Here is a 57,671-nt window from a genome sequence, read left to right on the forward strand (position 1 = left end):
GTGCGGGACCCGGCGATGAGGCGCCGGCGAGGCTCGAGACCGCGGGGGGAGGAGCGTGCTGCGCGGCTGGAGGGGCGGGCTCCGGTATCGGCCCCGGGGCGTCACGCCCTTGCTCGTGCCCACCGGCGCTCACACTGCCGGGCGTCGGGTTTGGCGGCGCGGATGTGCCGTCTGCCGGGGCTTCCGGGACGGTTCCGGGCCTGCCCACCGGGCGTATCGCGGCCGGCCGACGCCCTTCTGCCGTTCTGTCGGGCGTCCTGGCGTCGCTGTCCGGCGCCGTCGCCGGGTCCTTGCGGGGTGTGAACCAGCCGCCCTCGCCGCCAGAAGTGCCGCTGTCGGCCGACGTGGTGGTCGGAGCGTCCATGGTGTGCCTCGCCTCGAGCATCTTCGGTCGGTCTGCGCACTTCCCCAGTCGGAAGGTGCCTGCTTTCCCCGTGGACGGTCTGCGTTCCCATCCTTGTCGCGGCCAATGCGGCCACATTCAACCCGCATTCCGGCCCCGTACGGACAAGTAGGCGAGAGTGTGACATTGGCCGCAGTGCTTTCATCGAGCTTCTCACCGCCTGGACGCTTCCGTCGTGTAACCGGAAAGGCGGGTCTTCGATCTCTCCGTCCCGCTAGGCTGCGTTGCCCTGCACTCGGCCCATACGGGGCGGGCCGTGCCGTCCCGGATGCGAACCGGAGTCGACCCTACCGGCCACCGCCCTGCACACAAGTCCCCCTTCCCTCGCCACGAATGCGGCCACGACGCGAATCATCGAGTCGGTCAACTTCGGCGCGGTAAAGCACCGTTCCCAGCCTCGATCGGACACGGGGTGTTCTTACGTGTTTCACGTGAAACATCCAGCACCGACCCACGCCGTGTACGGGTGGCGACAACTGGCCAAAAGCTCGTATGTCTCCATGGAAAGAGGTGGACGCCAAGGGTCCGCGTCGGACAGCCTGACCTGCGTGCCGACTCCTTCCCTTGCCTCTCTGCCCATCCGCCGTCTCACGCGCCGCGATCAAGCGGCCTGCGCTGACTTGTCCGAGGACCGGGGGTGGCCACGGGAGGAGCACAAGTGGGGCTTCCTCCTCACGGCCGGAAAGGGCTACGGCATCGACGACCCCGACGGCGGCCTGGTCAGCGCCTGCGTCGTCACCGAGTACGGACCGCAAAACCCTGCCCTCGCCGCGATCGGCATGGTCCTGGTGGCCGGACGGCATGCCCGGCAGGGCGTGGGACGCCGACTGATGCGCCACGTCGTCTCGGCGATAGGCGCTACTCCCGTCACCCTGCATGCCACGCCGTACGGCCGCCCCCTCTACGAGGAACTCGGCTTCAAGGTCACCGGGCGGGCCGAGATGGTCCGGGGGTACTTCAGCCCCGGTGGGCCGGAGCCGACTGTCACCACTCGCGCCGCGACCGCTGAGGACCTCACCGCGATCCTCCGGCTCGACGAGCAGGTGTTCGGGACCGACCGCACCCACATCGTCACCCGACTCCCCGCCTTCGCCGACCAGTTGCGCGTAGCCGAGGAGGGCGGGCGGATCATCGGGTACGCGGGAGCCTGGCCCAACATGGACACCCACGTCGTAGGGCCGCTCATCGCGCGCGACACGTCGGTGGCGCAGGCGCTCATCGCCTCTCTTGCCGCTCACACCGGCCGCCCGCTGCGCACCGACATCGATGTGCGGCATGAAGAGCTCCTCGCGTGGGTGAAGCAGCGCGGCCTGGAGTCCGTTGCCTTCAACTCGGTGATGTCGTACGGGATCACCGAGTTGCCCGGAGACTGGAGCCGGCGGTTCGCGCCGGTGACGGTCGCGGCGGGCTGAAGAGTCTCGATACGACGGTGCGGGCTGCCCGGAAACCGGGGGGCCCGCATGGTCGTGCTGAGACCTGGTCAGGCACGGGCCTCCAGGGGGGCCGTGGCGGAGCCGTGGTCCTGCTCCGGGGCGCCGACGCCGATCGCGCTGATCAGACGGCCCTCGCACCGCACCGGAACGCCACCGGCGATGAACGGCAGCGGCCGCTCGAGCGCGGTCGGCAGCATGTGGAAGAGGCCTCCGGCTGCACCGCATCGACCAGGTCGGCGGTGGGCGCGTTCAGCTGGAGAGCCGGGAAGGCTTTGCGGGTGCTGGTCTCGCCGGAGAGCAGCACGGCCCGGTCGTCCCGCCGGAAGGCGAGCAGATGGCTGCCCGCGTCCAGGACGGTGACGCTGATGGTGACGCCTGCGGCCTCGGCGGCTTGCTGGGACGCGGCGACGAGCGCGTCGGCTCCCGGGTGGTCAGCGGGGCGACAGCGGTGGTGGTGGTCATGAGGGAGTTCTCCCGGACGACGCGCTGATGCTGCTGGGTCATGCGGTCGGTCGGGGTGACCCGGCTGCTCAGTGGTGGACGGCGGCCCGCTGCCCGGCTGGTGCGCCACCCGTGACGACAGTGCCGGGCTCACCGGTACGGCGCTCCAGGGCGGCCGAGAGAAGGGCCAGGACCAGGGCTCCGGCTGCCAGGACGGCACCGACCCAGTTGGGGGCGGTGTAGCCGAGGCCTGCCGTGATCACGAGGCCGCCGAGCCAGGCGGACAACGCGTTGCCGAGATTGAAGGCGCCGATGTTCACGGCTGAGGCCAGGGTCGGGGCTCCGTGAGCCTGGTCGAGAACCCGCTTCTGGAGCGGCGGCACCGTGGCGAAGCCCAGGGCGCCGATCAGCGCGATGGTGATCGCCGACAGCAGCTTGTCGTGGGCGGTGAGGGTGAACAGCGCCAGGACGACGGAAAGGGCGCCCAGGGAGACGTACAGCATGGGCATCAGGGCGCGGTCGGCGAACCTGCCGCCGACGAGGTTGCCGCCGACCATGCCGAGGCCGAAGAGGACCAACAGCCACGTGACCGAGCCGTCGGCGAAGCCTGTGACGTGGGTCATCATCGGCGCGATGTAGGTGATGGCCGCGAAGACACCGCCGAAGCCGAGGACGGTCATGGCCATCGCGAGCAGCACCTGCACGTTCTTGAAAGCGGCCAGTTCGTGCCGCAGGCGCACGCCCTCCGCCTTGGGCATGTCGGGGACGAGCCGAGCGATGCCGACCAGGCCGACGACGCCGAGGGCGGCGACGATGGCGAAGGTCACCCGCCAGCCGACGGATTGCCCGACGAGCGTGCCCAGCGGGACGCCGACCACGTTGGCGACGGTCAGACCGGTGAACATCATCGCGATGGCTCCGGCTTTCTTGTCCGGGGCTACGAGGTCGGCCGCGACGACCGCACCGATGCCGAAGAAGGCGCCGTGGGCCAGCGAGGCGACGATCCGGCCGATCAGCATGACGGGGAAGGCTGGGGCGAGTGCCGAGAGCAGGTTGCCGACGATGAACAGGCCCATGAGCAGCATCAGCATCCGCTTGCGAGAAATCTTGGTGCCGAGCACGGTCATCAGCGGGGCGCCGAACATCACGCCGAGCGCGTAGCCGGTCACCAGGTATCCGGCGGTCGGGATGGAGACTCCGTAGTCGCCCGCGACCTCGGGCAACAAACCCATGATCACGAATTCCGTCGTTCCGATGCCGAAGGCCCCGATCGCGAGGGCCAGAAGCGCGAGAGGCATGGAGGGGTTACCTTCCCAAAGATTGCAGGAGCAGTTTGCCTGCGTGCACAATAGTTGCAGACGCGGCATACAGGCAACCGACGTCAATTGCGGATCTGCTTTATCCTGGCTGTCAGCCGCTCCGGGACGGAGGAGACGCCCATGACAGCGACGGACCCCGCACTCACCGCTCTCGCCCAGAGCTGGTGCGCCCTCTCCTTGCTCCACGGGAGGATCGAGGCCCACATCGAGCGCGCCCTGCAAACCGGGCACGATCTCAGCGCGCGCGAGTACTCCCTGCTTGACGTGCTCAGCCGACAGCACGACGGGGACGGCGGACATCTGCAGATGAAGCAGGTCGCCGACGCGGTCGTCCTCAGCCAGAGCGCCACCACACGTCTGGTGACCCGGCTGGAAGACCGCGGACTCCTGGAGCGCTATCTGTGCCCCACGGATCGCCGGGGCATCTACACAAACGTCACCGACGCGGGCCTCGAGCTGCTGAAGGCGGCACGGCCGACCAATGACGCCGCCCTGCGTGAGGCCCTCGACGAAGCGGCGAAGAACCCCGAACTGGCCCCACTGGTCCGGGTCGTGGAGACGCTGAAAACCCCGCTGCCCGCCTGAGGCACCCGCACAGGACATACCGCGTGCGGCATCTCCGCACCGGCCGGCACTGCGTAGGGTGCGTCCATGGGAGATCTTGAGATACGTGCCGCGATCGCCGACGACGTCCCGGCAATCGTCGCCATGCTCGCGGACGACCCGCTGGGCGCACAGCGTGAGTCACCGGACGACCTCGCCCCGTACCTGGCCGCACTGGAGCGGCTCAGCGCCGACCCGAATCAGCGTCTGGTCGTGGCGGTACGGCAGAGCCGGGTCGTCGGCACTCTCCAGCTCACGATCATTCCCGGGCTCTCCCGACGCGGCGCCACCAGGTCGACCATCGAAGGGGTGCGCATCCACGCTGACGAGCGCGGCAGCGGGCTGGGGAGACAACTCATCGAGTGGGCGGTCAACGCATCCCGGGACGAGGGATGCCAGTTGGTCCAGCTGACCTCCGACAGGACCCGTACCGACGCCCACCGCTTCTACGAACGACTCGGGTTCACGGCCTCCCATAGAGGCTTCAAACTCCAGCTCTGACCGGCATGTCTGGGCGTCGTTTCACGTGAAACGACGCCCAGACACGTCACCGCTCAACCGGTACCGCGCCATCCCCCGGGATCGATCCCGCCCGGCACAGGAGCCCCCTCCTCATACGGCTGACGCGTGAACACGAACGAGCCGAGGTCCAGATGGCTCACGGAGCCGTCCGGCCGCCGTACGGCCTTCAGGGGCTCGCCAGCGTAGTAGCCGTCCAGCCCCGTCCAAGTGCCGTCGCCGTTCGAGCGGAACCGTGAGCGGCGCCCGGCACCAGACAGCGGCCCCAGTGAAACCAGTCCGTCGGCTGTCAGCCGCAGAGCGAAGGCGTGCGTCCCCCAGTACCACTGCCCCGTCAACTCCAGCAGCGACGGGTCGAGATCAACCAACGGCTTCCACGGTGCAGGGATGCGCGGCTCCGCCTCGGCGACGATGCGGACCAGGTCGGCGGCGACCTGGAACAGCAGCGGCCCGGAAGTGGAGTTGGCCATGGCGATCGCCGCCACGTCGTCATCGACGCTGATCATGAGGCATGCGAGGAACCCGGGCAGTGAGCCGGTGTGACCGACGAGGGACCGGCCGTTCCGTCGCCGGATCTCCATGCCCAGACAGTAGGCGTAACCGCTCGCCACATCCGCCGCATCGTGGGGCGCGGCAGGTGTCCTCATCTCCCGCAACGACTCGGCACGCAGCACCCGCTCGTCGCCATGGACCAGGAAGACCGCGAACCGCGCCAAGTCACCGGTCGTCGACCAGAGCTGACCGGCTGGTGCCATGCGTCCCAGATCCTCGACCGGCTCGGGAAGCATCACATCGGCCCAGGGATGCACGGCCCAGCCACCCGCATGGGGCGCCTGAGGCAGCACGCTTGTGCGATGCAGACCCAGAGGTTCGAGCACTTCACGCCGAAGGACGTCCTCCCAGGGGGCCCTGCGGAGCTTCTCGATGAGTGCGCCGAGCAATGCGTACCCCGGGTTCGAGTAGTGGAACCGGCGGCCGGGCGAGACCAGCAGGGGCCGCTCACCCAGAACGTCGGCGAGTTCGGGCCGCAAGGATCCCGGGCTCCGCTCCCACCACGGCCCCGGCGTCTCGGCCGCCAGCCCACCTGTGTGCGCCAGGAGCTCTGCGACGGTCGCCTCCCCCACGCCGGTGCCCGGCAGATGCTTCTCGAGCGGATCCCCGAGATCCAGTGCGCCCTCGTCGCGAAGCCGCAGCACGAGGACGGCCGTGAAGGTCTTGGTGATCGAGCCGATCCTGTACTGCACGTTCTCGTCCGGCGCATGCCCTTCCACCGAAGTCCGTGCACCCGTCCACACCGTGGTCCCATCCCGCACAACGGCCGCGACGAGCGACGGAGCCCGCCCTTCGGCCTGCGCGACGGCGATCCGGTGCAGCAGAGCACGACGGGTACCGGGAAGCAGTTCTCCCTGAGATGTCGTCATGGGCCCAGTCCACCCCGCCGGACATCCCCGCGTCGAGCACATTCGGGCCCGCAGCCTGCGAGGCCGGGTGCAGGTCTCGTGGACTCCTGGCACAGGGCATCGCGCTGATCGCCGGAACGATGAGTCTGCGGCTGAGCCACCGAGCACGAGGACTACATGCGAGCTCAGATCGCACCGATGAGTTTCCCGCGCCGCGCCGGTCCGTACGCGAGGGACCGACTCACGGAAGGCTGGCACCATGCGTAAATTGATCTACGGCATGAACCTGAGCCTGGACGGCTACATCGCCGCGCCCCGCGACGACATCGGCTGGAGTGTGCCGAGCGACGAGCTGTTCCAGTTCTGGTCCGATCAATTGCAGGCGACCGACCTGACGCTGTACGGGCGCAAGCTGTGGCAGACGATGAGCTCCTACTGGCCGACCGGCGACCAGCAGCCCAACGCCACCCCGGCGGAGATCGAGTTCGCACGCCGCTGGCGGGACATGCCGAAGGTGGTGTTCTCCTCGACGATCGACAAGGTCGACTGGAACACCCGCCTGGTCACCGGCGAAGCGGTCGCCGAGATCACCCGGCTCAAGGCCGAGGACGGCGGCCCGATGGACATCGGCGGCGCGACGCTCGCCGGGGCGGCCATGCGGGCCGGGCTGATTGACGAGTACGTGCTGGCCACCGCGCCGGTCCTGGTGGGCGGCGGCACGCCGTTCTTCACCGCGCTGGACAACTGGGTGAACCTGAACATGGTGGAGACGCGAACGCTTCCCGGCGGCGTGATTCTGAGCAGGTACGAGACGAGGCGCTGAGCAGCCTCCCGCTGTCTCCCGGCTTGGATGGGTGGTGTTTCCTCTCACGGTCGTGGCATTTCCTCAGCCAACAAGCTCCGGGGCGAACCCGCCCACCGCGCCGAGGGCTTCGCGGGGCATGCCGTCCGCGACGGCCCCATCAGCCGCGTCCAGCAGGTCAGCGGGGAAAAGCCAGTCAAGGCGGTATCCGGCGAGGAGCCGTACGTTCTCCGACAGCGCCGGCTCCGGTTCGCTCAGCACTTGATACCCCCACCCGCGGTCCTGCACGGCCTGGCGTGTCCAGGCGAATGTGAAGGCCACCTCCGGGGTCTCCAGCCGGCGACTCGGCCTCACATCGACGACCAGCGGCCCCTCCCGCGTCAGCAGCGGGTAGTCGGGGATGTGCTTGCGCACTTTGCCCTGCACCCACGCCTTCAGCAGGAACGGCTGGACCACGACGTGCCGTACCGACGGATCGAAGTCGACGCGGAGACAGAGAACACATGATGTGTAGGTTCCCATTACCTGATTCAGCGTCAGCTCTTGTGACCTGCGGCTTTGCGCACCGTTCCAGCATCGTGTCAGTGCCGGATTCCCATGGTGCGTGTCATTTTCCTCGGCGCACGAACCCACAGGTGCCTGCGTGCGGGCGCCGGCCGCATGTTGGTGAGCGCGGACGATGGTGGAGTCGACCGAGATGTCCCAGTCGATCTCATCTGCCGCGTCGGCAGCGGCCTGGGCCTGCTGGAGCAGCAGCTCCCACGTTCCGTCCGCGGACAAAAAATCCCACGGCCTGTGCAGGCCCTGCTTTGCGATGCTTATCGCCGGGTCCGGGTCTGGGCTCCGAATGATGTTCACGAAGACATCGGGGGCGTCGCTGTTGTCCCCAGACGTGTATGCGTACTCAACGATGGGGGAGAACGGTATGGAGCCGTTAGAACTCCGCCGAGCAGTTGCGGCAGGACGGGCAACCGCTTCGGAGCTGGGCCTTCAGGTCGACGATGCCATCGTCATCCACAACTCGGACCGCGTCGCGCTGCGCCTGGTCCCTTGCGATGTTCTCGCTCGGGTCGCGCCTTCGGGGCATCTGGCTGGTTCCGAGTTCGAAGTGGAGGTTGCTCACCATCTCGCCAACGTCGACGCACCGGTGGCTGAGCTCGATCCTCGGGTCGAGCCCCGAGTCTATGTGCGTGACGCCTTCGCCATCTCGCTCTGGACCTACTACGAACCTGTGGGATCAGAGATCGCGCCGACCGACTATGCAGACGCCCTCATGCGGCACCATGCCACCCTGCGCCAGATCGATCTGGACGCACCGCATTTCACCGATCGAGTCGCCGCGGCGCTGAGAGAGGTGAACGACCGGGAGCAGTCCCCCGAGCTACCTGATTCTGACCGGGAACTCCTCAGCAACACACTCAGTGGGCTGAGCGCCACGATCAGCAGCGACGAAACCGGCGACCAGCTGTTGCACGGCGAGCCGCATCCGGGCAACCTCCTCAACACGAGGAGAGGGCCGCTTTTCGTAGACCTCGCCACGTGCTGCCGTGGGCCGATCGAGTTCGACCTCGCCCATGCCCCCGAAGAAGTGGGAGAGCACTATGCGGGGGCTGGCCACGACCTGATTCAGCAGTGCCGCGCCCTGAACTGGGCGATGTTCTCGGCCTGGCGCTGGCGCCGAGACGACCAAATGCCCGACCGGGGCCACTGGAGAGTGGAGGGACTCAACCGGGTTCGTGCTGCACTCGATCGCTGCGCACTGGGCTGAACTGCAAGAAAAGGGCTGCTGGGTCCCGATCCGCAACACCGTGTGCGGCGAACCGACACGGTGCTGCGGATGAACTCGGCCAGCTTGAGAGGACATCTCCGCCTCTCGCCCCGTGCCCACGTCAACGCCCCGGACACGGACCATTCACATGATCGGCCGGGCAAGTCCTCATTCTGTCCCCGCATGGATCGCTGCGACTACGGCTTCGCCGATCGGGGTCAATTTCATTGGCGACGCCGTGGTTGCACGGATGAGGAGTGGGTGCCCGATCTCGCGACGCAGTCTTCCGACTCTCGTAATCAGGGCCGTGTGATGGGTTCCGAGTGCTTCGGCGGCTTCCTTGAGTGTGCGATAGCGCGACACGGCAGCGAACTCGCGAAGGCGGTCCCATGCGCCTGGCCCCGTGAAGGCAGGACGGAGAATCTCCGGTGCCTTGCTGGCCTGTGCTGCCAGCTGCGCGAGTTCGGGGCGGGTGTGCCCGTTCACCTTGGTCACGGGGATTCCGTGCAGCTTGGCCCATCGGGTCATGGTCGTGGGGCTGAGACCCTTCTCGCGGCCGAGCTCTGCCAGGGTCCGGCCGTGGACCAAGTACTGCTCGCGGAGCCATGCGCCGTCGACGTAGCCCTTGCGCGGTCCCGTTGCGTTGGGCTCGCGGACCTCGATGCCGTACTGCTCAGCGAGACGCCTCGTAACGTTGCGGCTGACGCCAGCGCGGTCCGCGATCTGGCGGAGGCCGAGACGTTCTGCGTGGTAGAGCCGCCGGAACTCGTCCGGCGGCAAGGCCTGCTTCGCGATTCTCATGGCCTCGCCGTCGTTCCGCCGGCGACTGAACTCCAGCCGCCGCTTGTCCAGGTCGATGTCGGAGCCGGCCATGTCGCGCAGCCCATCGAGACAGGGACCGTTGTAGCGGCGGCCGTTGATCTCGACACCATAGGGCTGGACCGTGCGCATCATGGCGTCGAGGAATTCGAAGGCGAGATGCGGGTCACGGGGCACCTCGATGTAGCCCGCCCGCGCGAGACCGTGCTCGAAGATCGCCGCCGGAGACAGTTCCACCTTCGGCAGGTGCGGATCGACGAGACCCTCGTGTGGCGTGCGGTGATAGTCCGCCGCGATCCACTCGCGGATAATCGCCTCAAGCTCGTGGTGGAAGAAGAAGGCGTCCTTCTCGGGGTTCAAACCACGCGAGTGGATGTTGGGTCCCTTGTAGCCGGGCAGTCGCTGCAGCAGGTCTTCCCGCAGGGTCCGGAAGAACCGCTCCACCGGGCCCTTGTCCCGACCTGTGCGCAGCCTCGCCGGCTGCACCGAAATACCCATCCGGTGACAGACGCTGGTCAGATGCGCCGACAAGTAGATCTTGCCGTGGTCGACGATCAGTGTCTCCGGTGCAAGCTTCGGCCCCCAGACTCCGGTGACGGGCCCGTGGACGGCCTCGGCGTCCACGAGCACCCCGCGGGGAATCCCGTGCTCGGGCCAGGCGGCGTCCCTCGGCCAGCTCTCCGGCACCGGCTGGGGACGGTATGCCTGATAGAGCACCGCCGCCGCGTCGATGGCCTTGGTCGACACCGGGGTCACTCGCAAGCCTCATACCGGGCCTTCAAAGGCAAGGTAGGGGCGTACTGAGGGCGCGGCTCATCTGGGCGCGCAAGATGCTCACTGCCGGAGCGGTATCCCGTCACCATCTCCCGGACATGCTCGGCACGTTCCAGAACCTCCTTCTTCTCGTGCTTGGTCAGCCGGTTCAGCACCACGGCCGCGAGGTCTTCGCTATCGGAGGAAGACGGGCCCGTTCTGTCGTGGATCAGTTCGGCGCGATCCGAGGTAAGCAGCTCACGCACCGACATCCGGGCCAGTCGGCTGCGGCCGTCCTTGAGGATGACCTCCATGCCCGTGGCCAGGATGGCGAAATCCACAACCTCGACCGTCTCACCGTCCAGGCGGAAATGCGTCCCGACCCCCAGCTTCGCCCCCGCACCGCTCATGCAGCCCTCCGCAGCACGTGCCCCACACTCAGCGGCCGGTCCAACGCAGTCGTCACCTGCCCAGACCACAGCAGGTGCAGCACCGCCGACTTCACCAGCGGGGAAGGACAGCCAGGCAGCAGCCGAAAGGCGTTGCCCAGCAACATCCCGTCCAGATCCTCGGCCATCAAGGCGCCGACCATGTCGGGGGCGAACAGCCAGTCGCGCCGGTAGCCAGCAAGAAATCGGATGTTCTCCAGCACGGCTGGGTCCGGCTCGCTCCACACCTCGTACCGCCACCCCCGCGAGGTGACCGCCTCCCGCGTCCAGGAGAACGTGAAGGCAACCTCCGGCTTCTCCAGCCGGTGGCGAGGCCTGACGTCCACGACCAGCGGGCCGGCATCAGTAAGCAGCAGGTAGGCCGGGATCTGTTTACGGACCTTGCCGTCGATGCAGCCTTGAGCAGGAACGGCTGGGCGACAATGTGCCGCACCTCCGGGGCGAAGTCGGCGAACAGCAGCCGACCCAACTCCAGCCGGGACTCATAAATCACATGGCCGCCCACAGTCGCCGACCAGTACGTACCTGAGTAGTGCTGCTGCCCCTTGTACCAGCGAAACGTCCGCCACGGGCGGGCCCCATGCAGTAATTCGAGCGGCACCGACTGCCACTCCAGGTCCTCCGCCGTGGATTCGTCACTGCGCCGGACGCTCAGCCGTACTGGCATGGCCACCGCTGTACTCATCGGACCGACCCCGTGTCTTCCGAAGCGGCCCCGCTGGCCGCCGAACGCTGAGGTCCTGCCCTAGTCACGCCCGCTGATGACGACCGGGACAGCCCTGTACACGAAGAGGGGAATCACTCGATCAAGAGGCATGATTCTCACCTCCATGTCCTTTTGGACACGCGGTGGACATCCCCAGTGAGAAAAGGACACGGGATCTGAGAACCTACAGATGGGCGATCAGGTCTGCGCCATGTCCACGAACCGTGAGTAGTGCCCCTGGAAGGCGACCGTGATCGTCGCAGTCGGGCCGTTACGGTGCTTTCCCACGATGATGTCCGCCTCGCCCGCGCGCGGCGACTCCTTCTCATACGCGTCCTCGCGGTGCAGAAGAATCACCATGTCGGCGTCCTGCTCGATGGAGCCGGACTCACGCAGGTCGGACACCATCGGCTTCTTGTCCGTGCGCTGCTCGGGACCACGGTTCAGCTGGGAGAGCGCGATCACCGGGACCTCCAGCTCCTTCGCCAGGAGCTTGAGGTTCCGGGACATGTCCGAGACCTCCTGCTGCCGGCTCTCGGAGCGCTTGGAGCCCCCGGCCTGCATGAGCTGCAGATAGTCGATGATCACCAGCTTGATGTCGTTGCGCTGCTTAAGCCGACGGCACTTCGCGCGAATCTCCATCATCGACAGGTTCGGGGAGTCGTCGATGTAGAGCGGTGCGGACGAGACCTCGGGCATCCGGCGCGCCAGGCGCGTCCAGTCGTCGTCCGTCATGGTGCCGGAGCGCATGTGGTGCAGAGCGACGCGGGCCTCTGCGGACAGCAGACGCATCGCGATCTCGTTGCGCCCCATCTCCAGGGAGAAGATGACGCTCGGCAGATTGTGCTTGATCGACGCGGCCCGGGCGAAGTCAAGGGCAAGCGTCGACTTGCCCATGGCGGGACGAGCCGCGATGACGATCATCTGCCCCGGATGCAGACCGTTGGTGAGGGAGTCGAGGTCCGTGAACCCCGTGGGAACGCCCGTCATCTCGCCGCTGCGCGAGCCGATCGCCTCGATTTCGTCGAGCGCACCCTCCATGATGTCGCCGAGCGGCAGGTAGTCCTCGCTGGTGCGCTGCTCGGTGACCGCGTAGACCTCAGCCTGGGCGCGGTTGACGATCTCGTCGACGTCGTCGTCGGCCGCGTATCCCATCTGTGTGATGCGTGTGCCGGCTTCGACCAGTCGGCGCAGGACGGCCCGCTCATGGACGATTTCCGCGTAGTACGCCGCGTTGGCCGCCGTCGGTACCGTCTGGACGAGGGTGTGCAGATACGAGGCCCCGCCGACCTTGTTGATCTCACCGCGTTTGGTGAGCTCGGCCGCGATCGTGATGGGGTCGGCGGGCTCGCCCTTGGCGTAGACGTCGAGGACGGCCTGGTAGATCGTCTCGTGGGCCGGCTTGTAGAAGTCATGGCCCTTCAGGATCTCGACGACGTCGGCGATGGCGTCCTTGGACAGGAGCATGCCGCCGAGGACGGACTGCTCGGCTTCGATGTCCTGCGGCGGTACCCGTTCGAAGGACGGGGCCGATCCGCTGTCCCACGCCCCGTTGTCCCTACCGCGCTCATGCTGTTCGTCTCTGCCGCGGGCTCCGTCACCACGTCGGCGGGAGGCGGGCAGACGATCACTGGGACCGCTGTCGGCCCACGGGTCGTCCAAGGGCTCGGAAATGCTCACCGAGCCACCTCCTCCCGTCCGCCGAAGCAGACCTAGCCGTGCCCCTTTGTTCTACGGCACGGCACTGACAAATAAGAGGCCCAACTCCGGTTGGCACGCGCCGGTTTTGTGGCGTTTTGAAAACCGGCGGACGGAGCGGGCGCCGGACCACCGTAGGCCTGTCGGCACCGTCAGCCAATCTGGTTATCCACAGGCCATGTGGACGACGGCCCAGATGCTGTGGAGAACTCCGCGAAACCTGTGCACGACCCGGTGGACAGTCCTGTGAACAAGCAGTGACCCGCACTCGGAGAACCATCTTGACCTGCAGATTTGTCATCCACGGGCTGTGCAGAAGAAAAACTTTCCCAACCGGCCCAAGATCGCCTCGAACAGTGCACAGCAGTGCGCACCCGAGGACGGAAAGTAAGGGGTGCAAAAGCTTTGCATCTCTTACCTGTGGACGATTAGATTGGTGCACATGACACAGGCCCCCGCGCGCCGTCGAACCGGCCGGAGACAGCACGACCGAGAGATCGTCGCGCTGGCCGTGCCGGCCTTCGGCGCCCTCGTCGCCGAGCCCCTCTTCCTCATGGCCGACACAGCCATCGTGGGCCACCTGGGCACAGCCCAACTCGCCGGACTCGGCGTCGCTTCCGCCTTGCTCATGACCGCCGTCAGCGTCTTCGTCTTCCTCGCCTACGCCACAACGGCCGCGGTTGCCCGTCGCGTCGGAGCGGGCGACCTCCCGTCCGCCATCCGGCAAGGCATGGACGGTATCTGGCTCGCACTGCTCCTCGGTGCCGCCGTCGTCGCCGTCGCACTGCCGACAGCACCCCATCTCGTGGACCTCTTCGGTGCCTCGGAGGCGGCAGCCCCCTACGCGATCACCTACCTGCGCATCTCCGTACTCGGCATACCGGCGATGCTCGTGGTCCTCGCCGCGACCGGTGTCCTGCGCGGCCTGCAGGACACCAGGACCCCGCTCTACGTCGCCATCGCCGGCTTCGTCGTCAACGGCGCCCTCAACGCCGGGCTGGTCTACGGCGCCGATCTGGGGATCGCCGGCTCCGCTTGGGGCACCGTCATCGCTCAGTGCGGCATGGCCGCGGTCTATCTCGTGGTGGTTCTGCGCGGAGCGCGCAAGCATGGTGCCTCGCTGCGCCCGGATGCCGCCGGGATCAGGGCCTCCGCGCAAGCCGGTGTGCCCCTGCTGGTGCGCACTCTCTCGCTGCGGGCGATCCTGATGATCGCCACGGCGGTCGCTGCCCGTCTCGGGGATGCCGACATCGCCGCCCACCAGATCATCCTTTCCCTGTGGAGCCTGCTGGCCTTCGCCCTCGACGCCATCGCCATCGCGGGGCAGGCCATCATCGGTCGATACCTCGGAGCCGGTGACGCCCAGGGCGCCCGGGACGCATGTCGGCGGATGGTCGAGTGGGGTATCGCCGTCGGAGTCGTTCTCGGAGTTCTGGTGGTGATCAGCCGACCGGCGTTCCTGCCTCTGTTCACCAGCGACCCGGCAGTCAAGGATGTGGCGCTGCCCGCCCTGATCATCGTCGCCCTTTCCCAGCCCATCTCCGGCATCGTCTTCGTCCTTGATGGAGTCCTGATGGGTGCCGGCGACGGCCCCTACCTGGCCTGGGCAATGCTGATCACCCTGGTGGTCTTTACGCCGGTCGCCCTACTGGTCCCGGTACTGGGCGGCGGTCTCACCGCCCTCTGGGCCACGATGACGCTGATGATGACTGTGCGGATGCTGACCCTGTGGCTTCGCACTCGCTCGGGCGCATGGATTGTGACGGGCGCGACCCGCTGACCGTTTCACCTGAACGCTTCCCGTTTCACGTGAAACAGGGTGGGCTCCGCAGAAGGCGGTGTTTCACGTGAAACAGGGACGTCCCTCGGTGTACCTGCGCCCGAAAGAGACGGCCCTCGGCAAGCCTGCGTCCGACAGACACGAATGGGGCCGCACCCCGCAGGGTGCGGCCCCATCGCTTGTTGCTTCAGCATGCGCGGCACTCAGGCCGCGACGACCTCGATGTTCACCTTCGCGGCAACCTCGGGGTGCAGACGCACGGACGTCTCGTGAGCGCCCAGCGTCTTGATCGGCGAGCCGAGCTCGATGCGGCGCTTGTCGACCTCGGGGCCACCAGAAGCCTTGATCGCGGAAGCGATGTCGGCCGGGGTGACGGAACCGAAGAGACGACCGGCGTCGCCGGAGCGAACGGCCAGACGAACCTTGACGCCCTCGAGCTGGGCCTTCACAGTGTTGGCCTGCTCGATGGTCTGGATCTCGTGGATCTTGCGAGCACGACGGATCTGCTCGACGTCCTTCTCGCCACCCTTGGTCCAGCGGATAGCGAACTTCCGCGGGATCAGGTAGTTGCGAGCGTAACCGTCCTTGACGTCGACGACGTCGCCCGCGGCACCGAGGCCGGAGACCTCGTGGGTGAGGATGATCTTCATGAGTCGGTCACCCTTCCCTTATCGCGCGGTGGAGGTGTAGGGCAGCAGCGCCATCTCACGGCTGTTCTTCACGGCCGTGGCGACGTCACGCTGGTGCTGCGTGCAGTTGCCGGTCACGCGGCGGGCACGGATCTTGCCACGGTCGGAAATGAACTTCCGCAGCATGTTCGTGTCCTTGTAGTCCACGTACGTGACCTTGTCCTTGCAGAATGCGCAGACCTTCTTCTTCGGCTTGCGCACAGGCGGCTTAGCCATGGTGTTTCTCCTGTGTGATCAAGAAGTGTGAGTGCGAACCCGCCCTTAGAAGGGGGGCTCGTCCGAGTAGCCGCCGCCGCTGCCGCTGCCGCCGCCGGAGTTTCCACCCCAGCCGCCGCCACCGCCCTGGTTGCCACCGGCGGGAGCGCCGGTCGCCCAGGGGTCGTCAGCGGGAGCGCCGCCGCCCTGCTGGCCGCCACCGGGGCCGCCGCCCCAGCCGCTGCCACCCTGGCCGCCACCGCCACCGCCACCGAAGCCCTGGCCGCCCTGGCCACCGCGGCCGGTGGTCTTGGTGACCTTGGCCGTGGCGTTGCGCAGGCTGGCGCCGACTTCCTCGACGTCCAGCTCGTAGACCGTGCGCTTGACACCCTCACGGTCCTCGTAGGACCGCTGCTTCAGCCGGCCCTGCACAATGACGCGCATGCCTCGCTGGAGCGACTCAGCGACGTTCTCCGCCGCCTGACGCCAGACCGAGCAGGTCAGGAACAGGCTCTCGCCGTCCTTCCACTCGTTCGTCTGGCGGTCGAAGGTGCGGGGGGTGGACGCGACACGGAACTTCGCGACCGCCGCACCGGAGGGGGTGAAGCGCAGCTCGGGGTCGTCGACAAGATTGCCGACGACCGTGATGACGGTCTCGCCTGCCATGGGGGAACCTCTCGGCGGGTTTGCTCTGGCTGCTTGCTACTCGAATCCCGGGATCAGCTGAGCTTGGAAGCTCAGTGGGTCTCGGGGCGGAGGACCTTGGTCCGGAGGACCGACTCGTTCAGGTTCATCTGGCGGTCGAGCTCCTTGACGACCGAAGGCTCGGCCTGCAGGTCGATGACCGAGTAGATGCCCTCGGGCTTCTTCTTGATCTCGTACGCGAGACGACGACGGCCCCAGGTGTCGACCTTCTCGACCTTTCCGCCGCCATCACGGACGACGGAGAGGAAGTTCTCGATCAGCGGAGAGACAGCGCGCTCCTCGACCTCGGGGTCGAGGATGACCATCACCTCGTAGTGACGCATGTGGAACCCACCTCCTTTGGACTCAGCGGCCACGGTCGTTCCGTGGCAGGAGGGTTGTGATGCGTAGCAACGGTATCGGCCACCACTGACAGTCGGGGTCTCTCGCGAGAAGCCCCTTGCCATGACATGGGCAGACACCGGTGCGGACGGTACAGAGTACCCGCACAGCGGCTTGCGGTTGAAATCCGGCCTCCGGGGCAGCCAATCTGTACCCATCGGGTGTGTATGGCGCTACCGTGCGCCGACTCTCGCAGGAGGTGCCTTATGGCACAGGCATTGCGACCGAACACCGCCGGCGGCCTCTTCGCCACGGACGGCAAGCCCCATCCCCTCCAGGACGCCCTGCTCGCGGTGACCCTGGTGCTGGGCCTCACATCGTTCCTCACGGCGATCATCGACGACGACTTGCATGTGCTCAGCTCCTGGGCCGGTCTCGTGGGCATCCTCACGGGTGCGTACGGCCAGTGGATCTCGGAGACGACCAGGGAGCGCTTCGGCCTGATCCTGGGCCTGGGCGCATCAGGCGTCGGGTTCTTCCTGGGCATGGCGCACGGCGGCCTCATCGGCTGACGCCAGGGCACCCCTCATCTGAAACACCGGGTCACGCCCCGGTCGGCCTCGCCGGGGCGAAGGTCCCGTACGCCCAACCGGCGCGCTCCCAAGGCGCAGTAGGCTTCGCGCGAGAGCCGGAGCCCCTGTACCCATGGGGACACACCAGCCCGAGGAGCGCCCCGAAATGAGCCTGACCCTGAGGACCATCAGTCGCGAGCAGCATCTGGCCTACATCCAGAGCCTGCCGTCGGCGAGCCACATGCAGGTCCCGGCCTGGGCTGACGTCAAGGCGGAGTGGCGCTCCGAGAACCTCGGATGGTTCGACGACCGCACGGGCGAGATGGTCGGCGCCGGTCTGGTTCTCTACCGGCAGCTCCCCAAGATCAAGCGCTACCTCGCCTACCTGCCCGAGGGCCCGGTCATCAACTGGTTCGCGCCGAATCTGCAGGAATGGCTCGAACCGATGCTGGCTCATCTGAAGCAGCAGGGCGCCTTCTCCGTGAAGATGGGCCCACCGGTGATCATCCGGCGCTGGGAGGCCCCCTCCATCAAGGCGGGTATCCAGAACCCGGACGTGAAGCGCCTGCGTGACATCGAGGCCGACCACATCGAGCCGCGTGCCTTCGAGGTGGCCGACAAGCTGCGCCGCATGGGCTGGCAGCAGGGCGAGGACGGCGGAGCCGGCTTCGGAGACGTGCAGCCCCGCTACGTGTACCAGGTGCCGCTGGCGAACCGCTCCCTGGAAGAGGTCCACAAGAACTTCAACCAGCTGTGGCGCCGCAACATCAAGAAGGCCGAGAAGGCCGGCGTCGAAGTCGTCCAGGGCGGCTACCAGGATCTTGAGGAATGGCAGCGGCTGTACGAGATCACGGCCGTGCGCGACCACTTCCGGCCGCGCCCGCTGTCGTACTTCCAGCGCATGTGGACAGCCCTCAACACCGAGGACCCCAATCGCATGCGGCTGTACTTCGCCCGGCACGACGGCGTGAACCTGTCCGCCGCGACGATGCTGATCGTCGGCGGGCACGTCTGGTACTCCTACGGCGCCTCGGACAACATCGGCCGTGAGGTCCGGCCCTCGAACGCGATGCAGTGGCGGATGCTGCGCGACGCCTACGCGCTCGGTGCCACCGTCTACGACCTGCGCGGCATCTCCGACTCGCTGGACGAGACCGACCACCTCTTCGGCCTGATCCAGTTCAAGGTGGGTACCGGCGGCCAGGCAGCCGAGTACCTCGGCGAGTGGGACTTCCCGCTGAACAAGCTTTTGCACAAGGCGCTCGACATCTACATGTCGCGCCGCTGATGTCCCGTTCAGTGCTTCTATACCCCTGATACACGGCAACTGCCGATACACGGCACCGCGAGAAAGGCTCCAGGTCCGGCCATGGCGCTCACGCTCTACGTCGACACCGCGCGCTGGCGTGCGCACCACAAGCACGTGCAGGAGCAGTTCCCGGGCCTCGTACCGGTCTGCAAGGGCAACGGCTACGGCTTCGGGCACGAGCGGCTTGCGGAGGAGGCCACGCGGCAGGGCTCGGACATCCTCGCCGTCGGCACCACGTACGAGGCCGCCCGGATCAAGGACTGGTTCGGCGGCGACCTGCTGGTGCTGACGCCGTACCGGCGGGGCGAGGAGCCGGTGCCCCTGCCGGACCGGGTCATCCGCTCCGTCTCGTCGATAGACGGCGTGTACGGCCTGGTCGGTGCCCGTGTGGTGATCGAGGTGATGTCCTCGATGAAGCGGCACGGCATCAGCGAGCAGGACCTGGCCCAGTTGCACGCTGCCATCGAGAACGTCCGCCTGGAGGGTTTCGCCATCCACCTGCCGCTGGACCGCACCGACGGCTCGGACGCCGTCGAGGAGGTCATCGGCTGGATGGACCGGCTGCGTGCCGCCCGGCTGCCCCTGCACACCATGTTCGTCAGCCACCTCAAGGCCGAGGAACTCGCCCGGCTTCAGCAGCAGTTCCCGCAGACCCGCTTCCGGGCCCGCATCGGAACGCGGCTGTGGCTGGGGGACCACGACGCCACGGAGTACCGCGGCGCGGTTCTGGACGTCACGCGCGTCGCCAAGGGCGACCGTTTCGGCTACCGACAGCAGAAGGCGGCCTCCGACGGCTTCCTGGTGGTCGTGGCGGGTGGTACGTCGCACGGAGTGGGTCTGGAGGCCCCCAAGGCACTGCACGGCGTCATGCCGCGGGCCAAGGGCGTCGCCCGCGCCGGCCTCGCGACGGTGAACCGGAACCTTTCTCCCTTCGTCTGGGGCGGCAAGCAGCGCTGGTTCGCGGAGCCGCCGCACATGCAGGTCTCGATCCTGTTCGTGCCGGCGGACGCGCCCGAGCCGAAGGTCGGCGATGAGCTGGTGGCCCATCTTCGGCACACCACCACGCAGTTCGACCGGATCATGGACCGCTGAGCGTCCCCGACACCGACCCTCGCAGCGCAGCATGAAGGCCGTACACGGCGACCCGTGTACGGCCTTCGGCGCATCCCGGCTACGGCATTCCGCCCCGTTCGCTCAGAGCGAACCCCCCCGTGGCGCCCGGTTTTCCCCACTCGACCCGTGCCCCTTCGTACTGGGCGGTCACGTGCGGTCGTGGGCGGGCGGCCGGGCCGAGAACGAAGACGTCTTCGGCGCCGTCGAGCACCCCGCCCGAGGGATCGTCGTCACCGGACCGCCGCACAGGATCCCGCTCCGGCAGGAAGATGTCGCGCACCACCATCACACACAGGTACAGCGTCCCCAACAGATGCAGAGCGATGGCCCAGTGGTACCCGTCCGTGGGCAGCCCCTTGTGAGCGTCTCCGCTGGTCGTGTACGCGAGGTACAGCCAGATCCCCAGGAAGTACGCCACCTCGCAGGTCTGCCAGATCAGGTAGTCCCGCCACTTCGGCCGGGCGAGGGCGGCCAGCGGGACCAGCCACAGGACGTACTGCGGCGAGTAGACCTTGTTGGTGAGGATGAACGCCGCGACGATCAGGAAGGCGAGCTGGGCGAACCGTGGGCGGCGCGGGGCGGTCAGTGCGAGCGCCGCGACAGCGGCACAGCATGCCAGCATCAGCAGTGTGGCCAGTGTGTTGACCGTGTCGGTGCTGAGCGGGTCGTCCGAGTTCTGGGCCATGATCAGCCAGAAGGAGCCGAAGTCGACGCCCCGTTCCTGGCTGAACGTGTAGAACTTCGACCAGCCCTCGAACGCGAAGAGCATCACCGGCCCGTTCACGACGACCCAGGCGGCGGCCGCGCCCCCCAGAGCCGTCCCGAAAGCGCGCCACCTGCCCGCGCGCCAGCACAGCACCATCAGCGGTCCGAGGAGCAGGAACGGGTAGAGCTTGGCGGCTGTGGCGAGCCCCAGCAGCACGCCGAAGGCGAGGGGGCGGCCACGTGACCACATCAGCATCGCCGCGGCCGTCAGAGCGACCGCGAGCAGGTCCCAGTTGATGGTCGCCGTCAGCGCGGCGGCGGGCGCCAGGGCGACCAGCAGGCCGTCCCAGGGACGCCTGACGTGGGTACGGGTCACGCAGACGGCGATGACCGCCGCACACACCATGAGCATTCCGGCGTTGACCATCCAGTACCACTGCTCCTGGTGCTGGATGGTGCCGCTGCCGGGCGTGAGCCAGGAGGCGACCTCCATGAAGACACCGGTGAGCACCGGGTACTCCAGGTACTGCATGTCGCCGGGAAGCCTGTCGAAGTACGGCACGAGCCCGTCGGCGAATCCGCGCCCCTGATAGAGGTGCGGGATGTCCGAGTAGCACGCATGCGTGTACTGGGAGCTGGCGCCGAAGAACCAGGCACCGTTGTAGCAGGGCGCCTTCTGGACCAGTCCGAGGGCGAACATGCCGATCGCCACCAACGCGATCACCCGCACGGGGGTCCACCAGGACGCCCCGAGCAGGGCACGCCGCCCGAGCGGGCCGCCGATCAGCTCGCTGCCGGCCGCGGCGACCTCGTCCTCCTTGGTCGGCCGCACCGGGTCCGGCTCATGGACGCTCGCTTGCGTCGATTCTGCACTGGGCATGCCGCACATCCTGCCGTACGTGCCTGGGAATACGCCGAGGGCCGCCGTACCCCAGAGGGACGGCGGCCCTTGTTTCACGTGAAACACCCTCGCGTTTCACGTGAAACACCCAAGCCGGGCGGTCTGTCAGCGGCGGCTATCCCTCGGGGCCTCCGAAGATGCCTCCGTTGCCGTTGCCTCTGCTGTTGCCGCCATCCAGATTCGTATCGGTTGGCGTGGGCTCGGGGGAAACTCCTCCGTCTGTGCCCCCGTTGGCAGTGCCGCCGTTCTCCGCGCCCCCGTCGTCCTCACAGCCGAAGAACCCGCAGGTGTCGCTCGGCGACGGAGACGGGGGCGTGCTCTCGCTGGGCGTCGGGCTCGGCGACTCGGTGACCGTCTCGCTGGGCTCCACGCTGGGGGTCGGGGTCGGCGTCGGAGCCCCCACCGCGTCCTGGATCTCGCCGATCTTCTCGGCGTCCGGGAAGCCGAGATCGGGCTTGCCCTTCAACGCGGCCTTCATGTACTCGGTCCACACCTGCGTGGGAGTGTCACCGCCGTGGATCGACTCCTCACCCGCCGTGCCGTTCATGGAGAGCAGCTTGGCGCTCTTGGGGTCCTCGCGGAACATCGCGACCGAGGTCGAGAGCTGCTGGGTGTAGCCGACGAACCAGGCCGACTTGTTCTCGTCGGTGGTACCGGTCTTGCCGGCCGCCGTGCGGCCCAGGGCCAGCGCGTTCTTACCCGTACCGTTCTGGATGACGTTCTCCAGAACGTTTGTGACGTTGTTGGCCACCTTCTCGGGCATCGCCTGCGTGATGCGCGGCGGCTTGAAGCCTTCGACTTTCTCACCGTTGAACTTGACGCTGGTCACCGAGTACGGCGCGGCCTGCTTGCCCGCCGCGGCGAACGTCGCGTAGGCGTCGGCCATACGAATCGCACTGGGAGTCGAGGTACCGAGCGCGAACGACGGGTTGAGCGTGGCGAAGCTGGCGTCCAGGATGCCGGACTTCTCGGCCACGTCCCGCACGTTCCTCATCCCCACATCCATGCCGAGCTGCACGAACGGGGTGTTGACCGACTGCTCCATCGCCTTGTGCAGGGAGATGTAGCCCCAGGGATGGTCGCTCTCGTTCTCCTGGAAGAACGGCGTGTTGTCCTTCTTCAGGACGTAGGAGCCGTCGTTGTTCCTGACCTTGAGATGGTCGTTGCCGTTGTACTTGCTCAGCGGCGAGACCCCGACTCCGTCGCTCCGATAAGTCCCGTGCTCCATCGCGGCGGCGAGCACGAACGGCTTCCACGTCGAACCGACCGGGACACCCGAGGTGTCCGCGTTGTTGTTGAAGTGGCCCTTCTCGTACCCGGCACCACCGTAGAGCGCGACGATCGCGCCGTCCTTGGGCTTCACCGACGCCGCGCCGAACTGGACGTGCTTGTCCAGCTCACGCTTCTCCGGGTCCAGCTTTTCCTTCTCGACCTTCTTCACGGCCTTGGCCAGCGCCTCGACCTTGTCCTTGTCGAAGGTCGTCTTGATCTGGTAGCCGCCCTGGTCGAACTTCTTCTCCGTGATATTGGAGTGGTTCAGGACGTACTTCTTGGCCGTGTCCGCCAGGTACCCGATCTGGCCGGTCATGCCCTTGGTCGCCTTCCGGCCCTGAAGCTTGGGGAAGTTCTTGATCGCGTCCTGGTACTGCTGGTCCGTGATCCTCTTGTCGTTGTGCATCTGCTCGAGGATCCAGCTCCAACGGGCCTTGGCACGCTTGGTGTTGGCCTTCTGGGTCGCCGAGGAGTCAATGCCCTCGTTGCCCGCCGGGTCGTAGTAGGTCGGGCCCTTGAGCAGAGCGGCGAGGAAGGCGCACTCGTTCGGCTTGAGGTTCTTCGCTTCCTTGCCGAAGTAGGTCTGCGCGGCGGCCTGGATGCCGTAGGCGCCACGGCCGTAGTACGAGGTGTTCAGGTAGCCCTGAAGGATCACCGGCTTGGAGACCTTCGTGCCCACCTTGATCGAGATGAACATCTCCTTGAACTTGCGAGTGAGCGACTGTTCCTGGCTCAGGTAGGTGTTCTTGACGAACTGCTGGGTGATCGTCGAACCACCCTGCGTGTCACCGCCCCGCGCCATGTTGGCCAGGGCCCGGGCGATGCCCGCGGGGTCGACTCCCCTGTCCTGATAGAAGGTCTTGTTCTCGGCCGAGATCACCGCCCACTGCATGGCCTTCGGGATCCGGTCAATGGTGACGTTCTGGCGGTTCTGACCACTGCCCGCCGCGACCATCTGGGAGCCGTCCTCCCAGTAGTAGACGTTGTTCTGCGACAGGGCCGCCGCGTTCTCCTCGTTGGGGACGCCCACCATGGCGTAGCCGATGCCCGCCACGGCCACCAGGCTGCCGAAGAAGCCGATGCACAGTCCGGAGACGAGCTTCCAGGACGGCATCCAGCGCTGCCAGCCGTACTTGCCTGCGCGCGGATAGTCGATCAGCCGGTTCTTGTCCGGGACGGCGGCCACGCGGCCTCTGCCCCGGCCGGGCCCGTTCGGGCCGCCAGGACCGGCACGCCGGCCGCCTTGGGTCGGTTCGGCCGCTCTCCGGCGGCCGCCACCCGTACTTCTCTGCGCCGCACGGCGGGCCTCGGCACGGCCGCCGTACTGACGTTCCTCACCCCCGGAGTCGTAGGAGTCCGACCCATAGGAGTCGGACGGAGACCCGGTGGCGCCTCGCGGTGCCGCGCGGCGGCCGGAGGACGAGCCGGACTGGCCGCGTCGGGCCGCGGCACGTCCGCCTCCCTGCGGCTGCGGCGGTTTGCGACGGTGCTCGCTCATCGAACGACTACTCCTCGGGCAGGCGCACTCTTGCGCGCCTGGAAACGGCGGCTAGTTTCCGGTCCCCCCGAAGTACGGATGCGGTCGGCTCCGCATTCATCGGTCCCGCAGGCACCCGTACTACACCGAAGACGACGACGCTCTCAGGCGTCACTCGGTTCCCGGTGATGTGCATGGCGCACAGACTACGCACCGCCAAAACGTGCCGAGCCCCGAAGTTCACCTCAAATCAGGCAACTCGCGTCCGACGAATCGGTGATGTGACCCCGTTCACCCGACCCCCCCTTGTCGCATCCGGATGGCCGTTCTATCGTCGTGATGTATCGGTTCGATACATCAGCTCGACACATCGGCCCGACACATCGGACTGATACATGCGCACCGCGGCGAGAGGAGGCGACGATGAGCCGGCGTTCCGGGATCCTCGAGTTCGCCGTACTCGGCCTGCTCCGCGAATCTCCGATGCACGGCTATGAGCTGCGCAAACGGCTCAACACGTCGTTGGGCGTGTTCCGTGCGTTCAGCTACGGGACGCTCTACCCCTGCCTCAAGACGCTGGTCGCCAACGGCTGGTTGATCGAGGAAACGGGGAACACCACCGAGGACGCCCTCGCCGCCCCCCTCGCTGGGCGCCGCGCCAAGATCGTCTACCGGTTGACGGCGGAGGGTAAGGAGCACTTCGAGCAGCTGCTCTCGCAGACCGGGCCCGACGCGTACGAGGACGAAACCTTCGCAGCCCGTTTCGCCTTCTTCGGGCAAACCTCACGCGATGTCCGCATGCGCGTACTGGAGGGCCGCCGCAGCCGGCTGGAGGAGCGGCTCGAGAAGATGAGCGCTTCCCTGGCCCGCACCCGGGAGCGCCTCGACGATTACACGCTCGAGCTCCAGCGCCACGGGATGGAGTCCGTGGAGCGCGAGGTGCGCTGGCTGAACGAGCTCATCGAGAGCGAGCGGGCGGGGCGGGACCTCAAAGGTCCGGCCAGCGGGGAGCCCGCTTCGCGTGACACCACATCTGGAGCGTCGGGCGACCTGCCCCGGCCGGGGGGCGACCCCCGGCCGGATTCGCCCGACGACACCGCCACGTGAGAGCCCACTCAGGGCCTCACTCGTACACACAGGGAGCAACCGGAATGGGTTCGGTTCGCGTAGCCATCGTCGGTGTGGGCAACTGCGCCGCATCGCTGGTACAGGGAGTCGAGTACTACAAGGACGCCGACCCGGCGTCCAAGGTGCCGGGCCTGATGCACGTCAAGTTCGGCGACTACCACGTCAGCGACGTCGAGTTCGTCGCCGCGTTCGACGTGGACGCCAAGAAGGTCGGTCTCGACCTGGCGGACGCCATCGGCGCCTCCGAGAACAACACCATCAAGATCTGTGACGTACCCAGCACCGGTGTGACGGTCCAGCGCGGCCACACCCTCGACGGCCTCGGCAAGTACTACCGCGAGACCATCGAGGAGGCCGCCGAGGAGCCGGTCGACGTCGTCCAGGTCCTCAAGGACCAGCAGGTCGACGTCCTCGTCTGCTACCTGCCCGTCGGCTCCGAGGACGCGGCGAAGTTCTACGCCCAGTGCGCCATCGACGCCAAGGTCGCCTTCGTCAACGCCCTTCCGGTCTTCATCGCCGGCACCAAGGAGTGGGCGGACAAGTTCACCGAGGCGGGCGTCCCGATCGTCGGCGACGACATCAAGTCCCAGGTGGGCGCCACCATCACGCACCGCGTGATGGCGAAGCTGTTCGAGGACCGGGGCGTCGTCCTGGACCGCACGATGCAGCTGAACGTCGGCGGCAACATGGACTTCAAGAACATGCTCGAGCGCGACCGCCTCGAGTCGAAGAAGATCTCGAAGACGCAGGCCGTCACCTCTCAGATCCGCGACCGCGAGCTGGGCGAGGGCAACGTGCACATCGGCCCGTCCGACTACGTCGCCTGGCTGGACGACCGCAAGTGGGCCTATGTCCGCCTCGAGGGCCGTGCCTTCGGTGACGTCCCGCTGAACCTGGAGTACAAGCTGGAGGTCTGGGACTCCCCGAACTCCGCCGGCGTCATCATCGACGCCCTGCGCGCCGCCAAGATCGCCAAGGACCGCGGCATCGGCGGTCCGATCCTGTCGGCGTCGAGCTACTTCATGAAGTCCCCGCCCGTGCAGTACTTCGACGACGAGGCCCGCGAGAACGTCGAGAAGTTCATCAAGGGTGAGGTCGAGCGCTGACGCGCCAAACACTCGCTCCTGCCAGGGCTGTGAGGGTCCCCGGGTCGTACGACCCGGGGACCCTCCCCGTATGTGAGGCTGTGCCGCATGGCCGTCGTCCGTGACCTGCGCGTTCTGTTGCGCTTCCAGGGCTTCCGGCGCCTGCTCGCCGTACGTCTGCTCTCCCAGAGCGCCGACGGCGTCTACCAGGTCGCGCTCGCCGCGTACGTGGTCTTCTCACCGGAGAAGCAGACCTCGGCGGCCGCGGTCGCCTCCGCGATGGCGGTGCTGCTGCTTCCGTACTCCCTCGTCGGCCCCTTCGCCGGTGTCCTGCTGGACCGCTGGCGGCGCCGCCAGGTCCTGCTGTTCGGCAGCCTGTTGCGCGCCCTGCTGGCGTCCGCGACGGCCCTGCTGATCCTCAGCCCGGCTCCGGACTGGCTTTTCTACGTCTCCGCCCTGTGCGTCACCGCGGTCAACCGCTTCGTCCTGTCGGGCCTGTCCGCCGCCCTGCCGCGCGTGGTCGACACCGACCGCCTGGTCATCGCCAACTCCCTCTCCCCGACGGCCGGAACACTGGCGGCGATCGCGGGCGGCGGCCTCGCCTTCGTCGTGCGCCTGGTGGCGGACTCGGACGCCGCTGTGGTGCTCGCGGGAGCGGGACTGTACCTGTGCGCCGCCCTGGCATCGCTGAGCATGGCGCGGGAACTCCTCGGCCCCGAACGGCCCCTGGCGCGCGAGCGGATCGGGACGGCTGTCACGAGCACCGCCCGTGACCTGGCAGCGGGCGTACGCCATCTGGCCGCTCCACAGCGACGGGAGGCCGCCTGGGCTCTCGTGGCGATGTCGCTGATGCGGTTCTGCTACGGCGCCCTGCTGGTCATGCTGCTGATGCTGTGCCGGTACGCCCTCACCTCGACCGCGGACGACGGACTCGCTCTGCTGGGACTGGCGTTGGGCGTCTCCGGTGCCGGGTTCTTCGCGGCGGCCGTGGTGACGCCCTGGACCGCGGGGCGGTTCGGGCCCGGCCGCTGGATCGTCGTGTGCGCCGGTGCCGCGGCGCTGCTGGAACCCGCTCTCGGGCTGCCGTTCGCCACAGCCCCGCTGCTGGCCGCGGCCTTCGTCCTGGGGCTGACCACACAGGGCGCGAAGATCGCCACGGACACCATCGTCCAGTCCTCCGTCGAGGACGGCTTCCGTGGCCGGATCTTCTCGGTCTACGACGTCCTCTTCAACGTTTCCTTTGTCGGCGCTGCCGCCGTGGCCGCCCTGATGCTGCCGCCGGACGGCAGATCCGTGCCGCTCGTGATCACGATCGCCGTTACCTACGCGGCAGTAGCTGTGGCCATGGCCCGGTTTGGCCGCCAGTAAGTGTCACATCAATGACACAGAGCCACTTCCGGCTACTGCGTTGTCAGTGGGACTGCCACCTTACGTGGGCCCTTCTCTGACATGTTCGCGTCACTCGCCCTGTTCCAGGGGACCCCAAGTGACTACTCCGCCGCCCCAGAGCAATCCATTCGCGCAGGGGCAGCCTGCCGCTGCACCTCAGACTCCGTTCCCGCCCCAGGGCGGTTACCCGCAGCAGCCCGGGCAGCCCGGCTTCCCGCCCCAGGGCGCCGGTCCGTATGCTCCGGTTCCCCCGCAGCCGTCCGGCGGCAAGCTCAGCTTCAAGACGATGAAGAACATCGTCATCGCCGTGGCGGGCGTGGCCATCGGCGGTTACTTAGCCAGCCGGGACGACGCCAACACGGCCGCTGTCGGCGACTGCATGCACCGCGGCAGCACCAGCGACAACAACCCGGACCTCGAAGTCGTCAAGTGCGACGACGCCAAAGCCCAGTTCAAGGTGCTGGCCAAGATCGAGGGCTCGTGCCTCACGCAGACGCCGGCCTCCAGCAAGTGCGAAGCCGCGGCCAAGGACTTCCAGTACGCGCACACCGAGAGCGGAGACGGCAAGGACTTCCTGCTCTGCCTGAAGGACTACAAGAAGTAGGCGGATACGGCGAGGGGCGGTGTTTCACGTGAAACACCGCCCCTCGGTCTGTCTTCAGCAGGCCGCATGACTCCGGCGGGGTCATGTTTCACGTGAAACATGACCCCGTTTCACAACCTCAGCTCTCCTGTCCGGCCCACCACTCTCTGAGCGCGGCGACCGCAGCGTCCTGCTCCATCGGCCCGTTCTCCAGGCGCAGCTCCAGCATGTGCTGGTAGGCGCGGCCGATGACCGGGCCGGGGCCGACACCGAGGATCTCCATGATTTGGTTGCCGTCGAGGTCCGGGCGGATCGAATCCAGCTCCTCCTGCTCCTCCAGCTTGGCGATCCGCTCCTCCAGCCCGTCGTACGCACGCGACAGGGCCGCCGCCTTGCGCTTGTTGCGGGTCGTGCAGTCGGAGCGGGTCAGCTTGTGGAGGCGGTCGAGGAGGGGGCCGGCGTCACGGACGTAACGACGGACCGCCGAGTCCGTCCACTCGCCCGTGCCGTAGCCGTGGAAGCGCAGGTGGAGTTCGACCAGACGTGAGACGTCCTTCACCAGCTCGTTGGAGTACTTCAGAGCCGTCATGCGCTTCCTGGTCATCTTGGCGCCGACCACCTCGTGGTGGTGGAACGAGACCCGGCCGTCCTTCTCGAAGCGGCGCGTGCGCGGCTTGCCGATGTCATGCAGCAGGGCAGCCAGGCGGAGGGTGAGGTCAGGACCGTCCTCCTCCAGCGCCATCGCCTGCTCCAGGACGATCAGCGTGTGGTCGTAGACGTCCTTGTGGCGGTGGTGCTCGTCACGCTCCAGGCGCAGTGCCGGCAGCTCGGGCACAACGCGTTCGGCGAGTCCCGTTTCGACGAGCAGTGTGAGGCCCTTGCGCGGCTGCTGGGAAAGGATCAACTTGTTCAGCTCGTCCCGCACCCGCTCGGCCGAGACGATCTCGATGCGTTCGTCCATCTCCGTCATCGCCGTGACGACCTCGGGGGCGACCTCGAAGTCGAGCTGAGCCGCGAAGCGCGCAGCCCTCATCATCCGCAGCGGGTCGTCAGAGAACGATTCCTCAGGCGTGCCGGGCGTGCGCAGTACACGGGCCGCGAGATCCTCGAGCCCGCCGTGCGGGTCGATGAACTCCTTCTCCGGCAGCGCCACCGCCATGGCGTTCACCGTGAAGTCACGGCGGACGAGGTCCTCCTCGATGGAGTCGCCGTACGACACCTCAGGCTTGCGCGAGGTGCGGTCGTAGGCCTCCGAGCGGTAGGTGGTCACCTCGATCTGGTAGCCGCCCTTGTGGGCGCCCACCGTGCCGAACGCGATCCCGACCTCCCAGACGGCGTCAGCCCACGGGCGCACGATCTTGAGGACGTCCTCGGGACGGGCATCGGTGGTGAAGTCCAGGTCGTTGCCGAGCCGGCCCAGCAGCGCGTCCCGTACCGAGCCGCCGACGAGGGCGAGTGAGAACCCCGACTCCTGAAAGCGGCGGGCAAGGTCGTCGGCCACAGGAGCGACCCGCAGCAGTTCACTCACCGCGCGGTGCTGCACCTGGCTCAGGGCACTGGACTTTTCTTCGTTGGCGTTCGGCACAACAGAAGAGGGTACGTGGCCCGGGCCAACGCGGGCTCCTCCTATTCCGCACACCCAAGGATGGGGACACGTCCGTTATAGGCTCACAAGCCAAGCTCTTGAGCCGTAAAGACCTGCTCCCCACCATAGGGCCGCATACCGGACCGCATGGTGTCGGCCCGCGATCTTGTGGAGCGGACCGCGGCACTTCCCCTCAGCGCGCATCGTTACCATGCCTGGACGCACATTCCGACGACCACTGACGACGACGAGGGACGGACGAGCGCGTGGCCGAGGCGGCAGACTTTCAGGGGACCAGTGCCTCACCTGCCCGCCGCTGGCTGCGGCGCACCGGGGCACTGCTCGCCGGTGCGCCCCTGCTGGCCGGCCTCCTCCAGTTGCCCGCCGCCACGCCGGCGGACGCGGCCGGACAGGAGTTCCCGCAGGCTGCCTCCAGCGCGGGCTCGGTGTCGGTGGCGGTCGACTCGCTCAGCCCCAGCGCCCCCTCGGAGGGGGACACGGTCACCGTGTCGGGCACGGTGACCAACAACGGGAAGCAGACGGTCACAGGCGCTCACGTCGACCTGCATGTGGGACCCCCTCTCGAAACCCGCTCGGCGATCGACACCCTCGCCAAGAAGAGCGACGACCTCCAGGGACCTTCCGGCGAGAAGGTCGGCGGCAAGTACACCGAGAAGTTCTCCACGCTCACCCCCGGCGTCGCGGAGCCCTTCAGCATTTCCGTACCGGCCGACAAGCTGGATCTCGCAGGCGACGGCGTCTACCAGCTGGCCGTCTCGCTGTCCGGAAAGAGCTCGGCGCGGCCCTGGGACCAGGTTCTCGGCATCCAGCGCACGTTCCTGCCGTGGCAGCCGGAGGAGGCAGGCACCAGGACGAAGACCACCTTCCTGTGGCCGCTGGTCTCCAGTGCCCACATGGCGGCCGAGACGGGCTCGAACGAGCAGCAGACACCGGTCTTCCGTGACGACGAGCTCGCCGAGGAGATCGCCCCCGGCGGCCGCCTCGACCAGATGGTCTCGCTGGGCAAGGGCCTCGATGTCACGTGGGTGGTCGACCCGGACCTGCTGGCATCCGTCGACGCGATGACGCGGAGCTACCAGGTCCGCGGCGCGGACGGCGCCCCCACCCCCGGCAAGAACCAGGAGATCGCCAAGCACTGGCTGGCCGAACTCCAGCAGGCGGTCACGGGCGAAGAAGTGGCCGCCCTGCCGTTCGGCGACCCCGACCTGGCCTCCCTCGCCCACAACGGCACGAACGTCACCGGCTCGCTGAGCCACCTCAAGGAGGCCACCGACGTCGCCGCCGAGACGGTGGACACCATCCTCCACGTGAAGCCGTCCACGGACTTCGCTTGGCCGGTGGACGGTGGAGTCGACCCATCGATCGTGAAGGTCGCCACATCCGCGGGCGCCGACAAGGTGATCACCCGAAGCGACAGCCTCCAGGACAACCTGTCGTACACACCCTCCGCGGCCCGGCCCATCGGCGGTGGCACGACAGCGGTCGTCGCGGACTCCCGGATGTCCACCGCGTTCCACGGCGACCTCACCAAGGCCTCCGCCTCCACGCTCGCCGTGCAACGTTTCCTGGCCCAGAGCCTCACCCTCGGCCTGCAGACCGGCAAGCAGCGCAGCGTCGTCGTCGCCCCCCAACGCATGCCGTCCGTGAGCCAGGCTCAGGCCATGGCCGAAGCGCTGGCGGCCCTCCAGGGCGGGAACTGGTCCGAGTCGCAGGACCTGCCGGCCGCCGCCAAGGCCAAGCCGGACCCTGCTGCCAACACGAAGGTGCCGCCGGCCTCCGCGTACCCCTCCTCGCTGCGCAAGCAGGAGCTGCCGCGGGCGGCCTTCGAGCAGATCGCCAGGACCCAGGGCAAGCTCGACAAGTTCAAGGTGATCCTCACCCGGCAGTCCCGGGTGGTGACCCCCTTCGGGCGGGCCATGAACCGGGAGATGTCCACGTCGTGGCGCGGCCGGGGCGTCGCGGCGGTCGGATACCGCGATGGCATCGAGTCGTACCTCAACGGGCTCATCGACGGGGTCAAGCTGATCCAGAAGTCGGAGACCAAGCTCTCCGGCCGCAGCGCCACGATCCCGGTGACCGTCCAGAACAACCTCGTCCAAGGCGTCGAGCACCTGCAACTGCGGCTCACGTCCAAGAACCCCACGCGCCTCAAGATCGGCGGAGACGCCTACGAGGAGCAGCCCGTCACCGTCAACGGCGGCCACGCCCAGTCGGTGAAGTTCACCACGTCGGCCAACGCCAACGGCCAGGCGGAAGTCGTCGCCCAGCTGTACACGGAGGACGGTCAGAAGTACGGCGCCCCCGTCACCTTCGACGTGAGGGTCACCGAGGTCACTCCCACGGTGATGCTGGTCATCGGCGGTGGCGTCCTGCTCCTCGTCCTCGCGGGCTTCCGGATGTACACGCAGCGCAAGCGCGCAGCCGCCCGTGAGGCGGCCGAGGACGAAACGGCCGAGGCGGACGACGAGATCGACGGCCCGCAGAGCCAGGTCGACACTCCGCAGAACCCGGAGGCCTCCGGCACACGTCTTGAGCAGGAGACCGAGGCCGGCTCCCGGGCGGACAGCCCGGAGCAGCCGAGTGACCCGGCCCCGGACACCGCAGCGGAAAGCGCCGACCCGTCCGGCACGGGTGAGAGAGTGGACCGTTGAGAAGTCGTGGCCGGTGGGCCCGGGACGATGAGGTGGGGTAACCATGAACGCGCCGTACGACGGTGACCGCGGCGGTGCCGCGGGCAGCCCGGGCTACCCCGATGCGGGCGGGCCCGAGGATTCAACGCCCGAGCACGGCCCGGTGCAGCCGCAATCGCCCGCGGACATGTACCTCCAGGACGCCTACGGCCAGGACCCCTACCGGGCCCAGGACCTCTCCGCCCAGGACCCCGTCGGCGAGGCGCTGTACGACCGCGCCGCGCACCCGCCGCCCGCTCCCGGCACGTACCAGCCGCAGCAACAGCTGTACGGCCAGCCGCCGCAGTCGCCGTACGCGCCCGACCCTCAGGTGTGGGCACAGACGCCCGCGCCGGAGCCGGAGGGCGTAACGCGGCATCTGCCGTACGGCGACGACCCCCGGACCACCCAGTTCGTGGGCGTGGACGACCTCGTCTCCCAGGCGGGTGAGCCGCGCCAGGAGCCGGATGCCTTCGCGCATCTCTTCCGGGACCAGCAGCAGAGCAGCGGCCACCCGTCGTACGAGACGCCGTCGGTGCCCGGCCCGTCCCCGGCTCCGGGGCAAATGGCACAGGGCCCGTACGCACCCCAGGACCAGTACGCGGCACCCGGCCGGACCGCGACGGCACCGCCCCTCACGGACGAGGAGCAGGCGCCCGAGCCCGCCGCCTCGTCCGCCCGGAAGAAGAGCGGCCGCGCCGCAGGCCTGATGAAGTCCAGCGCCGTGATGGCGGCGGGCACGATGGTCTCCCGCCTCACCGGCTTCATCCGCTCGGCGCTGATCGTGTCCGCTCTGGGCGTGGGCCTCCTCGGTGACACCTTCCAGGTCGCCTACCAGCTGCCGACGATGATCTACATCCTCACCGTCGGCGGTGGCCTCAACTCCGTCTTCGTGCCGCAGCTCGTACGCGCCATGAAGGAGGACGACGACGGCGGCGAGGCCTACGCCAACCGCCTGCTCACCCTGGTCATCGTGACGCTCGGCACACTCACCGCCCTCTCGGTCCTCGGCGCGCCGCTCCTGATCCGTGTGCTGTCCGACCCGGTGGCCAGCGACCCGGCCGCGAACCAGGTCGCCGTCACCTTCGCCCAGTACTTCCTGCCCACGATCTTCTTCATGGGTATCCACGTGGTGATGGGCCAGATCCTCAACGCACGCGGCAAGTTCGGCGCGATGATGTGGACCCCGGTCCTGAACAACATCGTCATCATCGTGACGCTGGGCATGTTCATCTACGTCTACGGCACCGCGGCCGACTCCGGGATGAAGGCCACGACCATCCCGCCGGAGGGCCAGCGCCTGCTGGGCATCGGCGTACTGCTCGGCCTCGTGGTCCAGGCGCTGGCGATGATCCCCTACCTCCGCGAGACCGGTTTCCGGCTGCGGCTGCGCTTCGACTGGAAGGGCCAGGGCCTCGGCAAGGCCGTCACGCTGGCCAAGTGGACGGTCCTTTTCGTCCTCGCCAACCAGGCGGGCGCCATGATCGTCATCCAGCTGTCAACCGCCGCCGGCAAGGCCTCACCGGTCGACGGCACCGGCTTCGCCGCCTACGCCAACGCACAGCTGATCTGGGGTCTGCCGCAGGCCATCATCACGGTCTCCCTCATGGCCGCACTGCTGCCACGCCTGTCACGCTCGGCGGTCGAGGGCGACGGGGGCGCCGTCCGTGACGACATCTCCCAGGGCCTGCGCACCACGGCGGTCGCGATCGTGCCGATCGCGTTCGGGTTCCTGTCCCTCGGCATCCCGATGTGCACGCTGATGTTCGGCTCCTCGGGCACCAGTGAGGCCACCAACATGGGCTTCATGCTGATGGCGTTCGGGCTCGGTCTGATCCCGTACTCGGTGCAGTACGTGGTCCTGCGTGCCTTCTACGCCTACGAGGACACCCGAACTCCCTTCTACAACACGGTCATCGTGGCCGCGGTCAACGCGGGCGCCTCGGCGATCTGCTACTTCGTCATCCCGTCCCGCTGGGCCGTGGTCGGTATGGCCGCCTCATACGGCCTGGCCTACTCGATCGGCGTCGGCGTCGCCTGGCGCCGGCTGCGCAAGCGCCTCGGCGGGGACCTCGACGGCGCCCGCGTCCTGCGGACTTACGCCCGGCTGTGCATCGCGTCGGTCCCGGCCGCCCTGCTCAGTGGCGCGGCCTGCTACGGCATCGGACATTCCCTCGGCCAGGGCCCCGCGGGCTCGCTCGCCGCGGTCCTGGCAGGCGGCGCGGTCCTGCTCGGGATCTTCTTCGTCGCCGCCCGGCGCATGCGCATCGAGGAACTGAACTCGCTGGTCGGCATGGTCCGCGGACGGCTGGGTCGCTGAGTCGGGGGGTAGGCGCACAACCATCGTCAGCCACCGCGTGTCGTGCATAGCGGCGGACTGTGGGCACAATTGGTTTCGGCTTCGGACGGCGCGCAATGGATGCCGGCCGGCGCGCAATGGATGGGGAGGCAGGAACGACGGTGGCGGAACGGAGTACGGCTGCCGTCGACGTGGCAGACAACAGCGACGACACGTCGCTGACCGCACAGGCGGACCAGTCCACGGCCGACGGGGTGGCCAAGAACCGGGAGCGGGACACGGACAGCGACGAGGCACAGGAGAGCACCCGGACCGACGGTGCCGGAACGACCTCGCCGCCCGAACTGCACAGTGGTCACAAACTCGCCAGACGCTATCGCCTCGAGGAGTGCGTCACCCGTCTGGACGGTTTCAGCAGTTGGCGTGCCGTGGACGAGAAGCTCCGCCGCGCCGTCGGCGTGCACATCCTGCCCGCCGACCACTCGCGCGCCCGCTCCGTCCTGGCGGCCGCCCGCTCCTCCGCTCTCCTGGGCGACCCCCGCTTCGTCCAGGTGCTGGACGCGGTGGAGGAGAACAATGTCGTCTACGTCGTCCACGAGTGGCTTCCCGACGCGACGGAACTGACCACGCTCCTCGCCTCCGGGCCCCTGGAACCCTATGACGCCTACCAGATGGTCAGTCAGGTCTCCTCCGCCATGGCCGCAGCCCATCGTGAGGGCCTCGCCCACCTGCGGCTGAACCCCAACGCCGTACTGCGCGCCTCGACCGGCCAGTGGCGTATCCGCGGCCTCGCCGTGAACGCCGCCCTGCGCGGCGTCGCGTCCGACACTCCGCAGCGCACCGACACCGAGGCCATCGGCGCCCTGCTGTACGCGGCGCTCACCCAGCGCTGGCCGTACGAGAGCGACGCCTACGGTCTGTCGGGCCTGCCGAAGGACATCGGCCTGATCGCGCCCGACCAGGTGCGGGCCGGCGTGCACCGCGGTCTGTCCGAGCTGTCGATGCGCGCGCTCGCCAACGACGGTGCCACCGCCTCTCGGCACGAGTCGCCGTGCACCACGCCTGAGGAGTTGGTGAAGGCGATCGGCGAGATGCCCCGCATCCGTCCGCCGGAGCCGGCGTTCACCGCCCCGCCCGAGTACCAGCGCACGACGTATCAGCAGGGCACCTACGGCCGTCAGTCCCCGCGCCCCGGCGTCACCCAGCCGATCCCGTCCCCGCCGCCTCCGCTCCAGAGCCGCACGGGCAAGGCCCTGAAATGGGCCGTCTCCGCACTCCTGATCGCCGCGCTGGGCCTCGGCAGCTGGCAGCTGGCGGACGCGCTGATGGACCAGGGCGGCAAGAACGAGGACCCGGGCCAGACGCAGACGAACGACGGGAACGACAAGAGCCCGAAGAAGCCGACCGGCGGCAAGCCCATCGCCATCAGTGGTGCCCGCGACTTCGATCCTCTCGGGGATCAGACGGAGAAGCCGTCGGCCATAGGGAAGGTCTACGACAACAGCACGGCCACCTATTGGCAGACGGATTTCTACCTGAGCGCGGACTTCGGCCGTCTGAAGTCGGGCGTCGGCATCATCCTCGACCTCGGCAAGACCCAGCAGGTAGGGAAGGTGACCGTCACATTCGTGGGGGACACCTCGGTCGAGCTTCGGAGCGCGAGCCCCGACGCGGGCTCGGAGCCGACGTCCCTCGACTCCTACTCCGAGGTCGCCCAAGGTTCGGGAACGACCGTCCAGCTCAAGCCCGACAAGTCCCTCAAGAGCCGGTATCTCCTGGTGTGGCTGACGAAACTGCCCATACAGCCCGACGACGGCAAGTGGCGCGGCAGGGTGGCGGACATCAAGGTGACCAGCTGACGGCATCTGCCTCGAGGAAGGAGGCCGATGGCAGACGGCACTGACGGAGTGAGCGATCAGGATTTGCTCGCCCGCCACGTCGAAGGCGACCCCGATGCCTTCGGTGAGATCGTGCGGCGGCATCGCGACCGGCTCTGGGCCGTCGCCCTGCGGACGCTCGGCGACCGCGAGGAAGCCGCTGACGCCGTGCAGGACGCCCTCGTGTCCGCATACCGGGCCGCCCACACCTTCCGGGGCCAGTCGGCCGTCACAACGTGGCTGCACAGGATCACGGTGAACGCCTGTCTGGACCGCGCCCGCAAGGCGGCTTCCCGGAAGACCTCTCCCGTCGACGACACCGAGCGCCTGGAGCAGCTGCTGGAGCCGCACGAGTCGGCCTCGGCTCCTGCCGAGCGCAATGATCTCCACCGGCAGCTCATCGAAGCCCTGGGAACCCTGCCGACCGACCAGCGTGCCGCGCTCGTCCTGGTGGACATGCAGGGCTACCCGGTCGCCGAGGCAGCCCGCATCCTCGACGTGCCCACCGGCACGGTGAAGAGCAGATGTGCACGCGGAAGAGCCAGACTCCTACCGCTGCTCACCCATCTACGGCAGGACGGCGGCGGTGAGGGCAAGAACCCGGACGGGGAACGGAACCGGACGCAGAGCCCGGCCGTCCCACCCGCAGCGGGCCCGCCCCGAGCGGGATCTACGGACACAGGACCGAGCGGCTCAGCTGCAGTGAAGGGCGGAGGTGGACGAGCGTGACGTCGACGACAGACATGGCCGGGCACCCGGACGTCGCGGAGATCTCCGACCTCGCCGAGGGACTCCTCCCGCCGGACCGGACCACCGACCTGCGCCGCCACCTGGACGAGTGCGAGCTCTGCGCGGATGTGTACGCCTCCGTGGAGGAGATCCGCGGCCTGCTCGGCACACTGCCGGGACCGCCCCGTATGCCCGCCGACGTCGCGGGCCGCATCGACGCCGCTCTCGCCGCCGAGGCACTACTGAACGCCAGCGGTCCGGAGTCCTCGGAGAGCCCGGAGCCGGAGAGCGCTCCCGGTTCCGGCGCTGCCGGTGCCCCGTCCGATGACGACAGCGGTGTGAGTGTTTCACGTGAAACATCGACGCCTGCCGACCGGCCCACCGGCCGTCCCCGCTCTTCCACCACCGGCCCTGGCCGCAAGGACCGCACGCGCATCGGGCGCCGCAGGATCGCCGTCCTGGGGACCGTCTTCACGGTGGCAGCCCTGGGACTGGGCTCCGTCCTGCTGTCCTCACTCGGAGACAACAAGCCGCCCCATGACACGGCTGGCGAACGGCAGACCACCGCCACGGACACCTTCTCCGAAGGAAAGCTGCAGAAGCAGGTCACCGATCTCCTGTCCGAGAACAAGACCAAGGGCGGCGGCTCCCGCACCCCCTTCGGCGCAGCGACGGCCCCCGGCACCAACCAGCCCAGGGTCTTCAAGGAAGCCGTAGTTCCCGGCTGCGTCCGCGACGGCATCGGACGCGACGATGCGGCCCTGGCCACCGAGAACGGCACCTATCAAGGGAAGAAGGCCATGCTCGTGCTGCTTCCCGATGCCTCCGACGCCACTCGGGTCACCGCCTACATCGTCGACGCGACCTGTGTGGACCAAGCGGCGTCCACTGCAGCCGGCAAGGTGCTCTTGGAGCGCACGTACCCGTCCGCCTGAGCGAACGCTCCTTCTTCCCCCTGCGGATCCGCCCGCAGCCTCACCACACGGCCGCCACAGGGTGCCGGTTCTCCGTGTGCCCGGACACAGCGGGAATGCGCGCCCCTTAGGATCCGTTGGGTGGGGTGAGAGTTCCGAAAGAAGCTCCCACCGGTCGAACGACGCAGTCCAGAGACGAGGAATCCAGCCGTGAGCGACGTCCGAAACGTGATCATCATCGGCTCCGGGCCCGCCGGCTACACGGCGGCCCTCTACACCGCGCGCGCGTCGCTGAAGCCGCTGGTGTTCGAGGGTGCCGTCACCGCCGGTGGTGCGCTCATGAACACCACGGACGTCGAGAACTTCCCGGGCTTCCGGGACGGCATCATGGGCCCTGACCTCATGGACAACATGCGCGCCCAGGCGGAGCGCTTCGGCGCCGAACTCATCCCGGACGACATCGTGGCTGTTGATCTGAGCGGTGAGATCAAGACCGTCACGGACACGGCCGGCACCGTCCACCAGGCCAAGGCCGTCATCGTCACCACCGGCTCGCAGCACCGCAAGTTGGGTCTGCCGAACGAGGACGCCCTCTCCGGCCGTGGTGTGTCGTGGTGCGCCACCTGTGACGGGTTCTTCTTCAAGGACCAGGACATCGCCGTGATCGGCGGTGGTGACACCGCGATGGAGGAGGCCACCTTCCTCTCGCGGTTCGCCAAGTCCGTGACCGTCGTCCACCGTCGCGACACCCTGCGCGCCTCCAAGGCCATGCAGGAGCGCGCCTTCGCCGACCCAAAGATCAACTTCGTGTGGGACAGCGAGGTCGCCGAGATCCAGGGTGGCCCGAAGCTCTCGGGTCTGAAGCTGCGCAATCTCAAGACCGGTGAGATCTCGGACCTGCCGGTGACCGGCCTGTTCATCGCCATCGGCCACGACCCGCGCACCGAGCTCTTCAAGGGCCAGCTCGACCTGGACGAAGAGGGCTACCTGAAGGTGGAAGCGCCGTCGACGCGCACGAACCTGACCGGCGTCTTCGCCGCCGGTGATGTGGTCGACCACACCTACCGTCAGGCGATCACCGCGGCCGGGACCGGCTGCTCCGCAGCTCTCGACGCCGAGCGCTACCTCGCCGCCCTGGCGGACGAGGAGCAGCCCGAGCCCGAGAAGACCTCTGTCTGACCTCTCCCTACCCGCCCCACGCACAACCAATAAGGAGCCCTCCGTGGCCGGCACCCTGAAGAACGTGACCGACGACTCCTTCGAGCAGGACGTCCTGAAGAGCGATAAGCCTGTTCTGGTGGACTTCTGGGCCGCCTGGTGCGGTCCTTGCCGCCAGATCGCGCCGTCCCTGGAGGCGATCGCCTCCGAATACGGCGACAAGATCGAGATCGTCAAGCTGAACATCGACGAGAACCCGGGTACGGCCGCCAAGTACGGCGTCATGTCCATCCCGACCCTGAACGTCTACCAGGGTGGCGAGGTCGCCAAGACCATCGTGGGCGCGAAGCCGAAGGCAGCGATCGTCCGCGACCTCGAAGAGTTCATCGCCGAGTGATTCGGCTGTACCGTCGCTCCGGCGGTGCATGTTTCACGTGAAACACGAGTGGGCCAACCCGGAAGGGATGGCCCACTCGTTTGGCTGAGCGGTCGCAAAGGGGCTGCTTCTACAGCGGTCGCAAGGCCGGCTCCTTCTGCACGGCACCCAGAAGCCGGTCCAGCGCCATCTCGACGTCTTCCTTCCAGGAGAGCGTCGACCTGAGTTCCAGCCTCAGCCGGGGATGGACGGGGTGCTGGCGGACCGTCTTGAAGCCCACCGCCAGGAGGTGATCGGCGGGCAGCACACAGGCGGGTTCCTTCCAGCGCGCATCTCCGAAGGCCTCGATCGCCTTGAACCCTCGCCGCAGCAGATCCTTGGCCACCGTCTGCACCATCACCCGGCCCAGTCCCTGCCCTTGATAGCCCGGCACGATGAACGCGGTGATCAGCTGTACCGCATCAGGTGAGACAGGACTCGTGGGAAACGCCGTGGAACGAGGGACATAGGCAGGCGGGGCGTAGAGGACGAAGCCCACCGGCACGTCGTCGACGTACACGACCCGTCCGCAGGATCCCCAGTCCAGCAGAACCGCCGAGATCCAGGCCTCCTTCTCCGGAGCCGCTGTGTCCGCCTTTACCGCGGCCTCACCGCTGACTGGGTCGAGTTCCCAGAAGACACACGAGCGACAACGCTTGGGCAAGTCCTGGAGGTTGTCCAGCGTGAGCGGTACGAGCCGGCGGCCCATGAAGGCTGTTCCTCGCTTCCTTCGCCCGCCGCCGCGTCGCGGGCGGCTGTCAGAGCGCTCCGTTCCCTGAGGAGACTGCCGATGAACCCACCGACCGCTCCCAGCCCCAAACCGGTGCTCACCAGTCCGGTGCGGCTCATGCTTCGCATGGCCCCTGCCTTCTCTCAGAGGTGTTGCCAAGTGGTTGCGCCGTGCCCGAACGCATCGTATCGACGTTGCGATTCCATCGATACCGCCAGAAAGGAAAGAGCGGGCCACGTTCCGGCACACACCGGACACGGCCCGCTCTCCCTCCTGCACAGCAGATGCTCCTTGCCGGAGGCTCAGGACTCGCTCGCCTCGGAGTCGCCCTCCAGCAGACTCTTCTGAAGGACCGGCCCTTCGCCAGGAGCGAATGAGCCAAGGATCCGCTCAAGATCCTCCATCGAGGCGAACTCGACGGTGATCTTGCCCTTCTTCTGCCCCAGGTCGACCTTCACGCGTGTCTCAAAGCGGTCGGACAGCCGCGTGGCAAGGTCGGACAGCGCAGGAGAGACCCGCGCACCGGCACGCGGGCCCTTGGGCTTCTGAGCCTTCTGAGGCCGCGACCCCATCAGGGTCACGATCTCCTCGACGGCTCGCACCGAGAGGCCTTCGGCGACGATGCGGTGGGCCAGCCGATCCTGCTCCTCCGAATCCTCGACAGAGATCAGCGCCCTGGCGTGGCCTGCTGAGAGCACCCCGGCGGCCACCCGCCGCTGCACGGCCGGCGAGAGCTTCAGCAGACGCAGGGTGTTGGACACCTGCGGCCGGGACCGGCCGATGCGGTCCGCCAGCTGGTCATGCGTGCAGCTGAAGTCCCTCAGCAATTGGTCGTAGGCGGCTGCCTCTTCCAGGGGATTCAGCTGGGCGCGGTGCAGGTTCTCGAGCAGAGCGTCCAGGAGGAGCTTCTCGTCCTCCGTGGCCCGCACGATCGCCGGGATCGCCTCCAGACCCGCCTCGCGGCAGGCGCGCCAGCGACGCTCACCCATGATGAGCTCATAGCGGGCGGGGCCCACCTGCCGTACGACGACCGGCTGAAGAAGCCCCACTTCCTTGATGGAGGTGATGAGCTCGTGCAGCGCGTCCTCGTCGAATACCTCACGGGGCTGACGAGGGTTCGGCGTAATGGAGTCGAGAGGGATCTCGGCAAAGTGCGCACCGACGGGCGCCGCAGGCGCGGCGGGAGCCGTCGGCTGCACCGGCTCCTCTGTTTCACGTGAAACAGTCGGAAGAGTCGCTACCTTCGCCGCGGCCACCCCACGATCGTTCGGCAGGGCAGGTACTGCCGCAGGGGATGCGGAAACAGCGTTCCCCGCCGCAGCCTGAGCCACCGACTTCTCCGTCGGCGCAGCAGGGATCAGTGCGCCGAGACCACGGCCCAACCCCCTTCGTCGCTCGCTCACTGAATGCCCTCCACCATGCTCGGGTCGTTCTGCTGTACGCCGATATGGGCGTGCGTCGCGTCATAGCTGATGCCGACGCCCTTCAGCGCGATCTCTCGTGCCGCCTCAAGGTAGGAGAGGGCACCACTCGATCCAGGATCGTAAGTCAGTACCGTCTGCCCATAACTCGGCGCCTCCGAGATACGGACAGAGCGGGGGATGCTCGTGCGCAGTACCTCGTCACCGAAGTGGGTGCGCACCTCTTCCGCGACCTGGGACGCGAGCCGCGTCCGGCCGTCATACATGGTGAGCAGGATGGTCGACACATGAAGGGCGGGGTTGAGGTGCCCCCGCACCAGGTCGACGTTGCGTAGCAGCTGCCCGAGCCCTTCCAACGCGTAGTACTCGCATTGGATGGGGATCAGCACTTCCTGTCCCGCCACCAACGCATTGACCGTCAGGAGACCGAGGGAGGGCGGGCAGTCGATGAGGATGTAGTCCAAAGGCTGCTCGTACGCCTGGATCGCACGCTGCAGCCGGCTCTCCCGTGCCACCAGAGACACCAACTCGATCTCCGCACCGGCGAGATCGATCGTGGCGGGGGCGCAGAAGAGGCCCTCGACGTCGGGGACCGGCTGGACCACCTCGGAGAGCGGCCTGCTGTCGACCAAGACGTCATAGATGGACGGCACTTCGGCGTGGTGGTCGATGCCCAGCGCGGTGGACGCATTGCCTTGAGGGTCAAGGTCGACCACCAGGACCCGACCACCGTGCAGCGCCAGGGATGCGGCAAGGTTGACGGTCGTCGTTGTCTTGCCTACACCGCCCTTCTGATTGGCGACCACCATGATCCGGGTCTGCTCGGGCCGTGGCAGGCCCTCGTCGGCACGGCCCAGAGCCTCCACCGCCAGTTGGGCAGCACGACCGATGGGAGTGTCGTCCATCGGAGGCGGCGTTTCACGTGAAACATCCGCCCCCATCGACTCGGTACGGGGACCGGGGACCGGATCGGTCATCGGTCCCGCGATGTTGGCGTCGGACCGCACGGATTCACTCTCCTCGACTTCAGGCTCGCAATGAACAGAGCCTCCCATGTCTTCGGGGTCGTGAACCAGTGAGGCCTGGCGTTCTGTGGAGAAATCCACCTCTGTGGATACCTCAGGTGCCTCATCGAGTGAACCTAGAGGCTTTCGGTCGCGGGGTTCGGCCGCAGCGCGGCCACGACTGATGATGCCGTGCAGCAGTGAGCGACGTTTCACGTGAAACACGATGCACAGCAGCCGAGGCCGCACTGTCGCGACACTCCGGCTTGCATAGGTTCGGCAGCTTGTGTGGAGTACGTCTCGTCGTCAGGACGGATCAGCGTCGAAGAGCGGAGCAGTGCTGGAAAGTCCGGATCAGTGCCGGAAGAACGGAGAGCATCCGACAGCCGGATCAACTCAACGCCGTCGACGCGTCCGCCCCGTGCGAGCCGCCTTGGCACGCTTCGCGGCGAAGCGCACACCACCGGGGCTCTCTCCAACCTCGACCCGTACGACGGTAGACATCGGATCCACCACACCCTCACCCACATGCAGGATGGATGTCTCCACCGCCCCCAGTTTGCTGAGCGCCGCCGACGCGCTCTTCAGCTCCTCTTCGGCGGCGTCACCCTTGAGCGCGAGCATCTCCCCGTACGGCCTCAGCAGCGGGATGCCCCAGGTGGCGAGCCGGTCGAGCGGCGCGACGGCCCGGGCCGTCACCACATGGACCGGTTGGATCTTCCCCATGACCTCTTCGGCCCGGCCGCGCATGACGGTCACATGATCGAGGCCGAGCAGCTCCACGACCTCGGTGAGGAAGTTGGTGCGCCGCAGCAGCGGCTCCAGGAGCGTGATCTTCAGGTCGGTGCGGACCAGCGCCAGCGGAATGCCGGGAAGGCCAGCGCCGGAGCCCACATCGCACACCGTCACGCCGTCGGGCACGACCTCTGAGAGCACCGCGCAGTTCAGCAGGTGCCGCTCCCACAGGCGGGGCACCTCCCGCGGGCCGATGAGACCGCGCTTCACACCCGCCTCGGCGAGCAGCTCGGCGTACCGCACCGCATCCGCGTAGCGATCACCGAACACCTCGCGCGCCTGCTCGGGCGCGGGGGGAAGCTCCGCTGCCTCCGTCACGGGGGACCGTCCTTCCGTACCGCGTCAGCGCACCCGGCGCCGACACCAGAACCACCAGAACTATCAGGCTGACAAAGTTCGGCCCCGCCTGCGCAACAGACGGGGCCGGAGAACGTAGGGGCCGATCAGGCAGGCAGCACGACGACGAAGCGCTCCGGCTCCTCGCCCTCGGACTCGCTGCGCAGACCCGCAGCCTTGACCGCGTCGTGCACGACCTTGCGCTCGAAGGGCGTCATCGGCTTCAGCTTGACGGCCTCACCGCTGCTCCTGGCCTCCGCCGCGGCCTTGGCACCCAGCTCGGACAGCTCCGAGCGCTTCTGTGCCCGGTAGCCGGCGATGTCGAGCATCAGGCGGCTGCGGTCACCGGTCTCCCGGTGCACGGCCAGACGGGTGAGCTCCTGGAGGGCCTCCAGCACCTCGCCGTCACGGCCGACCAGCTTCTGCAGCTCACGGCCGCCCGCGTCGCTGATGATCGAGACGGAGGCCCGGTCGGCCTCGACGTCCATGTCGATATCGCCGTCGAGGTCGGCGATGTCGAGCAGACCCTCCAGGTAGTCCGCCGCGATCTCGCCTTCCTGCTCCAGGCGAGTCAGGGTGTCTGCACCCTCGGCAGCAGCGGAGGTGGTGCCTTCCGTCACGGGATGGACTCCTTCTTACTTCTTGGACGGGGACTTGGGCCGCTGCGGGCCCTTGCGCTGTCCGGACTGGGCCTTACTGCGGGTTCCACCGGCGGGCTTCGCGCCGCCCTTCTTGGCAGCGGTGGCGGGCTTGGCGTCCTCGGGCTCGTCGGACTTGGACAGCGACGTCTTCGGCTCGTCCTCACCCGCCACCTTGGCACCGGCGGCTCCACCGTGCTGACGTTGCGACTTGCTCTGCCGCTTGGGCTGCTGGCGCTTCGCAGCACCGGCGGCGGTGGTCGGCGTACCGTCCTCGGCCTCAGCCGCCACCGCGGTGTCGCTCTTGATCACGGTGCCGTCGGCCTGGGCGGCGAGGTTGGCCTTGCTCAGGCCGTTGATGAACTTGCGCTCGAACTCGTTGCGGTCGCGGCCCTTGGCGACGATGGCCTTGACGATGGCCCGGTCGCGTCGCTTGCTGACCTTGTCGTGCTGCGTGACGTACTTGGTCAGGCGCTCCAGGTACTCGGCCTGGGCCTTGGACCCCGGCGTCGGGTTGTTGCGGATGACGTACATCTGCTGACCCATGGTCCACACGTTGGTGGTCAGCCAGTAGACGAGGACACCGACGGGGAAGTTGATGCCGAAGACGGCGAACATGACGGGGAAGACGTACATCAGCATCTTCTGCTGCTGCATGAACGGCGTCTTCACCGTGGTGTCGATGTTCTTCGTCATCAGCTGGCGCTGGGTGAAGAACTGCGACGCCGACATCATGACGATCATGACGGCGGTGACGACGCGCACATCGGTGAGCGAGGCACCGAGCGCTTCCACCTTCGACGAGCTGTCGGTGAACTTCACCGCCAGGGGGGCGCCGACGATGTGCGCCTTCTGCGCGCTCTGCAGCAGGTTCTCGTTGATCACACCGATGGTGTCGTTCGACGCGATGCTGTTGAGCACGTGGTACAGGGCGAAGAAGAACGGGGACTGCGCCAGGATGGGAAGGCACGAGGAGAGCGGGTTGGTGCCCGTCTCCTTGTACAGCTTCATCATCTCTTCGGACTGACGCTGCTTGTCGTTCTTGTAGCGCTCCTGGATCTTCTTCATCTCGGGCTGGAGCGTCTGCATCGCCCGGGTGGCCTTGATCTGCTTCACGAAGAGCGGGATCAGGCAGATACGGATCAGGATCACCAGGGACACGATCGACAGGCCCCAGGCCCACCCGGTGTCAGGGCCGAAGAGGGCGCCGTACACCGTGTGGAACTGGACGATGACCCAGGAGACGGGTGTGGTGATGAAGCTGAAGAGGCTGGCAATCGTGTCCACTAATCATGCTCCTTGGGCATGGGACGGTGTCTCTGCGGCCGGACTCGACGGACTTGTGGGAGAAGTCTGTCCCTCGGTGGCCGGTCGGACGGCGGAGGGCCCGCCCTTGCGTGCACGCCACGCGTTACGCAGCATTTCGTGCCACCGCGGACGCTTGCGCGGCGGGACATGGTCCACACCGCCCAGCGACCACGGATTGCACCGCAGGATGCGCCATGCCGTGAGTGCCGTTCCCTTGATGGCACCATGCCGGTCGATGGCCTTGTAGCCGTAGTGGGAGCACGACGGGTAGTACTTGCAGACCGGCCCGAGCAGCGGACTGATCGTCCACTGGTAGAGCTTGATCAGAGCCAGCAGCGGGTACTTCATCGCGCGCCCCCTCCCAGCAACCGCTGGAGAGCGGCATCCAGGTCTCGGGCCAGCTGTGCATGGTCGGCGTCGCCCGATCCGGGCAGCGCTCGTACGACTACCAGGCTACCGGGGGGCAGCTGGGCGACTCGCTCGCGCATCAGGTGGCGAAGCCTGCGCTTCACCTTGTTGCGCACGACCGCGCCACCCACTGCTTTGCTCACGACGAAACCCGCACGCGTCGGGGGAGCGCTCTCCCCAGGCGCATGCGGGTCCGTGGCACCGCTTCGAAGGTGGACGACGAGGTGCGGGCGTCCTGCCCGACGGCCTCGCCGCACCGCGGTCGCGAAGTCCTCGCGCCGCCTCAGCCGGTTCTCGGTGGGCAGCACGACGTCATGACCTGATCGGAATCAGGCGGACAGACGGGCGCGACCCTTGCTACGGCGGGTCGCGAGAATCGCGCGGCCGGCGCGGGTCCGCATACGCAGCCGGAAGCCGTGGGTCTTCGCGCGACGACGGTTGTTCGGCTGGAAGGTGCGCTTGCTCACTCGGGGGCTCCAGAAAGAATCGGTGGTTGCGGGGTGCCGTCCTGGCTGTCACCGTGCGCCCACGAGTAGCTCGCAGTTACGCCCGAGTGCACCGCTGACCGATCACCCAAATGATCTGTGCCCATCGGAGGCAGGCGGCAGCAGCCATCGACAACTCGACCTGGTTACGGTACGCGCGGCTACGCCATCCGGTCAAACCAGGAGTCGCCGGGAGACACTTGTCCACAGGCTGGGGACAACAACTTGAACCCTACCGGCCGCCCTGACTACCGTGACGGAACTCCGATTCGTTCCCTTATCCCTGCCCCACCCGATTTACATCCCGAGCCGTCCCAGAACCACACGTTCGTGGGACCTGTGAGAGAGCGTGCCCTGTGGCTGACGTACCTGCCGATCTTGCCGCAGTGTGGCCACGCGTATTGGAGCAACTCCTCGGGGAGGGCCGCAGCCAAGGGGTCGAAGGGAAGGACGAGCACTGGATCCGGCGCTGCCAGCCTCTCGCGCTGGTCGCGGACACGGCCCTGCTCGCCGTACCGAACGAATTCGCCAAAGGCGTACTCGAGGGCCGGCTGGCGCCGATCGTCAGCGAGACACTGAGCCGCGAGTGCGGCCGCCCGATCCGGATCGCGATCACCGTCGACGACTCCGCGGGCGAGGCCCCCGCCACACCGGCGCCCTCTGCCCGCCCCCAGCCGCGCTACGAGGAGCCCGAGCTCCCGTCGGCACGCCAGGACCGCGACGGATACGACCGTCCCGAGCGGGATGGATACGACCGCAAGGACCGCGACGGGTACGACCGTCCCGACCGTGACGGGTACGACCGGCCGGAACGTGACGGATACGACCGCAAAGACCGCGACGGATACGACCGTCCCGACCGTGACGCCTACGACCGCAAAGACCGCGACGGGTACGAGGGGTACGGCCGCCACCGCGCCGACCAGCTGCCCGGGCAGGCCGGTGACCAGCTTCCGCCTACGCGCGCAGATCAACTTCCCACGGCCCGTCCCGCATACCCGTCCGAGTACCAGCGCCCCGAGCCCGGCGCCTGGCCCCGGCCGCAGCAGCAGCAGGACGACTACGGCTGGCAGCAGCAGCGCCTCGGCTTCCCCGAACGTGACCCGTACGCGTCACCCGGGCAGGACTCCTACGGCTCCCAGGGCCCGTACAACCCGCAGGACGCATACGGCACCTCCTCGCAGGACTACCGCCCACAGCCCATGGAGCGCCACTCCTACGAGCAGCCGCGCTCCGACTACGACGCGCCACGCCCCGACTACGACCAGCGCGACCCGGTACGCCGTGAGCTGCCCGAGCCGCCGGCCGGTTCCGGGCACGTGCACCGGGGCGGCCCGGTCGGCCCGAACCTGCCGACGACGGGTGCGCCCGGCCCACTGGCCGCGCAGCCCGCGCCGGCGACCGGCCCGGGTGAGCCCACCGCACGTCTGAACCCGAAGTACCTCTTCGACACGTTCGTGATCGGCGCCTCCAACCGCTTCGCGCACGCGGCCGCGGTCGCTGTGGCCGAGGCGCCGGCGAAGGCGTACAACCCCTTGTTCATCTACGGGGAGTCCGGGCTCGGCAAGACGCACCTGCTGCACGCGATCGGGCACTACGCGCGCAGCCTCTACCCGGGCACGCGGGTGCGGTACGTGAGCTCGGAGGAGTTCACCAACGAGTTCATCAACTCCATCCGCGACGGCAAGGGTGACAGCTTCCGCAAGCGGTACCGCGAGATGGACATCCTGCTCGTCGACGACATCCAGTTCCTGGCGGACAAGGAGTCGACGCAGGAGGAGTTCTTCCACACCTTCAACACGCTCCACAACGCCAACAAGCAGATCGTGCTGTCCTCCGACCGGCCGCCGAAGCAGCTGGTCACGCTGGAGGACCGGCTGAGGAACCGTTTCGAGTGGGGGCTGATCACGGACGTCCAGCCACCCGAGCTGGAGACCCGGATCGCGATCCTCCGCAAGAAAGCGGTGCAGGAGCAGCTGAACGCGCCGCCGGAGGTGCTGGAGTTCATCGCGTCCCGGATCTCGCGCAACATCCGCGAGCTGGAAGGCGCGCTGATCCGGGTCACGGCGTTCGCCTCGCTCAACCGGCAGCCGGTGGATCTGGGTCTGACGGAGATCGTCCTCAAGGACCTCATTCCCGGCGGCGACGACTCGGCGCCCGAGATCACCTCGACGGCCATCATGGGCGCGACGGCGGACTACTTCGGTCTGACCGTCGAGGACCTGTGCGGCACCTCGCGCGGCCGCGCTCTCGTCACCGCCCGGCAGATCGCCATGTACCTGTGCCGTGAGCTCACGGACCTGTCGCTGCCGAAGATCGGCGCGCTGTTCGGCGGACGCGACCACACGACGGTGATGCACGCGGACCGCAAGATCCGCAACCTGATGGCCGAGCGCCGCTCCATCTACAACCAGGTCACCGAGCTGACCAACCGCATCAAGAACGGCTGACGGCGACGACGGCACGCCCCTGAGGGCGCCCTTCGAGGCTTCGAAGGGCGCCCTTTTCCATGCGCGAAAGCCGTCAGGCCGGTACGGGCCAACGCAACGACACACCTCTCCGGTCCCTCTCCGGTCCCTCTCCGAGCCCATCCGAGCCCATCCGAGCCCGCTGAGGCGGATCTCCGGCCCCGCCCGCAGGAACTGGATCGCAACCAGCTGTTCGATTACCCGCCGGGTTACGGCCTCCCTCCACAGATTCGGAGACTTTCTGCCGTCCACATCCTGGGGACCGGGAAGTTGTCCAGATCGTTTCCACAGCAGCCACTGGTGATAGACGATCAGACCAGCTCAGGTGCTTGTGGATTCGTGGACGAAGGATCTCCACAGCCTGTGGACGACGGATTGGTCCACAGGCTGTGCACCGAGTTGTCCACCGGCTGCCCACAGGCTGGGTGGAGTTGTCCCCAGCGATCGGTGGCTTCTCCACATCCCTGTCCACTGTTCGGCAACGCGACGCGCCTCCTCACTGGGTCGAGTGAAAGGCGTCACACAAAGGTGCCGGGTTGGGCTGTGGGAAACTTGGGTAAAGCTGGGGACGGCGCTGGGGAGAACTCGCCTCACCCTGTGCACGGCGTGTGCAGAACTTTCTGTTCTCCACAGATGCGCCCGGTTGTCCACCGCCTCCACCCACAGGGCCCGTGGACAAAATTCCCGCTCTGAGCTGGGAAAACGAGGTTATCCACGGTATCCACAGCCCCTACTACTACTCCCAACTAGAGAGAGCTGGGAATCCGTTTCGAAGGGGGCCCTGTGCACAACTCGCTCTTCGGTGCCCGGCTGCCCCTCGTCACGACTTGACCCCGAGAGGCACCTACTGTCAGTGCGGTGCGTCAGACTGGTCCCCGGTGTCCTCCCCGTCACAGGGACCGTCGACACCGACACAGACGACGAGGGCCAGGCAGAGCGAGAAGCGCCGGCAACAGCAGGAGGCGGCAACAGTGAAGATCCGGGTGGAACGCGACGTACTCGCGGAGGCAGTGGCCTGGGCGGCACGCAGCCTCCCGGCCCGTCCGCCGGCGCCTGTCCTCGCCGGCCTGCTGTTGAAGGCCGAGGAAGGCCAGCTGAGCCTGTCCAGCTTCGACTACGAGGTCTCCGCGCGGGTGTCGGTGGAGGCCGAGGTCGACGAGGAGGGCACGGTCCTGGTCTCCGGCCGCCTGCTCGCGGACATCTGCCGCGCGCTGCCCAACCGGCCGGTGGAGATTTCCACAGACGGTGTACGGGCGACCGTGGTCTGCGGCTCGTCCCGGTTCACACTCCACACCCTGCCTGTGGAGGAGTACCCGGCTCTGCCGCAGATGCCGAACGCGACGGGCACGGTCCCGGGTGAGGTCTTCGCCTCCGCCGCATCCCAGGTCGCCATTGCTGCCGGCCGTGACGACACGCTGCCGGTCCTCACGGGTGTCCGTATCGAGATCGAGGGCGACACCGTCACGCTGGCGTCCACCGACCGCTACCGCTTCGCGGTCCGCGAGTTCCTGTGGAAGCCGGAGAACCCGGAGGCCTCCGCGGTCGCTCTGGTGCCCGCCAAGACGCTCCTGGACACCGCCAAGGCCCTGACCAGCGGCGACCAGGTGATCCTGGCGCTGTCCGGCTCGGGCTCCGGCGAGGGCCTGATCGGCTTCGAGGGCGCCGGCCGCCGTACGACGACCCGCCTGCTGGAGGGTGACCTTCCGAAGTACCGCTCGCTGTTCCCCACGGAGTTCAACAGCGTCGCCGTCATCGAGACCGCCCCCTTCGTGGAGGCCGTCAAGCGTGTGGCCCTGGTCGCCGAGCGCAACACCCCGGTGCGGCTCAGCTTCGAGCAGGGCGTGCTGATCCTGGAGGCCGGTTCCAGCGACGACGCACAGGCTGTGGAGCGTGTCGACGCCCAGCTGGAGGGTGACGACGTCTCGATCGCCTTCAACCCGACGTTCCTGCTGGACGGCCTGAGCGCCATCGACTCCCCGGTCGCCCAGCTGTCCTTCACGACGTCCACGAAGCCCGCGCTGCTCAGCGGCAAGCCCGCGCTGGACGCCGAGGCGGACGACGCCTACAAGTACCTGATCATGCCGGTGCGCCTCAGCGGCTGAGTGTGCCCGGGCGTCGGGAATCGTCGGCGGCTGTCCACAGGCTGAGGACAAATCCGCAGGTGAGGGCGTACGACTGAGCGCGTATGCCCACAGATGTGCGCGAGCGTCCGGGTTTAGGCTCGGACGCGGGTACGAGAGTGCCTCGCGGTACGCACGTGCCGCCTCGCCACGTCGCAGAACCTAAGGAACGCAACTGATGGAGCTCGGTCTCGTCGGCCTCGGCAAGATGGGCGGCAACATGCGCGAGCGGATCCGCCGCGCAGGTCACACCGTCCTCGGATACGACCGCAACCCGGACCTCGCCGACGTCCACAGCCTGGAAGAGCTGGTGGGCAAGCTCAGCGGCCCGCGCGTGATCTGGGTGATGGTCCCGGCCGGTGAGGCCACGCAGTCCACCATCGACGAGCTCGCCGAGCTGCTGGAGCCCGGCGACGTCGTCGTGGACGGCGGCAACTCCCGCTGGACCGACGACGTGAAGCACGCCGAGGAGCTGGCGGCCAAGGGCATCGGCTTCGTCGACTGCGGGGTCTCCGGCGGCGTCTGGGGTCTGGAGAACGGCTACGCGCTGATGTACGGCGGCGACGCAGAGAACGTCGCGAAGGTGCAGCCGGTCTTCGACGCGCTCAAGCCGGAGGGCGACTCCGGCTCGGTGCACGCGGGCAAGGTCGGCGCGGGCCACTTCGCGAAGATGGTCCACAACGGCATCGAGTACGCGATGATGCAGGCCTACGCCGAGGGCTGGGAGCTCCTGGAGAAGGTCGACTCGGTGACCGACGTCCGGGAGGTCTTCCGCTCCTGGCAGGAGGGCACGGTCATCCGCTCCTGGCTGCTGGACCTCGCGGTCAACGCGCTCGACGAGGACGAGCACCTGGACAAGCTCCGGGGTTATGCACAGGACTCCGGTGAGGGACGCTGGACTGTGGAAGCAGCCATCGACAACGCGGTGCCGCTGCCGGCGATCACGGCGTCGCTGTTCGCGCGGTTCGCCTCCCGCCAGGAGGACTCGCCCCAGATGAAGATGATCGCGGCGCTGCGGAACCAGTTCGGCGGCCACGCGGTCGAGACCAAGTAAGCAACACCCGAGGTTGGGGAGGTCGGCGAAACGACCATGCACGTCACGCATCTGTCGCTGGCCGACTTCCGCTCGTACTCCCGGGTCGAGGTCCCGCTCGACCCGGGGGTGACGGCCTTCGTCGGGCCGAACGGGCAGGGCAAGACCAACCTCGTGGAGGCCGTCGGCTATCTCGCCACCCTCGGCAGTCACCGGGTCTCCTCCGATGCCCCGCTGGTCCGCATGGGCGCCGAGCGCGCGATCATCAGGGCGCAGGTCCGGCAGGGCGAGCGGCAGCAGCTGGTCGAGCTGGAGCTGAACCCGGGGCGGGCCAACCGGGCCCGTATCAACAGGTCCTCGCAGGTCAGGCCGCGTGACGTGCTGGGGATCGTGCGGACCGTGCTGTTCGCGCCCGAGGATCTCGCGTTGGTGAAGGGCGACCCCGGTGAGCGGCGGCGTTTCCTCGACGAGCTGATCACCGCTCGTTCCCCGCGTATGGCCGGGGTCCGCTCCGACTACGACCGGGTCCTCAAGCAGCGCAACACCCTGCTGAAGTCGGCCGCCCTGGCCCGCCGGCACGGCGGTCGGACCCTGGACATGTCCACCCTCGACGTGTGGGACCAGCATCTCGCGCGCGCGGGCGCGGAGTTGCTCGCCCAGCGTCTGGATCTGATCGCCACGATCCAGCCCCTGGCCGACAAGGCATACGAGCAACTCGCCCCGGGTGGCGGCCCGGTCGCGCTGGAGTACAAGCCGTCCGCGCCGGGTGAGGCGCACACCCGCGAGGACCTCTTCGAGCAGTTGACGGACGCGCTCGCGGAGGCCCGCAAGCAGGAGATCGAGCGCGGTGTCACCCTGATCGGCCCGCACCGGGACGACCTGCAGCTCAAGCTCGGCCAGCTCCCCGCCAAGGGCTACGCCTCCCACGGCGAGTCCTGGTCCTATGCGTTGGCGCTGCGTCTGGCCTCGTACGATCTCCTGCGAGCGGAGGGTAACGAGCCGGTGCTGGTGCTCGACGACGTCTTCGCCGAGCTGGACACCCGCCGCCGTGAGCGCCTTGCCGAACTGGTCGCGCCCGGCGAGCAGGTCCTGGTGACGGCGGCGGTCGACGATGACGTACCGCATGTGCTGTCCGGCACGCGGTTCGCCGTGTCCGAGGGGGCGGTGGAGCGCGTATGACGGAGAACACATCCGGCGAGGCTCCCAAGGTCCCGAAGCCTCCCGAGCCCTCCGGCGTCGACCTCGCGCGCGTGGCGTTGCGCGCCGCGAGGGACGCCGCACGCGCGCGTGGGGACGCGGCGCAGCAGCGGAAGCAGGCGCGCCGCGGGGGGCTGCGCTCCGGCGCGCGCGCCGACGGGCGCGATCCGATGGCGCTCGGTTCCGCGATCAACCGGCTGATCACCGAACGCGGTTGGGAGGCGCCGGCCGCGGTGGGCGGTGTGATGGGCCGGTGGCCGCAGATCGTCGGCGAGGACGTGGCCAAGCACTGTGTGCCGGAGAAGTACGACGAGGGTGAGCATGTCCTGACCGTGCGCTGCGACTCGACGGCCTGGGCGACGAACCTGCGGCTGCTCGCGCCCACGCTGGTCGCGCGCCTCAACGAGGATCTGGGGCACGGGACGGTGCAGCTGATCAAGGTGCAGGGACCCGGGGGCCCGGCCCGCCGCTACGGACCGCTGCGCGCCCCCGGCAGTACCGGTCCGGGCGATACCTACGGCTGATCTGGACCGGTTTCCCACCTGTCGACAGCACGTGACTGACTTCACATCCAGGGCTTCCGCCGGTGCTTTCGCGGGGTCGGCGGTGCTGTCGTCGTGTGCCCGCACACGGTTGCGAATCGCGACCTGACTCCGAAGTAGCCAAGGGTTGACGGCCGGAAGCGCTGAGTGGCTCCGTGAGCCTCTTGGAGCCCCCATCCGTATATCGGGAGTCGGGCGAGACCCGTCGAGGGCGGCACATGCGGACTCAGGTACCGGCAAACCCCCATCAGTGTCAGTGCTACCGGTAGACTGGAAGCAATCCCGCCCCCATCGTGGGGACCGTCCGGGAAAAGCTGAGCAACGCTGATCAAGGCTTACCAACGCAACATGCCGCAGCCGCTCCGGCAACCCGCCGACGAGCCTGGCTCGTGCTGTGCCAGAAAGGGCGCTTCGTGGCCGATTCCGGCAACCCCAACGAGAACATCCCGTCCACCGACGAAGGCGTGAGCAGCGAGGCGATCACCTCCACCAGCGAGGTCACCGCCTCGTACGACGCCAGTGCCATCACCGTCCTCGAGGGTCTGGACGCGGTCCGCAAGCGACCCGGTATGTACATCGGCTCGACCGGTGAGCGTGGTCTGCATCACCTCGTGTACGAGGTCGTCGACAACTCCGTCGACGAGGCGCTGGCCGGGCACGCGGACACGATCCAGGTGACGATCCTCGCCGACGGCGGCGTCCGCGTCGTCGACAACGGCCGTGGCATCCCGGTGGGCATCGTGCCGTCCGAGGGCAAGCCGGCCCTAGAGGTCGTGCTGACCGTGCTCCACGCGGGCGGTAAGTTCGGCGGCGGCGGCTACGCGGTCTCCGGTGGTCTGCACGGCGTCGGTGTCTCGGTCGTGAACGCCCTGTCCAGCAAGGTCTCCGTCGAGGTGAAGACCGACGGCCACCGGTGGACGCAGGACTACAAGATGGGTGTCCCGACGGCGCCGCTCGTCCAGCACGAGGCCACGGACGAGACCGGCACGTCGGTCACCTTCTGGGCCGACGGCGACATCTTCGAGACCACCGACTACTCCTTCGAGACGCTCTCGCGGCGCTTCCAGGAGATGGCGTTCCTCAACAAGGGTTTGACGATCAAACTCACTGACGAGCGCGAGTCGGCGAAGGCCGTGACCGGTGCCGACGAGGCCGGTGCGGACGAGAAGGCCGAGGTCAAGACCGTCGCGTACCACTACGAGGGCGGCATCGTCGACTTCGTGAAGTACCTCAACTCCCGCAAGGGCGAGGCGGTCCACCCGACCGTCATCGACCTGGAGGCCGAGGACAAGGACAGGCAGCTGTCCCTCGAGATCGCCATGCAGTGGAACGGCGGCTACACCGAGGGCGTGTACTCCTTCGCGAACATCATCCACACCCACGAGGGCGGTACGCACGAAGAGGGTTTCCGGGCCGCGCTGACCTCGCTGATCAACAAGTACGCGCGCGACAAGAGGCTGCTGCGCGAGAAGGACGACAATCTCACGGGTGACGACATCCGCGAGGGTCTGACGGCGATCATCTCGGTCAAGCTGAGCGAGCCGCAGTTCGAGGGCCAGACGAAGACCAAGCTGGGCAACACCGAGGCCAAGACCTTCGTCCAGAAGGTCGTCTACGAGCACCTCGCGGACTGGCTCGACCGCAACCCCAACGAGGCCGCGGACATCATCCGCAAGGGCATCCAGGCGGCCACCGCGCGCGTAGCAGCCCGCAAGGCCCGTGACCTGACCCGCCGCAAGGGCCTGCTGGAGACCGCGTCCCTGCCGGGCAAGCTCTCGGACTGCCAGTCGAACGATCCCACCAAGTGCGAGATCTTCATCGTCGAGGGTGACTCGGCAGGCGGCTCGGCCAAGTCCGGCCGCAACCCGCAGTACCAGGCGATCCTCCCGATCCGCGGCAAGATCCTGAACGTCGAGAAGGCGCGGATCGACAAGATCCTGCAGAACCAGGAGATCCAGGCGCTGATCTCGGCCTTCGGCACCGGAGTCCACGAGGACTTCGACATCGAGAAGCTCCGCTATCACAAGATCATCCTGATGGCGGACGCCGATGTCGACGGCCAGCACATCAACACCCTGCTCCTGACCTTCCTGTTCCGCTTCATGCGGCCCCTGGTCGAGGCCGGGCACGTGTACCTCTCCCGCCCGCCGCTCTACAAGATCAAGTGGGGCAAGGACGACTTCGAGTACGCGTACTCCGACCGCGAGCGCGACGCCCTGATCGAAATGGGCCGCAACGCCGGCAAGCGCATCAAGGACGACTCCGTGCAGCGCTTCAAGGGTCTCGGCGAGATGAACGCCGAGGAACTGCGCATCACGACCATGGACCAGGAGCACCGCGTCCTGGGCCAGGTCACCCTCGACGACGCCGCCCAGGCCGACGACCTGTTCTCGGTCCTCATGGGCGAGGACGTCGAGGCCCGCCGCGCGTTCATCCAGCGCAACGCCAAGGACGTCCGCTTCCTCGACATCTGAGTCGGTCTCAGCTGACCGCATCAGGAAGGATCTTCACCAGCAATGACCGACGAGAACACTCCCGTGACGACGCCCGAGGGTGACGCCTTGGCCATGCGCGTCGAGCCCGTCGGGCTCGAGACGGAGATGCAGCGCTCGTACCTCGACTACGCGATGTCCGTCATCGTGTCGCGTGCGCTGCCGGACGTCCGCGACGGCCTCAAGCCCGTTCACCGCCGTGTGCTGTACGCCATGTACGACGGCGGCTACCGGCCCGAGCGCGGCTTCTACAAGTGCGCCCGCGTCGTCGGTGACGTCATGGGCAACTACCACCCGCACGGCGACTCCTCCATCTACGACGCGCTGGTGCGCCTGGCCCAGTCGTGGTCGATGCGCATGCCGCTCGTCGACTCCAACGGCAACTTCGGCTCCCCGGGCAACGACCCGGCCGCGGCCATGCGGTACACCGAGTGCAAGATGGCGCCGCTGTCGATGGAGATGGTCCGTGACATCGACGAGGAGACCGTCGACTTCACGGACAACTACGACGGCCGCTCCCAGGAGCCGACCGTCCTGCCGGCCCGCTTCCCGAACCTGCTGATCAACGGCTCGGCCGGTATCGCGGTCGGCATGGCGACCAACATCCCGCCGCACAACCTGCGCGAGGTCGCCTCCGGCGCCCAGTGGTACCTGGAGAACCCCGAGGCCTCCCACGAGGAGCTGCTGGAC

50 protein-coding genes and 2 pseudogenes (1 of these 52 running past the window's edge) are annotated in these 57,671 nt (G+C 67.7%); 27 read left to right on the forward strand and 25 right to left on the reverse strand.

Annotated elements, in window-relative coordinates:
• The first annotated feature begins 951 nt into the window (after window positions 1–951).
• A complete protein-coding gene (locus C1J00_RS01345; RefSeq protein ID WP_102907179.1) occupies window positions 952–1,815 on the forward strand; it encodes a GNAT family N-acetyltransferase in 864 nt (287 codons plus the stop codon).
• 68 nt (window positions 1,816–1,883) lie between these two features.
• On the opposite strand, the pseudogene C1J00_RS01350 reads toward C1J00_RS01345, so the two are convergent.
• Together C1J00_RS01350 and C1J00_RS01355 are read right to left on the reverse strand one after the other, a co-directional pair.
• Window positions 1,884–2,298: pseudogene (locus C1J00_RS01350) on the reverse strand (GlcG/HbpS family heme-binding protein).
• Window positions 2,299–2,366: 68 nt separating this feature from the next.
• Window positions 2,367–3,575, reverse strand: coding sequence for an MFS transporter (locus C1J00_RS01355; RefSeq protein ID WP_102907180.1), 1,209 nt, complete (start codon window positions 3,573–3,575; stop codon window positions 2,367–2,369).
• A gap of 141 nt (window positions 3,576–3,716) precedes the next feature.
• Between C1J00_RS01355 and C1J00_RS01360 the strand changes: the two genes are divergently transcribed.
• Complete coding sequence (locus tag C1J00_RS01360) at window positions 3,717–4,181, forward strand: MarR family winged helix-turn-helix transcriptional regulator (RefSeq protein WP_102907181.1); 465 nt, start codon at window positions 3,717–3,719, stop codon at window positions 4,179–4,181.
• 66 nt (window positions 4,182–4,247) lie between these two features.
• A complete protein-coding gene (locus C1J00_RS01365; RefSeq protein ID WP_102907182.1) occupies window positions 4,248–4,700 on the forward strand; it encodes a GNAT family N-acetyltransferase in 453 nt (150 codons plus the stop codon).
• Between the two features lie 53 nt (window positions 4,701–4,753).
• Here the strand turns inward: C1J00_RS01365 and C1J00_RS01370 are convergent, their stop codons facing one another.
• A complete protein-coding gene (locus C1J00_RS01370; protein WP_102907183.1) occupies window positions 4,754–6,139 on the reverse strand; it encodes a serine hydrolase domain-containing protein in 1,386 nt (461 codons plus the stop codon).
• Between the two features lie 238 nt (window positions 6,140–6,377).
• Here C1J00_RS01370 and C1J00_RS01375 point away from each other — a divergent pair, with 238 nt between their 5' ends.
• Window positions 6,378–6,941 (forward strand): dihydrofolate reductase family protein, encoded by a 564-nt coding sequence (locus C1J00_RS01375; RefSeq protein ID WP_102907184.1) that lies wholly within the window; start codon window positions 6,378–6,380, stop codon window positions 6,939–6,941.
• A gap of 63 nt (window positions 6,942–7,004) precedes the next feature.
• Here C1J00_RS01375 and C1J00_RS01380 read toward each other — a convergent pair whose 3' ends face one another.
• Both C1J00_RS01380 and C1J00_RS46275 read right to left on the reverse strand, forming a co-directional pair.
• Window positions 7,005–7,442, reverse strand: a complete 438-nt coding sequence (locus C1J00_RS01380; protein WP_439333372.1) for a TnsA-like heteromeric transposase endonuclease subunit — start codon at window positions 7,440–7,442, stop codon at window positions 7,005–7,007.
• Between the two features lie 123 nt (window positions 7,443–7,565).
• Window positions 7,566–7,718, reverse strand: a pseudogene (locus C1J00_RS46275) (IS5/IS1182 family transposase); the annotation flags it as partial.
• A 127-nt stretch (window positions 7,719–7,845) separates the two neighbouring features.
• On the opposite strand from C1J00_RS46275, the gene C1J00_RS01385 reads away from it, so the two are divergent.
• Window positions 7,846–8,688, forward strand: a complete 843-nt coding sequence (locus C1J00_RS01385) for a phosphotransferase (protein ID WP_102907186.1) — start codon at window positions 7,846–7,848, stop codon at window positions 8,686–8,688.
• 168 nt (window positions 8,689–8,856) lie between these two features.
• Here C1J00_RS01385 and C1J00_RS01390 read toward each other — a convergent pair whose 3' ends face one another.
• The 4 genes from C1J00_RS01390 to dnaB form a co-directional block, all read right to left on the reverse strand.
• Complete coding sequence (locus tag C1J00_RS01390) at window positions 8,857–10,254, reverse strand: TnsB C-terminal domain-containing protein (protein ID WP_180989354.1); 1,398 nt, start codon at window positions 10,252–10,254, stop codon at window positions 8,857–8,859.
• Between the two features lie 5 nt (window positions 10,255–10,259).
• Window positions 10,260–10,670 carry a hypothetical protein gene (locus tag C1J00_RS01395; protein WP_102907188.1) on the reverse strand — a complete coding sequence of 137 codons (411 nt, stop codon included), beginning with the start codon at window positions 10,668–10,670 and terminating at the stop codon, window positions 10,260–10,262.
• Entirely contained in the window at window positions 10,667–11,101 is a 435-nt protein-coding gene (locus C1J00_RS01400) for a TnsA-like heteromeric transposase endonuclease subunit (protein ID WP_342751642.1), read from the reverse strand. The genes C1J00_RS01395 and C1J00_RS01400 overlap by 4 nt, the downstream gene beginning before the upstream one ends.
• Window positions 11,102–11,613: 512 nt before the next feature.
• Window positions 11,614–13,095 (reverse strand): replicative DNA helicase, encoded by a 1,482-nt coding sequence (gene dnaB, locus C1J00_RS01405; RefSeq protein WP_102907189.1) that lies wholly within the window; start codon window positions 13,093–13,095, stop codon window positions 11,614–11,616.
• Between the two features lie 460 nt (window positions 13,096–13,555).
• On the opposite strand from dnaB, the gene C1J00_RS01410 reads away from it, so the two are divergent.
• Window positions 13,556–14,893, forward strand: a complete 1,338-nt coding sequence (locus tag C1J00_RS01410) for an MATE family efflux transporter (protein WP_102907190.1) — start codon at window positions 13,556–13,558, stop codon at window positions 14,891–14,893.
• A gap of 203 nt (window positions 14,894–15,096) precedes the next feature.
• Here the strand turns inward: C1J00_RS01410 and rplI are convergent, their stop codons facing one another.
• The 4 genes from rplI to rpsF all read right to left on the reverse strand — a co-directional run bounded on the left by rplI (window position 15,097) and on the right by rpsF (window position 16,805).
• A complete protein-coding gene (gene rplI / locus C1J00_RS01415) occupies window positions 15,097–15,543 on the reverse strand; it encodes a 50S ribosomal protein L9 (protein ID WP_031137688.1) in 447 nt (148 codons plus the stop codon).
• Window positions 15,544–15,561: 18 nt separating this feature from the next.
• The gene (gene rpsR / locus C1J00_RS01420; protein WP_003949403.1) at window positions 15,562–15,798 is read right to left on the reverse strand and encodes a 30S ribosomal protein S18; all 237 of its coding nucleotides are present in this window, start codon (window positions 15,796–15,798) and stop codon (window positions 15,562–15,564) included.
• Window positions 15,799–15,843: 45 nt separating this feature from the next.
• Entirely contained in the window at window positions 15,844–16,443 is a 600-nt protein-coding gene (locus C1J00_RS01425) for a single-stranded DNA-binding protein (RefSeq protein ID WP_102907191.1), read from the reverse strand.
• A gap of 71 nt (window positions 16,444–16,514) precedes the next feature.
• A complete protein-coding gene (rpsF, locus tag C1J00_RS01430) occupies window positions 16,515–16,805 on the reverse strand; it encodes a 30S ribosomal protein S6 (RefSeq protein WP_102907192.1) in 291 nt (96 codons plus the stop codon).
• A 264-nt stretch (window positions 16,806–17,069) separates the two neighbouring features.
• Between rpsF and C1J00_RS01435 the strand changes: the two genes are divergently transcribed.
• The 3 genes from C1J00_RS01435 (at window position 17,070) to C1J00_RS01445 (ending at window position 19,776) form a co-directional block, all read left to right on the forward strand.
• A complete protein-coding gene (locus C1J00_RS01435) occupies window positions 17,070–17,375 on the forward strand; it encodes a hypothetical protein (protein WP_102907193.1) in 306 nt (101 codons plus the stop codon).
• 166 nt (window positions 17,376–17,541) lie between these two features.
• Complete coding sequence (femX, locus tag C1J00_RS01440; RefSeq protein WP_102907194.1) at window positions 17,542–18,663, forward strand: peptidoglycan bridge formation glycyltransferase FemX; 1,122 nt, start codon at window positions 17,542–17,544, stop codon at window positions 18,661–18,663.
• Window positions 18,664–18,744: 81 nt separating this feature from the next.
• Window positions 18,745–19,776, forward strand: a complete 1,032-nt coding sequence (locus tag C1J00_RS01445; RefSeq protein WP_102907195.1) for an alanine racemase — start codon at window positions 18,745–18,747, stop codon at window positions 19,774–19,776.
• Between the two features lie 79 nt (window positions 19,777–19,855).
• Here the strand turns inward: C1J00_RS01445 and C1J00_RS01450 are convergent, their stop codons facing one another.
• Both C1J00_RS01450 and C1J00_RS01455 read right to left on the reverse strand, forming a co-directional pair.
• A complete protein-coding gene (locus C1J00_RS01450; RefSeq protein ID WP_102907196.1) occupies window positions 19,856–21,391 on the reverse strand; it encodes a glycosyltransferase family 87 protein in 1,536 nt (511 codons plus the stop codon).
• Window positions 21,392–21,518: 127 nt separating this feature from the next.
• Window positions 21,519–23,789 (reverse strand): transglycosylase domain-containing protein, encoded by a 2,271-nt coding sequence (locus tag C1J00_RS01455; protein WP_102907225.1) that lies wholly within the window; start codon window positions 23,787–23,789, stop codon window positions 21,519–21,521.
• 786 nt (window positions 23,790–24,575) lie between these two features.
• Between C1J00_RS01455 and C1J00_RS01460 the strand changes: the two genes are divergently transcribed.
• The 4 genes from C1J00_RS01460 (at window position 24,576) to C1J00_RS01475 (ending at window position 28,358) form a co-directional block, all read left to right on the forward strand.
• The gene (locus C1J00_RS01460) at window positions 24,576–25,259 is read left to right on the forward strand and encodes a PadR family transcriptional regulator (protein WP_102907197.1); all 684 of its coding nucleotides are present in this window, start codon (window positions 24,576–24,578) and stop codon (window positions 25,257–25,259) included.
• A 44-nt stretch (window positions 25,260–25,303) separates the two neighbouring features.
• Entirely contained in the window at window positions 25,304–26,386 is a 1,083-nt protein-coding gene (locus C1J00_RS01465) for an inositol-3-phosphate synthase (protein WP_102907198.1), read from the forward strand.
• An 87-nt stretch (window positions 26,387–26,473) separates the two neighbouring features.
• The gene (locus C1J00_RS01470) at window positions 26,474–27,733 is read left to right on the forward strand and encodes an MFS transporter (protein WP_102907199.1); all 1,260 of its coding nucleotides are present in this window, start codon (window positions 26,474–26,476) and stop codon (window positions 27,731–27,733) included.
• Window positions 27,734–27,851: 118 nt separating this feature from the next.
• The gene (locus tag C1J00_RS01475; protein ID WP_102907200.1) at window positions 27,852–28,358 is read left to right on the forward strand and encodes an LppU/SCO3897 family protein; all 507 of its coding nucleotides are present in this window, start codon (window positions 27,852–27,854) and stop codon (window positions 28,356–28,358) included.
• Between the two features lie 118 nt (window positions 28,359–28,476).
• Here the strand turns inward: C1J00_RS01475 and C1J00_RS01480 are convergent, their stop codons facing one another.
• Window positions 28,477–29,922 (reverse strand): CCA tRNA nucleotidyltransferase, encoded by a 1,446-nt coding sequence (locus tag C1J00_RS01480; protein ID WP_102907201.1) that lies wholly within the window; start codon window positions 29,920–29,922, stop codon window positions 28,477–28,479.
• A 266-nt stretch (window positions 29,923–30,188) separates the two neighbouring features.
• Here C1J00_RS01480 and C1J00_RS01485 point away from each other — a divergent pair, with 266 nt between their 5' ends.
• From C1J00_RS01485 to trxA, 7 genes are all read left to right on the forward strand, one after another.
• A complete protein-coding gene (locus C1J00_RS01485) occupies window positions 30,189–32,594 on the forward strand; it encodes a DUF6049 family protein (RefSeq protein WP_102907202.1) in 2,406 nt (801 codons plus the stop codon).
• Window positions 32,595–32,637: 43 nt separating this feature from the next.
• On the forward strand, window positions 32,638–34,932 hold the full coding sequence (murJ, locus tag C1J00_RS01490; RefSeq protein WP_102907203.1) for a murein biosynthesis integral membrane protein MurJ: 2,295 nt from the start codon (window positions 32,638–32,640) through the stop codon (window positions 34,930–34,932).
• Between the two features lie 140 nt (window positions 34,933–35,072).
• Entirely contained in the window at window positions 35,073–36,770 is a 1,698-nt protein-coding gene (locus C1J00_RS01495; RefSeq protein WP_102907204.1) for a protein kinase family protein, read from the forward strand.
• A gap of 27 nt (window positions 36,771–36,797) precedes the next feature.
• Entirely contained in the window at window positions 36,798–37,517 is a 720-nt protein-coding gene (sigM, locus tag C1J00_RS01500; RefSeq protein WP_102907205.1) for an RNA polymerase sigma factor SigM, read from the forward strand.
• A complete protein-coding gene (locus C1J00_RS01505; protein ID WP_102907206.1) occupies window positions 37,514–38,452 on the forward strand; it encodes an anti-sigma factor family protein in 939 nt (312 codons plus the stop codon). Before sigM ends, C1J00_RS01505 begins: the two co-directional genes overlap by 4 nt.
• 189 nt (window positions 38,453–38,641) lie before the next feature.
• Window positions 38,642–39,610: a thioredoxin-disulfide reductase gene (gene trxB / locus C1J00_RS01510; protein WP_102907207.1), complete on the forward strand. Its 969-nt coding sequence runs from the start codon at window positions 38,642–38,644 to the stop codon at window positions 39,608–39,610.
• Window positions 39,611–39,653: 43 nt separating this feature from the next.
• Window positions 39,654–39,986: a thioredoxin gene (gene trxA / locus C1J00_RS01515; protein WP_030847066.1), complete on the forward strand. Its 333-nt coding sequence runs from the start codon at window positions 39,654–39,656 to the stop codon at window positions 39,984–39,986.
• Between the two features lie 109 nt (window positions 39,987–40,095).
• On the opposite strand, the gene C1J00_RS01520 is transcribed toward trxA, so the two are convergent.
• The 9 genes from C1J00_RS01520 to rpmH form a co-directional block, all read right to left on the reverse strand.
• Entirely contained in the window at window positions 40,096–40,713 is a 618-nt protein-coding gene (locus C1J00_RS01520) for a GNAT family N-acetyltransferase (RefSeq protein WP_102907208.1), read from the reverse strand.
• A 323-nt stretch (window positions 40,714–41,036) separates the two neighbouring features.
• The gene (locus C1J00_RS01525; RefSeq protein ID WP_102907209.1) at window positions 41,037–42,137 is read right to left on the reverse strand and encodes a ParB/RepB/Spo0J family partition protein; all 1,101 of its coding nucleotides are present in this window, start codon (window positions 42,135–42,137) and stop codon (window positions 41,037–41,039) included.
• On the reverse strand, window positions 42,134–43,210 hold the full coding sequence (locus tag C1J00_RS01530) for a ParA family protein (RefSeq protein WP_102907226.1): 1,077 nt from the start codon (window positions 43,208–43,210) through the stop codon (window positions 42,134–42,136). Before C1J00_RS01530 ends, C1J00_RS01525 begins: the two co-directional genes overlap by 4 nt.
• 345 nt (window positions 43,211–43,555) lie before the next feature.
• Window positions 43,556–44,272 carry a 16S rRNA (guanine(527)-N(7))-methyltransferase RsmG gene (rsmG, locus tag C1J00_RS01535; protein WP_102907210.1) on the reverse strand — a complete coding sequence of 239 codons (717 nt, stop codon included), beginning with the start codon at window positions 44,270–44,272 and terminating at the stop codon, window positions 43,556–43,558.
• 125 nt (window positions 44,273–44,397) lie between these two features.
• A complete protein-coding gene (locus C1J00_RS01540) occupies window positions 44,398–44,910 on the reverse strand; it encodes a Jag family protein (protein WP_102907211.1) in 513 nt (170 codons plus the stop codon).
• Between the two features lie 15 nt (window positions 44,911–44,925).
• The gene (gene yidC / locus C1J00_RS01545) at window positions 44,926–46,215 is read right to left on the reverse strand and encodes a membrane protein insertase YidC (protein WP_102907212.1); all 1,290 of its coding nucleotides are present in this window, start codon (window positions 46,213–46,215) and stop codon (window positions 44,926–44,928) included.
• A 3-nt stretch (window positions 46,216–46,218) separates the two neighbouring features.
• Entirely contained in the window at window positions 46,219–46,584 is a 366-nt protein-coding gene (gene yidD, locus C1J00_RS01550) for a membrane protein insertion efficiency factor YidD (protein ID WP_102907213.1), read from the reverse strand.
• On the reverse strand, window positions 46,581–46,952 hold the full coding sequence (rnpA, locus tag C1J00_RS01555) for a ribonuclease P protein component (RefSeq protein ID WP_078625383.1): 372 nt from the start codon (window positions 46,950–46,952) through the stop codon (window positions 46,581–46,583). The genes yidD and rnpA overlap by 4 nt, the downstream gene beginning before the upstream one ends.
• Before the next feature lie 21 nt (window positions 46,953–46,973).
• Entirely contained in the window at window positions 46,974–47,111 is a 138-nt protein-coding gene (gene rpmH / locus C1J00_RS01560; RefSeq protein ID WP_003975051.1) for a 50S ribosomal protein L34, read from the reverse strand.
• A gap of 374 nt (window positions 47,112–47,485) precedes the next feature.
• Here rpmH and dnaA point away from each other — a divergent pair, with 374 nt between their 5' ends.
• From dnaA to gyrA, 7 genes are all read left to right on the forward strand, one after another.
• Window positions 47,486–49,579, forward strand: a complete 2,094-nt coding sequence (dnaA, locus tag C1J00_RS01565; protein WP_102907214.1) for a chromosomal replication initiator protein DnaA — start codon at window positions 47,486–47,488, stop codon at window positions 49,577–49,579.
• Window positions 49,580–50,568: 989 nt separating this feature from the next.
• Complete coding sequence (gene dnaN, locus C1J00_RS01575) at window positions 50,569–51,699, forward strand: DNA polymerase III subunit beta (RefSeq protein WP_102907216.1); 1,131 nt, start codon at window positions 50,569–50,571, stop codon at window positions 51,697–51,699.
• A gap of 196 nt (window positions 51,700–51,895) precedes the next feature.
• A complete protein-coding gene (gene gnd, locus C1J00_RS01580) occupies window positions 51,896–52,771 on the forward strand; it encodes a phosphogluconate dehydrogenase (NAD(+)-dependent, decarboxylating) (RefSeq protein WP_102907217.1) in 876 nt (291 codons plus the stop codon).
• 36 nt (window positions 52,772–52,807) lie between these two features.
• Window positions 52,808–53,929 (forward strand): DNA replication/repair protein RecF, encoded by a 1,122-nt coding sequence (gene recF / locus C1J00_RS01585; protein WP_102907218.1) that lies wholly within the window; start codon window positions 52,808–52,810, stop codon window positions 53,927–53,929.
• Complete coding sequence (locus C1J00_RS01590; RefSeq protein WP_102907219.1) at window positions 53,926–54,471, forward strand: DciA family protein; 546 nt, start codon at window positions 53,926–53,928, stop codon at window positions 54,469–54,471. Before recF ends, C1J00_RS01590 begins: the two co-directional genes overlap by 4 nt.
• A gap of 431 nt (window positions 54,472–54,902) precedes the next feature.
• Window positions 54,903–56,963 carry a DNA topoisomerase (ATP-hydrolyzing) subunit B gene (gene gyrB, locus C1J00_RS01595; RefSeq protein ID WP_102907227.1) on the forward strand — a complete coding sequence of 687 codons (2,061 nt, stop codon included), beginning with the start codon at window positions 54,903–54,905 and terminating at the stop codon, window positions 56,961–56,963.
• A 42-nt stretch (window positions 56,964–57,005) separates the two neighbouring features.
• Window positions 57,006–57,671: the 5' portion of a DNA gyrase subunit A gene (gene gyrA / locus C1J00_RS01600; protein ID WP_102907220.1), read on the forward strand. 1,926 nt of this gene lie beyond the right edge of the window; the window shows 666 of its 2,592 coding nt (coding positions 1–666); its start codon is at window positions 57,006–57,008; the stop codon falls past the right edge of the window.

The organism is Streptomyces cahuitamycinicus, assembly GCF_002891435.1.
Classification (GTDB): Bacteria; Actinomycetota; Actinomycetes; order Streptomycetales; family Streptomycetaceae; genus Streptomyces; species Streptomyces cahuitamycinicus.

What these genes read in the sequence shown, in the direction of transcription:
- murJ (WP_102907203.1), top strand. Translation starts at nt 32,638, where the DNA reads ATGAACGCGCCGTACGACGGTGACCGCGGCGGTGCCGCGGGCAGCCCG.
- C1J00_RS01590 (WP_102907219.1), top strand. Translation starts at nt 53,926, where the DNA reads ATGACGGAGAACACATCCGGCGAGGCTCCCAAGGTCCCGAAGCCTCCC.
- femX (WP_102907194.1), top strand. Translation starts at nt 17,542, where the DNA reads ATGAGCCTGACCCTGAGGACCATCAGTCGCGAGCAGCATCTGGCCTAC.
- C1J00_RS01470 (WP_102907199.1), top strand. Translation starts at nt 26,474, where the DNA reads ATGGCCGTCGTCCGTGACCTGCGCGTTCTGTTGCGCTTCCAGGGCTTC.
- C1J00_RS01410 (WP_102907190.1), top strand. Translation starts at nt 13,556, where the DNA reads ATGACACAGGCCCCCGCGCGCCGTCGAACCGGCCGGAGACAGCACGAC.
- C1J00_RS01365 (WP_102907182.1), top strand. Translation starts at nt 4,248, where the DNA reads ATGGGAGATCTTGAGATACGTGCCGCGATCGCCGACGACGTCCCGGCA.
- C1J00_RS01455 (WP_102907225.1), bottom strand. Translation starts at nt 23,789, where the DNA reads ATGCCGTCCTGGAAGCTCGTCTCCGGACTGTGCATCGGCTTCTTCGGC.
- C1J00_RS01360 (WP_102907181.1), top strand. Translation starts at nt 3,717, where the DNA reads ATGACAGCGACGGACCCCGCACTCACCGCTCTCGCCCAGAGCTGGTGC.
- C1J00_RS01370 (WP_102907183.1), bottom strand. Translation starts at nt 6,139, where the DNA reads ATGACGACATCTCAGGGAGAACTGCTTCCCGGTACCCGTCGTGCTCTG.
- rplI (WP_031137688.1), bottom strand. Translation starts at nt 15,543, where the DNA reads ATGAAGATCATCCTCACCCACGAGGTCTCCGGCCTCGGTGCCGCGGGC.
- recF (WP_102907218.1), top strand. Translation starts at nt 52,808, where the DNA reads ATGCACGTCACGCATCTGTCGCTGGCCGACTTCCGCTCGTACTCCCGG.
- yidD (WP_102907213.1), bottom strand. Translation starts at nt 46,584, where the DNA reads ATGAAGTACCCGCTGCTGGCTCTGATCAAGCTCTACCAGTGGACGATC.
- C1J00_RS01520 (WP_102907208.1), bottom strand. Translation starts at nt 40,713, where the DNA reads ATGGGCCGCCGGCTCGTACCGCTCACGCTGGACAACCTCCAGGACTTG.
- C1J00_RS01385 (WP_102907186.1), top strand. Translation starts at nt 7,846, where the DNA reads ATGGAGCCGTTAGAACTCCGCCGAGCAGTTGCGGCAGGACGGGCAACC.
- C1J00_RS01450 (WP_102907196.1), bottom strand. Translation starts at nt 21,391, where the DNA reads ATGTGCGGCATGCCCAGTGCAGAATCGACGCAAGCGAGCGTCCATGAG.
- C1J00_RS01425 (WP_102907191.1), bottom strand. Translation starts at nt 16,443, where the DNA reads ATGGCAGGCGAGACCGTCATCACGGTCGTCGGCAATCTTGTCGACGAC.
- rpsF (WP_102907192.1), bottom strand. Translation starts at nt 16,805, where the DNA reads ATGCGTCACTACGAGGTGATGGTCATCCTCGACCCCGAGGTCGAGGAG.
- gnd (WP_102907217.1), top strand. Translation starts at nt 51,896, where the DNA reads ATGGAGCTCGGTCTCGTCGGCCTCGGCAAGATGGGCGGCAACATGCGC.
- C1J00_RS01445 (WP_102907195.1), top strand. Translation starts at nt 18,745, where the DNA reads ATGGCGCTCACGCTCTACGTCGACACCGCGCGCTGGCGTGCGCACCAC.
- C1J00_RS01530 (WP_102907226.1), bottom strand. Translation starts at nt 43,210, where the DNA reads ATGGGAGGCTCTGTTCATTGCGAGCCTGAAGTCGAGGAGAGTGAATCC.
- C1J00_RS01460 (WP_102907197.1), top strand. Translation starts at nt 24,576, where the DNA reads ATGAGCCGGCGTTCCGGGATCCTCGAGTTCGCCGTACTCGGCCTGCTC.
- C1J00_RS01355 (WP_102907180.1), bottom strand. Translation starts at nt 3,575, where the DNA reads ATGCCTCTCGCGCTTCTGGCCCTCGCGATCGGGGCCTTCGGCATCGGA.
- C1J00_RS01395 (WP_102907188.1), bottom strand. Translation starts at nt 10,670, where the DNA reads ATGAGCGGTGCGGGGGCGAAGCTGGGGGTCGGGACGCATTTCCGCCTG.
- rpsR (WP_003949403.1), bottom strand. Translation starts at nt 15,798, where the DNA reads ATGGCTAAGCCGCCTGTGCGCAAGCCGAAGAAGAAGGTCTGCGCATTC.
- C1J00_RS01375 (WP_102907184.1), top strand. Translation starts at nt 6,378, where the DNA reads ATGCGTAAATTGATCTACGGCATGAACCTGAGCCTGGACGGCTACATC.
- sigM (WP_102907205.1), top strand. Translation starts at nt 36,798, where the DNA reads ATGGCAGACGGCACTGACGGAGTGAGCGATCAGGATTTGCTCGCCCGC.
- C1J00_RS01435 (WP_102907193.1), top strand. Translation starts at nt 17,070, where the DNA reads ATGGCACAGGCATTGCGACCGAACACCGCCGGCGGCCTCTTCGCCACG.
- C1J00_RS01380 (WP_439333372.1), bottom strand. Translation starts at nt 7,442, where the DNA reads ATGGGAACCTACACATCATGTGTTCTCTGTCTCCGCGTCGACTTCGAT.
- C1J00_RS01465 (WP_102907198.1), top strand. Translation starts at nt 25,304, where the DNA reads ATGGGTTCGGTTCGCGTAGCCATCGTCGGTGTGGGCAACTGCGCCGCA.